Raw genomic sequence first — 57,671 nt, 5'->3', positions numbered from 1 at the left:
ACCGTGTGGATCAGGCAAGGAACGACGGTCAGAGCTACGGTCTGGGACTATCTATCGCCGAGAGTATCGTCAGCGAACACAACGGAAAGATATGGGCTGAAAGCAAGAACAGTCACAATACCTTCTGTGTTACTCTTCCGCTCTGAGCCCGGACTTTACCGGCAGCGTCTCATATAAAAACAAAAAACGCGGAGGGAGCTCCCTAAGTAAAGCTCCCTTCGCGATATTTTTATACATATATATTCCGCAGCAGCCGGCTAATCATGCAGCAGCCTTTTCCATGTTCCGCAGCATCTCCTCCCAGTAAACGCAGCCGAACTCCTGTTCGGACCAGTCTGCGAGGAAATCCAGTTTTGCCGCAAGGTGAGGATATTTTCTCAGCTCATCTTCACCGATCATATACATTTCGTCTGTTTCCTCATCGTAATACCACTGGAACATCTGCTCAATGATCGTCGCACGGTCCTCCATAGGTGTCAGAAGGCTGTAATCTGATATAAAATACGGGATATCATAGTTCTTTTCAATCTGGTAGACATCAGTTAAGAGAAGAGGCGCTTTTCCATCAGATCTGTCACCGCTGGCATAGGAATCAAAGTCATAATAATAATCAAATCCCTCCGGATCAAGCTTTCTCCATTCTTTTTCATCTATCTCCCCGAAGCGTTTGCCTACAAGCTGTTCTGCGGAATGCCATATCTCGTGGTGGAGAGTTCCCCCATACTCGTACATAGTGCTGCTGTTTACGGCAATGTCGTACCAGCCGCCTGTATTATACGAAACTCCCAGCGGATGAAAGCGGAACGGATCCTGTATATCAAAATCCGCGACAAGCGCTATCCTCAGTCCGCATTTTCCGTTTGTCCTGAAATGGCGGAAGAACCCTTTTGGATAAAGCGAAAGAGTCTTTCTGAGCTCCATGACATTATTCATTTCATTCTCGATCACATAACTGTCAGTGTTTTCTTCTGTAGAGATGAATGAATACTGTGAATACTTTTCCGAATTCATTACTTCATCGCCGACAAGTATACGCACTCCGAATTCACTCTCGATCTTATCAGCTTCTTTTCGTATCTGAGAGAATCCCTCCCCTGCCTTAGTGAACTCGTGATCATCATTTTTCCAGACCTCCGAGCTTTCCAGTTCTGTGTCAAATTCAAACATATCCGGGTCAAGCATAAGAAGAGAACGGCTTCCGTTACTGTTGCCCGTCCGGGTCAGTCCGATGAACCAGCGACCAATATTCTCAGAATAGCAGCAGCTGATATTCTGAACGTCTGACGAAAGCTCAATGCCTGTATTTACAGCCATGCCCTTTTTAAAGTCTATAAGGTACACGTCTCTGAAATCGCTGAACATACCTGAATTATAACTTATCGCAATACCGTGATCGCTCTTTGAACTTCCTTTGAACTCAAGGTTCGCAAACTGATCCAAAGGCAGTCTGTATGCTTTTTCCGCTTTGCCGCTGTTCTTATCTGCTACACTCAGGTAAGTGCTGCTTCCCTCACCGTTTGCGTCCAGATCAAAGCGCACCGCAGTAACATTATCCTTAGTGAAGACAATACTGCCCGTACCGACCGGGACGCCGGTTATCCTGCTGCCGTCCGACAATGAATATATTCCGCGTTCAATACCGTCCAGTGTATTCTCGGATATCTCCGCCGCTTCAAAAAACATTTCGCCGTCATAGCTGAACTGACAGAAGTCCCAGTATCTGTCACATGACATATACTTGCTTATCTTTCCGGAATCATTTACCTGCATAATGCTTTTTTCATCACGGTCATACCAGTATACAAGATCGTTCATCATGTCAACTGTAAAATCCGCATAATAATCCGAACTGATTATTATCTCCACAGGCTTGCTGCTGCCTTCCGGATACATATGCAGTGTCGGCTTTTCAGCCATTTTTTCAACTATCACGGTACCATTACTGAACATTCCGCGCAGCCTATAATTAGTGTCCGGAAGCTGTATACTTCTTATCATCTTGTCTGATACCGGATCAAACACATAGCAGCTGCTCATTCCTGTTTCATAATCGTCCGCCTGAACAGCAATTGTATTATCAGAGCCATTGAAGACGCTCCGGACACTTCCGGAAACATCAAAGCCTTCAAAATACTGGTAAGGCTCTGTCATTGGCGGCATGAGCGGTATCGCTACAGCAGTGGTACCGGTCACAGTTTCAGCAGCTGTCGTTTCAGCCGCAGGGGCTGTAACAGGCTCAGACCTGTTACCTGACGGCATGACCCTGCTGCACGAAACTGTGCTTAATATCGCTGCAGCAGCCATTATTGCAAAAATACGTTTATTCATATTGTCTCCCCCGGATACATACGGACCTGATCTGTCCATTCGTTTTTCTTCCTTTTACCAGGATTCTGTTCAGCCCTTGCTGACATTAGAATTATACCATATTATCAGGCAAATGGCAACAGCTCAACACCTTTTGTCATATCCGGAAATACAGTTCCACGGCGAAGCGGTTACAGTTCAGACTGCTTAAACGCATAAAGAAAAGCCATACAGACTGAGGGAGGACCCTTTTTAAAAAGGTCCTCCCTCAGTCTTGATCATAAAAAGAATCTATATGAACATCCCAAATATCAACTGTATTGCTTTAAAAAAATAGCCCCTCAGCTCAGAACAGAATTCTGAGCATAAGCCGCAAGGATCGCGGATGCGTCAACGCTGTCTACTATACCGTCCACATTGCAGTCAGCCATATACTGCATCATAGATTCGGTCACAAGACTTACCTCTTCATCAACAGACAACTGAGAATAATAGTGAAGTACCTGACTTGCGTCAGCAGCAGTAACCATTCCGTCAAAATCGACATCTCCTGTCTCCTTGTCCTCGCAGAGCTTTTCAATATACGGTCTGATATCGCTGAGATCTGTAAGCCCCTTCTTCTCAACAAGTTCAAGATAGTATATATCCAGCTCATAGTCAGACACATCATCAAGGAAGCCTGTTACATACGTAAAGATCGTGAAATCAACAAATGTGCCTGCGATATCATCATTGTCAAGATCGACCTTTGTATCTATAAAGTTCCACTGGTCTACAGGAAGAACGCTGTTTTCAGCGGTTATGCCATTACGAAGGTCTGATACATAAAGTATGAAGGAATACGTATCAAATCCGTTGATCTTTCCGTCCTTGTTTATGTCATAAAGATCACTTGTGAGACCGCTTTCACAGTCAGCCTTTGCCTGCTCGTCTACTGCTCTGAGGACGTCATTGTTGGTCATATATTCATAGTCCTTGATAGCAGTGTATAATTTGCGATATCCGAAGTATCGAGATTTTCAAAATACATAAGCTAGAGCACCTGATAATAGTCAGGATTCAGGCGCTTCATAGCATTATAAAGCTCTGCTTTCTGCTCTTCCTTGAAAAATTCCTTTTCTGTATCAGTGATATCGGATATCTGAAGATGTTCATCAAGAGACAAATCTGAAATCCTGTATTCTTTCCTCAGATGGTCGATGGCGCAGTTCCTCGCAATAGTGAACAGCCACGTCTTGAATGAGCATTTTCCTCTGAAAGCAGGCTTTTTTATGGCAAGCTTAACGAAGGTCTTCTGCATTATATCTTCCGCAAGGCACATATTGTTCACTATGCTGTTGAGGTAAAGAGACATCCCCTCATGATATTCATCAATTATTTCTATCAATCCATTATCATCACCATCAAGGAAACGGCGGTAGCGATCTGCATCGTTTCCCATTTGATTCCCTCCTTGAATATAAATGGCAAATTTGCTTTATACTTATTAGACGTAAGAATTCTGAAATTTACGCACATGGATTTTATTTTTTCTGAATTTTTTTCAGGAGAAATATGTATTCCGCCAATATTGGCATACTCAGCGGCTTTTCAGCTCCTTCTATATTATAATGTATTTGCGTTCCCTGAACAAAGTTCAGTTCAGAATTATTATAGCATATAAGCCAAGTGATTGTAAAGCTGAGCCGCGCCTTACCGCCCTGAGTATAAGAAAAAGCGGCAGGTCATCAACTGACCTGCCGCTTTTTCTGTCTCATTTAACCTTAATGATTTCAGTTTCATTGCTTTCTGTGATTACATCTTCAGTATCGAATTCTGTTATCTCTACCTCAGGAGTAATATACTTATTATCCATGATTGCCCTCTCCTTTACTTGATTGAATTAAAATATTCCTCTGCGCTGCGGTTGTACTTATACAATGCTCTGACCGTGTTGCAGACGTCTGTCTTATCAGGATTGTTCTCATATGCATCAAGAATAAGGTATGCATACGACAAGGCAGATACTCTGACGCTGCCCTTGTCACCAAAAGTGACCGAATAGGCATCGTCAAGATTCTGCGCCGGAATACATGGTATCTCAACATAATTCAGACCGCCCTTAGTTCCTGTCGTCACAGCAACAGGTCTTCCGTCACATAAAGCAGTTATATCACTGATCTCGTCACCGCTGTAATATATCCTTACAGCTGTTTCGGATTCAAGGCGGAGTGACATATTCAGTTCATCGACTGTGCAGTCATTCATGTCAAAGGCATAAGCTGAGAGAGTTTCCGCTGTCACATCGCTTATCTCGGACGGTTCTGCGATCTCAGCTGTATCTGCGGAAATGCTTTTCTGTGCGATAAGGTATTTTCTTGCCCATGAGCCATAATTTTTCATTGCCTGTGCAAGAGATAAAAGCCTGCCGCCGGCAGCTGCCTCTTCCACAGCACCGATATAGTCATTTACCGCATATTCTTTGGTGTATACTCCGTTTGTGCAGTCCGAGTTATATATCAGCTGCTTTTCCCCATCTGCATTGTAAAGTTCAAAGCTTACCTTCTCACCCATCTGCGCCGCATATACCTGACAGCTCACCTTGTACGAGTTTTTTCCGGAGTCGAATACAGTTTCGTCAAGCATCACCTTATCTGCCTCTGTATCGTTGGGACCCTTTACCATAACATAGGCACCTTCTCCGATACCGTCAGCAAGCCTGAAATAGAAATTAACACCGATATCGCCGTTAAGCGTCAGGCTCGCTCCGCTGATGCAGCTGACATCCGCACCGTTTGCCGCGGCGTCCTGTTCCGCCTTGGGTCTGAGGTTTTCTGCCGCGGAGAGGATAGCAGCGGTCGTATTATCAAGCTCCTCCTGCGTGAACGCTATATCATACACATCAACAGCAAGCGCAGCCTTCAGGGCATCATAGTTGTCATAATCCTCTTCCTGATACTCATTGACTTCCTGCACCGCAAGATAATACTGTGAATAATCAAGTGACCATGCAGCGGACTGTTCCCCGATCCATCTGCTTCTCTGCTCGTACCAATCCAGAATGGTTTTGCTTGATTCCTCTACCGAACCCGGAGTTTTCTTCCATCTCTTGGCGTCCTTTTCCCAGCTTTCCTGCAGTGACGAGCCGTAAACGGAAATATATCCGTTTATATAGTTCTGCAGGTCGGAATAGATATTCCTTGCTTTCTCATACTGGTTCCTGTACGCTTTTCTGAAACTTTTCTTCATAAAAATATAGTAACCGAAATTGGTACCATATCTGTGAGTATATGACCATGCATTTATACTGGAGCCATAATTTGAGTCAAAATCCCATGTGGGTCCCAGCTTTATCAGACCGTCATTTCCGGAAGAATACCAGTACATATTCGCACCGCCGGAATCGCTCGGACAATAATAATCATTTGCAAGGAACCATGCCGCAAAGCTCTGCGTATCGATATTATTCAGATAGTCCTCATTATCAGAAGCGACAATGCTTGTAACAGCCGTGCTCATCTTGTCCTCAACAGCTTCCTTTACGGCATTTTTCTGCTCCGGGTCTTCTATATCGTCCAGATCAGGGTATTTGTACGTAAAAGCAAGCTGTGAATACTGATCGTCCACCTTGAAATAGTCGTCTTCCTTCCACCAGTACGCGTCATTCTCAACTATGAATCCGTCGTCAGTGAAATCCAGCGCATCACCCTTTGCCATATTGTCCACGGGCTCCGCAAGGATATAACAGCCTCTGTAATCACCGTTCACGATCAGGTCAACATACTCAAACTGAGGCTGCCACTCCGAACCACAGTATGACGATACCCAGTTTGCGAATAAAAACTTCAGGTCAGTTCCGCAGTTCAGGAGCACCCATTTCTTTGACTTCACATCTGTTCCGAAGGAATGTTTTTTGTCGAGCTTCAGCTTGTAGGGCTTCTTTCCTGACATAGCGGACGTGTTTCCGCGTATTTTTATACGGGCTGTTTCTTCAAATCCCGACTCCGCGTCGTCAGGATCTTCATACTTCACCGTACAGTCGATGTATTCATTGTTGGTTATCGACGCGCCCCAGCAGCCTTCCGGAGACGATATATAATCACACTTTGGTTCGGAACCGTCCGGCGTAGTTATACTTATCGTCGCAATTCTTCTTGCTGTTTCTTCCGCCCCGCATGAAAGCGGGCTTACGGCATTTATCGTTACCAGAGAAATAACCATAAAATAAACAGCCATAGCGACTGCTGCCGTCTTCATTTTCAGTTTGCTTTTCATCAAAACATCTCCTTTTAGAATAATCAATCCAAAATCATACCTCAATAAGATGCGGTCATCCTAAAAAAACACATCATACAAACATATGAGAGCCCCGGAAAAGCGCCGTTATAATATTTATGTATCTGAGCCGGACACCTTCATATCTCACTGTTTTATCCTCAAAAAAAGACAAGCATATTTTAGCATATATCATATAGGCTGTCAAGATAAAAAATGCGGATTCGCAATAATATATCATATAAATGCCATATGATACATAAAGGTGTGCTGCAAAAGCTGTGATTTTGGCATTGCTGCAGCACCCAACACCTGACATACAGACTTATACATATAATAGTATAATCAATAATATTTCTTAGCCTGCTGTATTACGTTCTGATTTATGCTGCAAAAAAGATTAGCAGACAAAAATCTGATACCACATAAACAAAGCCGGGAGTATCCCGGCTTTGTTTTTAGTTCAGCTGCAATGCTCAGTATGTTACATCAGCGATTTAAATCACTGATGTAATTATGAATTTTCTGTTAATTTTTTGTAAAAATATTTCCATAGCTTGCTCGTTATGCTATAATATTACTGCGTGCTGAATCAGAACCTAAATTAACTACTCGTAATTTTGTAAGGAGGATCCACAATGAAAAAAGCATGGAAAAAAACGACCGCAGCTGTTCTCGCATTAGCAATCGCGGCCGTAAATGCAGCAAGCTCATCATCCGGCAGAAATGCACTCGTTGTAAAAGCAAAGGCAACAACTGAGCAAGTAAGCACAAATGATACTGATTCAAATGCAATGACAACATTCAGCACGGATCTTGCAGAAACTGTCAGTGATCAGGCAACCGGCAATGACCTTTTTACAGCGACTGAAACCGTACGCGGCAAATGCGCGGACAAAAAAGGCAAAGACCTCTCATATTTCGACTATGAAACAGCAACTCTTCATCTTAAAGGCAATATAAGGAACAATCCCGGTTACGAAGGCGGAACTCCCGGTATAATCCTGCCTGAAGGAGTATCGCTTTATGATGTCGAGCACATCGTAGCGGAAGAAGGAACTGTTTTCCCTGAAGATTCCAACTATCTGTTCTACGAGATGTATAACCTTGAAACCGTAGATCTGAAAAAAGCCGATACTTCAAAAGTAACACTTATGGAGGCAATGTTCTATAACTGCACAAGCTTAAAGACTGCTGACCTCAGCGGCTTTGACACAAGCAATGTTATTGATATGAACACGATGTTCTATCTTTGCGGACAGCTCAAATCAGCAGACCTCAGCAGCTTTGACACAAGCAATGTTACCAATATGAAATGGATGTTTGCTGCCTGCTCTTCTCTGGAAGAGCTTGATGTCAGCAGTTTCAACACAGGCAATGTAACGGATATGTCAAATATGTTCGCTTCCTGTGATGCTTTGAAAGAGCTTGACGTCACAGGCTTTGAAACAGGCAATGTTGAAAATATGTACTCTATGTTCTCCGGCTGTTATGAGTTGTCATCACTTGACCTCAGCAGCTTTGACACAAGCAATGTTACTGATATGAGCTGTATGTTCCTTGGTGACGAATCCCTCGTCTCCCTTGATCTCAGCAGCTTTGATACCAAAAACGTAACAACAATGTCGCAGATGTTCGACAACTGTATCAAGCTGAGATCAGTTGATGTCAGCAGCTTCAACACCAGAAATGTTGAGAATATGTCTCATATGTTCGCATACTGCAACAAGCTCAGCGAGCTCGACTTGTATACCTTCAATACAAAAAATGTTACGTCTATGAGGGATATGTTCGTGCGCTGCACGGCGTTGAAGGAGCTTGATCTGACAAACTTCGATACCAGAAATCTCCAGGATATACATGGAATGTTCGCATACTGCACATCTCTTGAGACTATAAAGGTCAGCAGCAGCTGGACAGCGGAATCAGCCGAAGGAACTGATACATTCATTGGCTGTGAAAAGCTTAAAGGCGGCGAAGGAACAGTATATGACGAAAAGCAGGCAGATCACGAATACGCTTGCATAGACGGCGGTGAATCAGCTCCCGGATATTTTACCGAGTCAGAGAAAAAGGACCTTACATATTTTGACGAAGCTACATGTACGCTTCATCTCAAGGGCTATGTAAGGAACAGCGACTGCGGCATCATTCTTCCTGATGATGTTTACCCAGAGAACGTAACATACGTCGTTGCTGATGAAGGAACAGTTTTTCCCGAAGACAGCAGCCGCCTCTTGTCTCTCGGCGAATTTGTATACAGTATGGATCTTTCCAAAGCAGATACTTCAAACGTGGTAAATATGCATAGTATGTTTGACACTGATGTATGGCTCCACGAACTGAATATCAGCGGCTTTGACACAAGAAATGTAACAGATATGGGTTTCATGTTCCATGACTGTAATGTCCTCGGCTCAGTTGATGTCAGCGGCTTTGATACGAGCAATGTAACTGATATGAACAGTATGTTCTGCGATTGCTGGTATCTTTCTGAACTTGATCTTTACGGATTTGACACAAGCAATGTCACCGACATGGGAAATATGTTCTCAAACTGCGCTGATCTTGAGTACATTGATCTCATATCCTTCGATACAGGCAGCGTAACTGACATGAGCTTCATGTTCTATGACTGCTATTCGCTCAAATACCTTGACCTCAGCAACTTCAACACTTTCAATGTTGTCAATATGAAGGGTATGTTCGCATCGTGTGACGCTCTTGAATACATTGACCTCAGCAGCTTTGACACAAGAAATGTTACTGATATGAGCGGTATGTTCAGCAGATTACACAGCATAAAGCTCCTTGACCTCAGCAGCTTTGATACAAACAGCGTACAGACCATGAGCTATATGTTTGAATGGTGTTCATCTCTTGATTCACTTGATCTCAGCAGCTTTGAAACAGTCAATGTAAACGATATGTCAAAGATGTTCGCTTACTGTCTCAACCTCAAAACAATTGACTTCCCGCGTTTTGATACTTCAAATGTTTACAGCATGAACGGTATGTTCTCATACTGCAACAGACTGCAGACACTTGACCTCAGCGGTTTTGACACAAGCAATGTTACAGATATGGATGAAATGTTTATACGCTGCATGAAAATAAAAACACTTGACGTCAGCAGCTTTGATACATCAAATGTAAATAGTATGTACGGAACATTCGCATACTGCACATCACTTGAAAAGATAATTGTCGGCAGCGGCTGGACAGTAAAATCAGCCGTGGGTCCCAATACATTTGAAGGCAGCAGCAAGCTGAAGGGTGCTTCCGGAACCACATATGACGCAAAACAGGTCGATATCAGATACGCACGTATCGACGGCGGCGTCAAGGCTCCCGGATACTTCACCGCAGCCTGTGCCGGCGGTCTCAGAGTAAGCAGCAATATCTCGATCTTAATAAGTATCCCCGCAAGCGAGCTGGGCAGCATTTTATCAGGTATAAGCAGTGTAGTCGCCAGATACGGACTTGATGACACTGTATCTGTAGTAAGCAGCACAGCAAAGTAATACATTATTTCATATAAACAAGTTTGACCGATAAATTTTTTCAGCTTTATTAAAACAAATGGCAGCTCTCAAAGAGCTGCCATTTGCTATATGCTTTTGCATTATTCTGTTTTGAAGTCCTCCATCGGTATCAGTTTGCCGCTTGCCGTGGAAGCGTAAGTGTAATACGCAAGTATCTGTGATGCGTCAACGGCGTCTATCAGTCCGTCAATATTGACGTCTGCCGCCTTCTCTTGCAGATCATTGAATTTGACATTCTGATTTGTCGAGACAAGGGCGTAATGCTCATGGACCTGAGATGAGTCCACAGCGTCGATCAGACCGTTGTTATCTACATCTCCGAGCATATAAGCTGATTCCCCGGAGCCGCTGCCGTTATCAAGATCCCACGATGAGATCGCGCCGTATGTTGATACATCAGGTGCGGAAGCCGTTTCGGATATCAAAGGGGTGAGCTTGGCAGTAATGTTTACACTGTCAGAGGCTCCTGTTATCTTGTATACTATTCTCGTATACTCCTCGTTTTCCGCCTGACCTTCTACTTTGGGCGCAAGAGCCCAGGGTGCCGCAGGCTCTTTGTAAAGAGTGCCCTTTGCAGATGAGGTCAGGTCGAGCCTGAGCTGTACCGACTCGTCGTCAATACTGGAAAGGGTGGCGGAGCTGCCGTTTATTTTTACGTTCTGCGGCGTGTACATTATCCAGTAAAGATCGGACGATTTTTTGAGCGCTACCTCATCACGGACAACGAGAGAACGCCTGTTGTCAGTCAAAAGGAAACCTCTTTGTGCGCTTGAAGCCTTTGAGCTTACAAGATCGGTCATGTTTACTACTGCTTTTGCCTGAGTTTCAGATGATTCCGTTGAGATAACAGCGGTTTTGTTGAACTCATAACCGAAGTCGGTGGTGCTGGGATTTATGAGAAGCGTATTGTGTCCGTCAGGTCTCAGCCTGAATATCCTGAACCTTCTGTTGTCTTCAGCTCTCGGATCCATATAACCGGCAAGGTCGTAATTGTCCTTTCCCATATCGGCTGCCCATTTGACGCCGAGGGAATTGAAAACAAAGCTTCCCTGGTCAAGATGGACGAAGTAATCCCGCAGTGTCGTACCGGCTTTTATGCCCACAAATGACTGTTTCGCCTCAAAGCTGCTCCTGAGAGTCGCAAATGCCGCGTCTCCTCCCACGTTCATATCCTTGTCGAAGTTTATTTTCTGATCGCCGGAGTCCGGCTCATACCAGCACAGTATCTGCACATTGCGCAGGAAATCGTTTGCAGAACCGGTTTTCAGACGGTCGTAGATCTCTGACTTGAAGCCGTGCAGATCGTAATGCTTGTAAAAGTAAAGCTCGCCCGGATATGTGAGGAGAAGATCGTGTGAATCACCGAAGCTCAGTTCGCCGACATCAGATTCAAGGCTGTGTATGACCCTGATAGGTTTGCCGTTTTCCATGCCGGGACAGGTGTCAAGACCGTACAGGTGCCCCAGTGACGTTTCGAGAGATGAGAAAAGCATGGACAGGTTGTCAACTGAGATAAGCATATACTCCAGACCTTCGGTGGTCATGCCGTCAGGAGCATACATATTCAGGTCTCTTTCAAGACATATGAATGCGTCATGGCAGAGCGAGGGAGTTATTGCAGGGTATTTGTCCATAAACGCGATAGCTGCCATAGCTATGCCTGAGTTTACAATGGGATTATGGTTATGATTGGTATAAACGCCTCTCACGACCGCGTTTGTCCAGTCCTGAGAACGGGTTATGGTGTTATCGGTATAGGCATCGTTTGCAGGTCTGAAGCAGTGGCGCATTATAGCCTCTTCCAGAGCTGCCGTCTGATCCGGATCCCATGCGCTGAACATCCAGTCGTAAGCCAGTGCATAGCCCTGACAGAAAAATCCGAAGTCAAGGTCGTGCCACGGATTTATATCCTTGAATGAAATAACTCTTTCGAGTATCACCCATGCAGCGTCGGCATATTTCTTCTCGCCGGTAAGCTGGTAAAGCATTCCGAAAGTCATGATCTTGTATCTGAATTCGTCGGAAGCTTTGCTTTTGTTGCCGTCTATGCCAGGTATTCTGGTCTCATAGCATTTTTCATAGGATATAAGGTAGTCTTTCTGTGAAGGACCGGTCAGCTGTTCGTACAGCAGATCGCCTCTTGTCTTTAATCTGCTGAACCACCAGCTTTTGGGATTGTCGGGATCGTTCACCTCTTTTTTCAGCGTTTTCACAAAGTCGCTGGTTATCATGAGTCTCGGATGCTTTTCGTGCTGAGGTGATTTTTCATAGTCGCTTACTATAGTCTTTACCGATGGTCGCTCATATCCCCCGATGTTTTCAAGGTCGTCGTAAAGCTTTGTCTTATGGAGCACAAGACCGTCAAGGTCGCCGTCATAAGACAACTGCGCGGACATATCTTCGGTAATGATCTTTTCTGCAGCATTCGCTTTTCTCTCCGTGAAAAAAGACTGAAAACAAACTGACGTGGTAAAAAGTGTGACCGCAGCGAATGTCAGAGCAGAAACTGCCCGAAAAAACAGCTTTTTCATATTATACCTCCTCTGTTGTGATAATAAGATTATACCACAGATACGCGATAATATCAATAGCGGGCACCGGCGGTGCAGTATTTACCTGACTGTAACACGTAAACCTGTGACGGGTATCACACAGCATCAGAAAGCGATCAAAAAAGCTTCTGAAAGTTGTAAAAGTATTCTGGAAAATATTTGAAATAAACAAGAATGAACAATATTAGCAAGAAATGACTTGAAAAAATATGTATTTTGTTATAAAATAAGTATAGAAGCTCGTGAAGAGATGGGACGCAGATATGAAATACTTTTGTGCTTTTCCCGGGCTCAGAAAAGGATAAAACAACTGATTTTCTTTTTTGAAAGTGAGGAATGATCAAAATGAAGAATGGTATCTTGAAAAGGATCATATGCGCAGGTACTACTGCCATGATGATCGCCACAGCTTCTCCTGCTGCACCGGCTTCATTCGTTCATGCGGCGGATCAGCAGACAAGAGGAAACATAGGCGGCTACGACTATGAAATGTGGAATCAGAACGGACAGGGACAGGCTTCAATGAATCCAAGCGCAGGCTCTTTTACCTGCTCATGGAGCAATATCGAGAACTTCCTTGCTCGTATGGGCAAGAACTACGACAGTCAGAAGAAAAACTACAAGCAGATCGGAAACGACATCGTTCTTACCTACGATGTAGAGTATACTCCGAGAGGAAACTCGTATATGTGCGTTTACGGCTGGACGAGGAATCCACTTATGGAGTACTACATAGTTGAAGGTTGGGGCGACTGGCGTCCACCCGGAGACGGCGCGGAGAGAAAGGGAAATGTAACTCTCAACGGCAATACCTATGATATCGCCAAGACAATGCGTTACAATCAGCCATCCCTCGACGGTACAGCAACATTCCCTCAGTACTGGAGCATACGTCAGACCAGCGGTTCGAGAAATAATACACAGAACAATATGAAGGGTACTATCAGCGTAAGCAAGCACTTTGACGCATGGTCAAAGGCGGGACTGGATATGTCCGGTACTCTTTACGAGGTATCCCTGAATATCGAGGGCTACAGGTCCAACGGCTCCGCTAATGTAAAGAGCGTAAGAGTTTACCAGAACGGTATCGAAGGCGGCGAAGAAGAGCAGCCAAAGAAAACAGTAGAACCAGACGCAAACGGCGACTACTTCACCAACGACTTCGAGAGCGGCGCTGGCGACTGGACTGCAAGAGGAAACGCTTCTGTCGCAATAAACAGCAGCAATTACTATGACGGTGCAAAATCGCTCTATGTCACAGACAGAGCAAACGAGTGGAACGGCTGTGCTATCCCCCTCGATTCAAGTGCATTTGTTGCAGGTGAGACCTACAGCTTCAGTGCTGCGGTCCTCCAGACATCAGGCAGCAATGTAACTATGCAGATGTCACTCCAGCAGGGCGACGGCAACGGCGCTTCCTACACAAAGATAGCTGACTGCACAGCAAAGAGCGGCGAGTGGACAAAGCTTGAAAATACAGAGTTCACTATACCTTCAAATTCGGGTGATATCACGCTTTATGTGGAGACTCCCGAAAGCTCAGGCGATCTTTGCGACTTCTATCTGGACGCTGTTCAGGTATCCAAGTCGGGCAAGGCTTCATCAGTCGTAACAGGACAGGGTACAGTCGGCACATCGTCCGGCAGCACTCAGCCCGGCAACAACGATCAGCCAGGAACCGGCTCAGGCACTATCGACAAGAGCAAGACCATAAAGATCCTGCCTGCCGGCGACTCTATCACTAACGGTGACGGAGAGCAGGGCGGTTACAGAAAGTACCTCTATGACGCTCTCACAAAGAAGGGCTATAAGATAGATATGGTAGGTCCTAACGGAAGAGACAGCGCTTCTGCAAACGGTATCACTTATGACGACAACCACGCAGGCTTCAGCGGCTACCAGATCAAGGAGATCCCAAGCTGGGGACAGCAGCAGGGCGGCAAGGGAAGCTTGTACAACGAGCTCAAGAACGGAAACGTTGTTAAGCAGACTCAGCCTGATATCATACTTCTTATGATAGGTACAAACGATCTGACAGCTAACCGTTCAATGGACGCTTGTGCATCAGACCTTCGCGCTATGCTCGATTATATGCTTGCAGATATGCCTTCTGACGGCGTTATCTTCCTGTGCTCAGTTCCGGAGCATACAGCTTACGGCGGAAACACACAGAAGATAGGCAACTACAACAACACAGTAAAGAGTGTTGCTGAAGAGTACGCAAGCAAGGGCAAGAACGTAAAGTTTGCCGATGTTCACGGCTGTCTCGACGGTATGAACGATATCAGCGGCGACCAGCTCCACCCCAACGGCGGCGGCTACAAGAAGATAGGCAACTTCTTCGCTGAGACTATTGACGGATATGTAAAGGCTTCACAGCCTGCTGTAACAACAACCACAACAACTACTACAACTACCACTACCACTACCACCACAACTACAACAACAACAACAACTACAACTACAACTACCACAACAACTACTACAACCACAGAGCCTGTCACAACTACCACTACAACTACAGCTCCTCAGCTTACAGTAACAAAGGCAGGAGATGTAAACTGCGACGATACTGTTGATATGGCAGACGCAGTTCTCATAATGCAGTCACTTGCTAATCCGAACAAGTACGGCGTAGGCGGTACAGATTCCAACGCTCTTACAGAGCAGGGCAAGGTAAATGCAGACACTGACGGCGACGGTCTTACAACCAACGATGCCCTCAGGATCCAGGAATTCCTTCTTGGAATAATCAAAAGCTTATAAGATATAATTTACCCTTTTTACCAGCGGAGCCGGGATTTCGATCCCGGCTCTGTTTTTTTATGCAGACTTGAATATTTACAAATGTATTTGATTTATTATAATCTACTACAAGTATAAATTTGCTGCGAATTTTTCTCGATGAAAGAGGAATAATATACAGTGTGGAAATAAAAATATTCAAAAACGAGTAATAAAATATTCATATTTAGTTGTAATATATAACAATAATTTTTAACGTGATTTGTTGCAACTTCTGAAATCTTTCCCTCCAATTGAAAAGCATAACTCTATTCATTGACAAAAACAAATCGAAAAGTTATAATAAACTATACAAATAAGACATAATATTTATGCATCAAAAACATATAAGATAAATCAATTATCTATATAGAATTGACAGAAGGCGAGGTGAAGCGTTTGAAAACCAAAGGCAAAAACAGAATAATGTCTATTCTGCTCTCAGTTATGCTGAGCATTGAACAATTTGCAACGGCAATGCCTTTAATATCAACGGCTGCACCCTCTGCTCAGAACAGCGATTCAGTTCCGTTCCCGGAGATTGCAAGCAATGTTACGAATCTTGAATCTGCAAAGCTGAATCACGGCGATACCCTCGTGGATAACGGTGACGGAACATTTACATTTACTTCAAAAATATCAGCTGATTATTCCTTTTCGGATATCAGCGAGAGCCGACTGAAAATTAAAGACGGCTACTATGATCTTGATAAGGAGGGAACCTACCTCATAGAACTGTGGGGCGGCGACGGCGGTGACGGCGGCAGAGGCTTCCTCACAGGAAGAAGCGGTGTAGGCGGCTCAGGCGGCTGGGTATATGGTACGCTTGAAGTCAGTGAAGCAAATGGCAACCTCGGCAAGAAGCTCGTTTATGAGATAGGAAGTAAGGGCGAAAGCAAGACTTACGATATTAAAGGCGGCGGTACTGACGGTGACGGCGGCGGCGCAGGTGAACTGGCTTTTGTTTCTGTAGGTGCAGGCGGCGGTTATTCCGCTGTTTATCTGCTTGACAAAAAACCTGTTGAGGAGAACCTCATCACTGACCCGGAAACAGCACCTTCTCCGCCGGATCTGTCCAATCTGAGAGATGATCCGGAAAAGGTCCTTATGATAGCAGGAGGCGGAGGCGGAGGCGCTGCGGGCGCTAACGGCTTCCACCTTACAGCACTGGTGCTGAAAATGCACGCGGATGGCGGTGACGGCGGTTCACCGGAAAGCTCTATAAAAGCAACACCGGATATAGGCAGCTTTAATACCGGTACATACTACGCAGGTTATAACGGTACAAGCTCAGGCGGCAAGACAAGTTACGTCGGACAAGGCGGAACTGACAGGCCAGAGGGTATCGCAAAGACCACATTTGGCGGTATGCAGGCAAGTACATATGCCAATGACTGGCAGAGGATATACCATACAGAGCTCAAACGAGGCGTAGGCGGTGCCGGAAATCTCCACGGAGGCGGCGGCGGCGCAGGCTTCGCAGGAGGCGGCGGCGGAATCCAGAACATCATCATAGACGCTAACAACGTCGGCGGCGGCGGCGGTGGTTCGTCCTATATAGCGTCCGGATATGACGATGGAACCAATACCGGTATAAGAGGTTTTCAGCCGCTGGGAAGACCTGATAACGATGATTATTTCGTTCAGCAGGACGAAAACGATAATAAAGAAATAGGCGGAGCGATAGTTATAAGGTATCTGCCTGAAGACGCTCATTATGATTATCTGAATGACGTGACTATCAGCGGTACGGTCTCGAACTACTTCGATATAGTTCCCGAAGGCACAAAATGTGTAAATAATGTTGACGGCAGGGACTTTCCTCTTGAAAGTACACCTGATTCGCAGAACCGTAAATTTACCAGAACAGGTAATACTGTAGAGTTCAGAGGTTCAGTAGCGCCTGTATCAAGAGGTCTAAGAAAAGGACAGGCACAGGACACATTGACACTTACTCTCAAATTGAAGCCGAAAACAAGCTTCATGGGCGGAAACGGTGTCCCGATATTCAATTACACATCAGATAATGCTTTCAGCTGTACATCGGGCGAGGGTGCAAGTCAGAAGCAATGTGCTTTTATGACTGATGATACAACTTCTGACAAATATGCCGATGATTACAAGGTATCTCACGTAAATGTGCCGTATAATATTAATTTTACGACAAATAACCTTGTAAAAAGCGAAGGTGAGGGTTACAATCTTTCTAATCTTTACACACCTTTATATCCTGATGCAAGTGACCCATATATTTCAAGTATAACTTATCCTGCGGATCAGAGTTATACAGTAGCGGCAGCTGATGTCGGAAAAACTAAAGATTACCCGATAACGGCGACGATAACAACAAATCCGGGCAGTATTTCGGCGACGGTAGGTACGGCAAACGAAGCGACCGAGACCGTAACCAAGACGGCTTATGTAAGGTGTATTGATTCATCGACCCTTAATATAGACGGATTTGAAGTTATTCCTAAGAAAACGCTTTCGTACAACAATACAAGTAAAACCTATGATCTTACTTTAGATGCAGATGTTTCAACATCTGATGATCTCGGTACTAATACAGATGCTTATGTACTTAAAGCAGAAACAGGAGCAAATACACAAAACAATTATTCCTACAACACTTCAACACAGACATTTACCGTTCCGTCAGACGGCTTCTATTATATAGAGGCAAGAGGCGCTAAAGGCGGAAATGGTGGAATTGCTAAAAACTGGAGTGGATTGGCTTTGGGACACGAAGAAGAAGAAGGTATTATAGGTTATGGAGGAAATGGCGGATATGTAGGTGGATATGCTTATCTTACTACAACAGACGTGGTAAGTATTATTACAGGGAAAAAGGGAAATGATGCAGAAGAAGTTTTTGCAAATTATGGTTCAAATAGACGTGTTTACGGAAACGGCGGATATGGTGGAGCTTATTCTGCTATCTTTTTAAATAACAATCCTTTAATAATTGCGGGCGGCGGAGCTGGCGGAAATGGTGCCGCAGTGACTTCGTGGGGAATTTTTTCAGGTGGAGATGGACAAGGTGCAAATGGAAGTAATGGAACAGAAAATGGCAATTGGAGTATGGAAACTTCGGATTTAGATAATTATTATAATGGTAAAAATGGAATAAAAACCAACTCAACTGATGCGGATTCTCAAGATGCAGGAAAGAATTATCGAAATACGTCATTTTATAATGTTGATAAAACTGTTACAATATCAGATTTAGGTGGAATAAGTGTTACTCTTTCGCCTGAAGTAATATCCGGTGTAGGAAATTTAGCTGCATCAGATAACGGTGCTGTAAGGATAACAAAGCTTAATATTGTTGCTGAATCAGATACTATCGCAACTTCAAGAAAGAATGCGGCTAAAACAACAGCTCAGACAACATTAAATCAGTATACATTCTCACTTGGTGAAACATATTCAGAATACTTTGAACCTTATGAGGTTTATGTAAATGGCACAAAGGTTGATCCGTTTACCTATAACAGTTCAACTCGAACTATTACAGTAAGTGGTATAGCATTAACTAATGTTTCAACAAATGAAACAGCTAAAACCAACCCTGCAACGGCAACGTATGGTAACAAAACACTGAACTTTGATGTGTATTCCTGCGGTGCTGGAGGAAAGTTCAATGTTATGGTCAAGCTTAAACCCAAAGACGGCTTCCTCGGCGGTAATGATGTGCCGCTGCTGAATGTATGCAATGTTTCACAAGCAAATGAGACTTACATGAGCGCTACGCCAACGGAAATTTCTATCAATCACACGGGTACAACGGCAGATGACCCGACTGACGATACGGGATTTGTAAAGCGTGATTTCAATACCGACTGGGCTAATGTAGAGCTTGATGATAATGGTATTGAGTTTCAGAATATCAGTACAGATGTTATCGTTGATTATGGATATTCGATAAATTCTTCTGATATGAGCGGAAAAGTCAAGCCGCTTGCGGAGAAATATCCGAGTGATTCATGGAAATATGACTTCGTTCAGTTAGGCGATACAGAGGTAAGTCCGACCGAACCCTTTACCAGTGACGGTATATGTTCGGTAGTCGGAGTTCTTGAACCCAAAGCCACAGCTCAGAAAGCTATAGTTATACCGCCTGTTTCAGCGGTAAAGAAAAGCGCTCAGATAGACGTCAAGGTACGGTATAAGGTTACGAAAGCCCTTACCAATATCGGAGCAGCTGAACTGAAATATATCAACGGAGATGATACAGACAGTTTTACTCCGAGTATTTCATATACATCAGCGACTCCTCCGTATGATCAGTTCACGCTTGACGAGATACATGACGCTTATGTCCTTGAACTTTCTCCGCCGGTTACAGGCTATGATCTGCCTGCCGAGAGCGCGGTTAAAGTTTACTATGGAACCGTCAGCACAGATAAGGTCAAAGCTGCAGATGTTTCAAAGAAGGACGGTAAACTCATAATCACTATACCAAGCAGCGCTTTTACCAATAATATCACTATAGAAGCTGAAGGTGAAGCTCAGACAGAAAATAATAAACATCAGGTACATTACTACTATGAGGTTTATGATCCGAATAACGGAATCAATAATGGAATCTCATATGTATCAGCTGACGGTGGTAAGTATAACAGAGGCGAAGTGATTGATGAGGCTAAACCCTATACTCCGGCTTCAGGTGATTATCCGGAGGGCTATACGAGCTATTGCTGGACATGGCCTGACGGAAATGAGGACAGCGCCCCGCATACTATGGGCGATACGGCTATATATGTTATAGGCCGTTATGTTCCCGAAACTTACAAGCTGGTCATAAAATACTGTATGACCGGCAGTTCAGAGCCTTTTGATACTTATACTTCACCTGATTATACAGAATATGATCCGGAAACCGATACATATGATATCGCTCTTACAGACGGTGCGACTTATATGGTAAGATCGCCTGAAAAAGCCGGGTATACTCCCAGACAGGCTTATATCTCCGGAACTGTGGATGAAGCGTTCAAGGCTGGTCTGGCAGACATGATCATTGACGGTAAAACATATAGAGGAAAAGAACGGACGGTTTACTATGACCCTGCGGCGGGCAATCTTACGGTCTACAAGGTCGAATGTGACAAATACGGTATCCCGACTTCTGAAAATACACTGTTTGCAGACAGTCCGGTATTGAATTATACTGTCAGCGGTGATTTTGATAAGGAAGATGATATAGTTGCTCCGGCAGGTTACAGGATATATCAGAGGACAAAGCTGAATGACAAGAATGCTGAGGAAAATGTACGGTATGTATCAGGAACTCTCAAAGCTGATGAGAAGGCAGTCTACTATGTTTATTACAAACCTGTACCTCAGACAGTGACCGTTAACTTCCATGAGTTTTATAATGATGAACAGGTGAAACCGCCTGCTGCAGATATAATTCTTGAAAAAACAAGCAGAAATGCAGCTAAAGGCATGGAATACGGTTATGATCCGGATTCGGATACATTCGTGGGTCTTCCGACAGCAGTATGCAAGGAATATATTTTCGACGGCTGGTATACCGCAAGCGGTCAGCTTATCGAAGACGATATGATAGTACCTGAAAATGCATCAGATCCGATTGAGCTGTATGCACACTGGAAAGACGCACATATTACAATTAATGTGGATTACTGGTATGGCAATAATATCGAAGACACTGAAAAAAGAGGCACAACAGCAGGCGATAGTAAACATTATGATAGTTTGCTGTACGGTATGAGCTACAGTATCAAGTCGTATGATATTGCCGGATATGAAGCCAGCGAGGACCCTGTTACCGGAGTTGCACTGAAAAACGAAACACGCAATGTCTATTATTCCGATGCAGGCAGCAGTACGAAGCTGATCCTCAATGTGAATATCTACAGCAAAACATACATGAATACTGAAAATCCTGCTTTACCTAAAACGAATGCGAACAAGCTTAAAGAAGGCACATTTGTATTGTATGACAGTACCGGCACAAATCAGGTCGGAACCCTGAAGGAAAACAAGGACGGTACTGTATCATGGACAAATGTTGACGCCGGAATAGCTGCGAACGGGACATACATGGTAAAGTGTGAAGATCCCCCGCCCGGCTATGGAGCGGATTCAATTACAGTTGAATTAACATCACCTCAGACCGATCAGGACGGTAACAGCGTATATACTGCGAATTTCTTCCTTGACAGGTCGCCTTTCCGGCTGCCTCCGGCGGGCGGAACACCGGTTACCGGATATACGGTATTCGGCATATCAACAATGTTACTTGCTGCTTTCCTGTTGTTCTTATATGTCAGCAGTAAATCAGAAGAAAATGAAAATGAATAAATTCAGGAGGTTGTATTATGAAAAAAATGATGAAGAAAACGTCAGCTATAGCTATCTCAGCGTTTATGCTGGCACAGTACATTCCGTTTACTGCTGTTGCAGTTCCAGGAACAGGCGGCAGTAATATAATCACTATCCATAGCTATCAGTTAAGTGCAGCTGATTATGCAACAGCATCAGCAACTAATAATGCTACGGGTACTACAGCAGATCAGACCACTGTAAATGGTTATGACAGCAAGCAGGCAAGAGGTGGAATGACTTACAATATCTACGGTGCGACATATAATGCATCGACACACAAGTATGATGTTGATACTTCGGCTCCTATTACCACTGTTGTAACTGCTTCTACCGGTGAGAACATAGGTGTCGGCTCGTCAGTTGGCTTAAATCCTGGTGTATACTGGATAGACCCTGTTGATGACACAAACACAAACCCCGAATTTGCAAATGCAGACGCATTCTTTATTGAATTGCCGAACACTGCGAATCCGCTTCACATTTATCCTAAGACTACCGCTAATGATCAGGATACTCCTAATACTGATAATGGTAAGCTGCATACTATCGAGTTTATAAAAAAGAATTCTGCTAATGCTGCGATAAAAGACGTAGATTTTAAGGTTTACTTTAAGAATGCTCAAGGTGATTGGGAAGCAGCAAAGAATACAACAGGTGCTGATAAGATCTATACAACTGATGAAAACGGTAAAATAACCATAACAGGTCTTCCTGTAGGCGATTACTATTTTGTTGAGCAAGAATTGACCGGTACTAATGCCACTACTTACTTACTTGATCAGACACCGCAGAAGGTTACAATAACAGGTGTACAGTCAGGTGAGACAGCAACGGCTGTTACTAAGACTTTTGTAAATGAGAACAAGCTTGAAGTAGGAAAGGTGATCTCAGCTGACGGTAAAGGTCATGAATATAACTGGACTATCACGGCTGATCTTCCGGCTAACAGAGATAACCTGATAAGCTATGTTATAACTGATAAATTCAAGGGAATTGATATAACAGGTGTAACTATTGAAGGATTAGACGGAACAGCTGCTACACCAGATTTTACTGCTGCACAATCGTTAACAAATACTGATGAGTATATTATTACAATTACAGAGGCAGGTCTTGCTAAGATAAAGGATCCGGCAAATACAACTTTTAATAGCGCAACAGAGCTTAACATAACAGTTGCCTCGACACTGGATACGACCGATCTTTCTTCCGGCAATGCTAATGAAGCAGCTAACGGAAATGCTGTCAATAAGGCTTCTATAAGCTATAAATATGCTTATAATCCGGATCCTTCTGATCCCACCACTCCTGATATACCGGGAATAACCGATCCTGATGTAGATCCTACATATCCATCGGCAGAGGATTATCCGGCAACTCCTCCTGCTGATCCTGATCCGTCAGATATTACTCCAACTCCTGACACATCTGCTGATGCGGTTAAGCCTTGTACATTCTATATCTCTAACCCTGCTGAATCTGCTGGAGGTACAGAGCTTACAGACGGTAGATATGATGTTTCGAGCGGAAGTGAGTATAATGATACAGCTAACGCTTATACAGGCAATCTTACAGTAGTTACAAACTTAGCTCCCGGTCCATACACTATCGAGCAGATAGGAACAGCAAGCGGATATCAGATAGATACTGAAATAAAGAATATCTATATTGGCAAGGACGGTAATATATATAACTACGATCCAACCGCTGCTGAGGGTTCGCGTATTGGTTCAAAGATCACCGGAAATACAGTTATATTTGTAAATAATCTGGCAACAAGTAATTTCAACCTCCCGTTCACCGGTACAACAGCAACAATAATCTTCACTATCACAGGTGTCCTCCTCATGGCAGCAACAGGATTCTTTATCTTCATACTCCTCAAGAAGAGAGATGACGACGAAGAAGAACAGGAAAACCACTGAACTAACGAGTTCTGATATAAGCATTCTATACTCCTCTCTGATGCTTTTCAGGTCCCATAGGTTCATTTAACAGGGAGTGCCGCTTTATACAGCGGCACTTACCTTTAGGAGTGATCCCGCCATTGAAAAAGAATAACAAGAAAAAAAAGAGACGTATTATCATAATTCTTCTCATACTGCTGTTCCTGACAGGCTTCGGATTTTTCATGTATCCCATCGTCAGCAGGATGATGATAAGGAAACAGGTGGATAATAATATCACCGAATTCGAGGAAGAGCGTGACAAATTCATTGAAGAAGCTGTCAATGAAGGAAAGCTGAAACCCGGCGAAGATATGCCTGTCGATGAAAAAGGCAATCTCGCGCCGTACAAGAAGATACTCAGCACCCCTGAGCCTGATGATGAGCAGGTTTACCTCGATAAGCTGTTCCAGTATATGAGAACGAGGAACAGGGAGCTCTTTGAGAACGGTCAGAAAACGCTGAACAGCGCCTATTCTTATCAGGTGCCGGAGATAGATCTCAGGGTCTACGGCATCAAGACCGAAAGCGTGGGAACTCTTGAGGTCGACAGGCTCGGACTGAAGCTGCCTATCTTTCTTGGCGCGAATGACGCCAATATGACAGCTGGCTGCGGACATCTGACCAATACCTCTTATCCTATAGGCGGTATGAATACCAACTGTGTAATAGCTGTTCACCGCGGACTCGGCGGTTCGGATTTTCTCCGCTATGTGGAGAAGCTTGAAACAGGGGATATCGTAAGGGTGGAGAATTTCTGGTACACGCTGGAGTACAAGGTGGTCAGGGTCAAGATAATCGAGCCTGATGAAGTCAAGCCGATACTTATTCAGCAGGGCAAGGATATGCTCACGCTGTATACCTGTCATCCTTACGGCGTAAACAGTCAGCGGTATCTCGTTTACTGCGAGAGAAAGCTGTAGTATGACAAATAAATACGTTCAGCAGGAGCGGCTTTTATAAGCCGCTCCTGCTTTTTTTGAGTGCTAAATGACAAATTTGTATTGACATTCTTTGACAGCTATTATATAATATTATTTGATTCGACTTGGGGTAAAAGTCCGATCAAATAATGATATAGGAGGAAAATAATATGAAAAACATACTATACTGCTGTTTTGCGGCCGTTTGTATTAAAGGGGACGGCAGTGCCGGAAAAACGACGGATATGCCTGTCCGAGCCGGTGCTCCCTGTGGATTATCAAATGACAGTGACGGATATTGAGCGGCTGTGCTTGTTACAGAAGAAAAAAACGGACGAAAGGTTCTGACTATTAAATAATAACGGAGGAAAACAATGAATAAGAAACAAGACAGCGGTCTGTCATGTTTTATGATAGTGATGAAGTTCCATGGGATACCCATAACTAAGGAACAGGCAGAGAATCTCGCGGTACTTGACCCGGAGCAGAAAGCAGGGGAAGTAGAGATAATCCAGTCGGCAAAGGCGCTGAAAATGAAGGCGAAGCTGTGCAGGCTGAAGATAGAAAAGCTGAAGGATGTAAACAATCCGATAATAGCAAGAGGCTATGACGGGGAATTCTTCATAATCGCAAAGTCCCACGAGGACAAGTTCATGATACTGTCAGCGGACAAGACGCAGCCGGAGATAAAAACAAGGATAGACCTGCAGAGAATGTGGGACGGCACAGCGATAATAATCAATAAAAAAGGAATAATGGACAGGGAAGCGATCTTCAGCTTCAAGTGGTTCATTCCGACGATACTTAAATTCAAGAAGGAGTTCATACAGGTACTCATAGCGGTATTCACAGTGCAGATACTGGGCATACTGACGCCTGTAATGACTCAGGTAGTTGTTGACAAGGTGCTTGTACACAGGAGCATATCCACCCTGAACGTCCTTACCATAGGCATAGCGATAGTGTACATATATGAGCTTATCCTCGGACTTGCCAAGAACTATGTATTCACGCATACTACCAACCGTATAGACGTAATGCTGAGCTATAAGCTCTTCAAGCATCTGTTCGCCCTGCCGCTGAAGTATTTCGAGTCGCGCAGAGTCGGTGAAACAGTTGCGAGAGTTAGGGAACTGGACAGCATCAGAAGCTTCCTTACAGGTACGCCGCTGTCGTCCATGATAGACCTTGTGTTCATAATCGTGTACATCGTCGTACTGTTCATGTACAGCCGTATGCTGACGGTGATAGTAATATGCTCGATACCTGTTTACGCCATACTTTCGGCGATAGTCACTCCGCTTTTCAAGAAGAGACTTGACGAAAAGTTTGAAACAGGCGCAAATACCCAGTCATTCCTTGTAGAATCCATAACAGGAGTGCAGACCGTAAAGTCCTACGCGCTGGAGCCCAAATTCGAGAAGAAGTGGGGAGAGCTTCAGGCAGACTACGTCAAGGCAAGCTACAAGACGTCAATGGTGTCGGCAACAGCGGGCACAACAGGTCAGTTCATACAGAAAGTCTTTGATCTTCTGATACTTTTCTTCGGAGCGAAGGCAGTTATGGACGGAAACTTCACAGTCGGACAGCTCGTTGCTTTCCGTATGCTCTCAGGAAGAGTAAGCGGACCGGTGCTCAGGCTTGTACAGCTGTGGCAGGAATATCAGCAGGCGTCACTCTCGGTAAAGCGTATAGGAGATATATTCAATACAGCTCCGGAGCCGGTGCTTAATACAAATCTTACATCACTTCCCAAGCTGGAAGGAAAAATAGTGTTCGACAAGGTGCATTTCCGCTACAATCCGCAGGGCGGAGAGGTAATCAAGGGAATGAGCTTTGAGATAGAATCCGGAACAGTAGTGGGAGTAGTGGGCCGAAGCGGTTCGGGAAAGAGCACTATCTCCAAGCTGATACAGAGACTGTACATACCGGAGGCAGGAAAGATATCCGTGGACGGAATGGATATATCACTGGTCAATCCGGCTATGCTGAGAAAGCAGATAGGCGTGGTACTGCAGGAGAACTTTATGTTCAACGGAACAGTGGCGGAGAATATAGCGATCCACTGTCCGACAGCGACTATGGAGCAGATAATGAAGTGTGCGAAGATAGCGGGCGCCCACGACTTCATACTTGAGCTTCCCAACGGATACGATACCATAATCGGTGAAAAGGGAATGGGACTTTCGGGAGGTCAGAAGCAGAGAGTAGCTATCGCAAGAGCAATACTCAACGACCCCAGGATACTTATTTTCGATGAGGCAACATCAGCTCTTGACTATGAGTCGGAGAGCATAATCCAGAACAATCTCAAGGAGATATGCCGCAACAGAACTGTTATCATAATAGCGCACCGCCTTTCAACACTGAAGGACGCGCAGAAGATAATGGTAGTGGACAAGGGAGACCTTGTAGAGTACGATACACACGAAAGATTAATGGCGCAGAACGGACTCTACGCGTATCTCTACAATCAGCAGCAAAGGGGTGAGGTAGATGGATAACAAGCTCACTGAATACGCTCTGAAACACAGCAAAAAGCACGATAAAGAGCTGAAATACGACTTCATGCCGTCAATGCTGGAGATAATAGAGCGGCCGGCGCATATAGCAGGCACGGTAATAATAGTCGGTATATTTTCCCTTCTTCTGGCAGCGGTGATATGGGCTTGCCTGTCAAAGACGGATATAGTAGTAACGTCAAACGGAACGATACAGCCTGTGGGAAATATCTGTTCTCTCAACTCCTACACCGGAGGAACTATAAAGTCCATAAATGTGGAGGAGGGCGCATATGTCAAGATGGGAGATGTCCTCATAGAGCTTGACACCCAGAGCCTTGATATAGACACGGATTCGCTTAACAAGCAGAAAAATGTGCTTGAAGCTCAGAAGCAGATATATACGAAGATAATGAACAGCGAGGATATATCTAATATAAATATGGAGCAGTATCCCGGAAATGTAAAGCCGTATATCCTTGCGATAATAGATACTGACAAGGCGTATCACAACAATCTGAGCATACTCGAAAGCGCGAAGGAAAACGCGCAGCACGCTACGGAACGCGCAAGGATAATACTTGAGGAGTACAATACCAATCCTGAAGTGTCACAGGCGGAGTATAACGCTCAGGCAATAGTGGTAAAGCAGGCGGAAAATGAGTCGATACAGGCAGAGACGAATGTGCTGAAGGCGCAGAACACCTACAGCGAGCAGATAAACTCAAGTCTGTCGGAGATAAACGGAAAGCTCAGTCAGATCAATTCAGAGCTTGAAAAATATGAGCTGTCAAGAAAGAACCAGCAGATAAAAGCACCCACCAACGGATATGTCAACAGTATTTCCGTGAATAACATAGGAGAGAACGTGACGGCGGCGCAGCAGATGGTAACGATAGTACCTGCGGGTTCGGCAGTAGAGATGGTATGCTACTTCAAGAATATGGATATAGCGGATATCAAGGTGGGAATGGACGCGGAGATAAAGCTTGAGGCTTATCCGTACAACAAGTACGGAACCGTAAAGGGCAAGGTAAAGTATATAAGTCCGAGTTCGTTCAATACAGAGCAGATGGGAAGCGTATATCTCGTAAAGCTTGACGTTGAGAATACCAACGAAAAGATAGATATAATGTCAGGACTGACAGGAGCAGTTGAGGTAAAGGTAGGAAAGCAGTCGGTAATGCGCTACTTCCTCGATCCTATCGTCAAGGGCTTCGGCGACAGCCTGAAAGAAAAATAATATTCTGATATATATGACCGGTTCGTACCACGTGTATGAGCCGGTTTTTTCTTATCTGAAAGAATTGGAAGGCTCAGCTCTGTATCCGGAGTTTTGCGCAATATTTCGCGCCTTATGCGTGAGCTTTACTGTTCAGTCAGCATATGATCCTGAAAAAAATAAAAAAAATTCAAAAAAAGTGTTGCACTTTGCAGAAGATTTGCGTTATTATAGATAAGGACGAATATGCTCGGAAAAAATGTAAAGGAGGACTATATGACTGATGAAAAAATAATCGATCTTATGCGCGAAGCTCCGTCAAACGGGCAGAGAGCGCTTTTTGACAAGTATTACAACTACGTTTTTTCAATAGTAAACAGGATAATAAGCGGTTTCGGAAGTCAGAACGATTCTGAGGAATGCGTTATAGACGTATTTGCTTCCATTATGATGAAGATGCGACCTGATGAAAATATATCACTGAAGTCATATATAGGAGCAGTTGCCCGAAACGCAGCGATAAGCATGAGAAGAAAGCTTGCGGTAAAGAATCATTCTTTCATATCTTCCGATGATGAAACTGTAGCTGAAATAGCCGGAGATGAAGATATTGAAGAAAATACGGAGAACGCTGTGCTTGCGGATCTGCTGCTAAGCAAGATAGGCGAGCTTGGGCCGCCTGATTCGGTGATAATCGTCCAGAAATACTATTACAATAAAACCTCAGGGGAGATAGCGGAAATGACGGGTATGAGCGCCGCTGCTGTGCGTGTCAGGTGCGGACGTGCGATGACCCGCCTCAAAAAGCTTCTCCACTCTGACGGTATAACGCTTTAGAAGGAGGGATAAAATGAATACGAAGAAAAAGATCATTTATACCCTGCGAAGCGCGGACAAGGATTCGGTTGAGAAACTTATGGCAGATGCCGCCAAAAAGGAAGAGATATTTGCAAGGATAAAGGAGCGCACTGAAAAGGACAGCGAGTATACGGACGTTGCGGAGGGCGTTGAGAAGTACAGCAGAAGAATGAAAATTTCTCATACTGCTTCGGCTGCTGCTGCGTCATTACTGCTTATTGCAGGCACCTATGGCGCGGTCCGCGCTTTTAATTCCGGCAAAGGCGGCGTAGACAATCATATCATTGACAGCAGCATGACATCAGACATTACGGATAACAGCAATAACGCAGCAACCGCAAAAACATCGTTCAACACAGAAACTGCAACTTCCGGCGTCACATCAGTCAATGCAAACGTGACCGGTGTCACCGCAGCTGTTACAGCTGATGCAACAGCAGACAAAACCACCGCAGCGACATTGACCACAGCAGGTGATGAGCCGGATGTTACGACCACTGAGGAAGCGCAGCAGCCTGATAATAAAGAAGCAGGGGAGCAGCTCCGTGAAAAATGTATCGGCGCTGTATACAACTATGACAGATTCTCGGCAGATTATACTTTGAACAAGAGATCGGGCAGCGGTTCGTTCTACTGTTTCAGTGAAGGATCAGTTAAGCTGGACAATTCGTCGATGACAGGAGAGATGCAGAAGAAACGCTATGTTTCCGACGGCCGCCTGTACGGCGAGGAGAATTATTACTATCTTAACGATAAGTTCGCATATGCAGGTGACTTTAACACTCGCGGACTGCTGGCAAGAATAACAAAAACGAGCACTGAGCTTGAGTCCGAAGAAATAAAAGACAGGGTATACTTTAAAGAATATATCGGTATGAATCAGTTCACAAGTGCGGCTCTGAACGGCTCGCAATGGGAGGTAACAGGGGAAAGCTACGAAAACGGAAGAAAAATAACGAGCGCAAGCATAAAATACGAAAACTCGTCATTAAGCTATACAGCCGATTTTGACGCTGAGACCGGCGTATGTCTCGCATACGACAAGTATGAGAACGGCGAGCTGACAGAATACTTCAGAACATCGGACTACAGGTTCGGAGATGAAGCCGGGGCTCCTATGACCGAACATGAGGTCAGAGTGTTTCTGGAAGACAACGGATATGCTTCGATAATAGCAGAAAGCCTCTGCGATTATCAGGTAAGCGACCTGAACTGAAAATATCCGGAAAAGCTGATCTAAGTATATTGTAATAAACACATAAACAATTAAAGACCTAATAAGGAGTGAAAGAGATGTTTAAACGAATCACAGCTGGTGTGCTAAGTATACTTATATGCTCATCAGCGCTCACTTCGGGAGCTCTGGCTCAGTCCGCAAGGACTGGCGCAGCAGGCGTCCTGAATAGCGCAGCAGAAATTTACGACGTAAATATCCCAGTAAAAGAAGGCAATACCTCTGACTTAACGATCATACGCTCTGTTCCGGATAAGTCGGCTGTCATCGAATCGGAAGCGCTCGGAGAGAATATCACTGCTGAGATCTACAGCAACGGATTATTGCGTATCTGCGGATACGGTGAAATGACAGAGTTTAAAAAATCGCCCTTCAAAAATGCGCAGTCTGTAAAACAGATACTATTTGAGGACAAGGACGCTGAAAACGGTCTTGTCATAACGAGCATAGGAAGCAATGTGTTCAGCGGCATGAGCTCCCTGAAATGTTCTTCATGTGGCAGCGCTGATAAGGCTGCTGCCGGAGTTATCGTTCTTCCCGACGGGATAAAGAGCATCGGTTCAGGCGCGTTCAGCGGCTGTTCTGATATAGCTGCTCTTACTGTGCCTGATCCTGTAGAGACAATGGGCGGTCAGATGCTGAAAGGCTGTACTGCCCTGAGGGAGCTGACTATCCCTTACGCGGCTGTCTCAAAGGAAGAAGCTCTTGACAGCAAAGCAGGCTGGGATAATTCCGTTGCCGATCTGTTCATGCATAGTTATTACTCATATGATAACAAACCTATGCAATTCTCAGATTATGCCATTGAAAAGATAACTGTCACAGGCGGCGGGATAATTCCTGATTATGCGTTCTCCGGCATGGAAACGATAAAGGAGATAGACCTTAGCGGCTCAGGAGTATCTTCTGTCGGCAAATACGCATTCAACGGCTGTACTTCTCTTGAAAGCATCAGTCTCCCTTCATCATTAGAGACTATAAATGATCTTGCTTTCAGTGACTGTAAAGCATTGAAGGAATTAAAGCTGAATGACGGACTTAAAAGCATTGTCGGAGCGGCATTCCAGAATTGTACAGGGATAACAGAGCTTACCATACCCGATTCTGTAACATCAATGGGAGAGCATATGCTGAAAGGCTGTACTGCTCTTAAAGAGCTTTCACTACCTTATGCTGCTACCTCAAATACTGTAGCGGCAGCTGACGGAGAAACAGACTGGAATACTTCCGTTGCTGATATGTTCCTGAGTAATTACTTTTCATTTTATAATGACAATGCGGATTTCTCTGATTATGCCATTGAAAAGATAACTATAAGGGGCGGCGAGGTAATTCCGAAATATGCGTTCTCCGGCATGACAACAGTCAGGGAGATAGACCTCAGCGGCACAAAGATAACTTCCATAGGCGATTACGCTTTCTGGAACTGTTCAGTCCTTACAGACGTAAAGCTCCCGGAAACAGTTGAATCGCTCGGAAGCTATTCCTATTACGGAAACCCTATAACCGCTCTTCCCGATAACGGAAAAATAACCTCTGCCGGCAGCTATGCATTTGCAGAGTGTGAAAACCTCGGTGAATTCACGATACCAAAGACCTATAACAGCTTCGGCGAATATGCGTTCCAGAACTGTAAAGGAATAGAGAAGCTGACTGTTCCCGCAACAGTAACATCAATGGGCAGTCAGATGTTCAACGGCTGTACAAATCTTAAAGAGCTGACTATCCCTTATGCGGCTACCTCAGAGGCTGTTGCGGCAGCTGACAGCAAAGCAGACTGGAATAATTCCGTTGCCGATCTGTTCATGCATAGTTATTACTCATATGATAACATTAATATGGAATTCTATAATTATGCCATTGAAAAGATAACTGTTACAGGCGGCGAGGTGATCCCTGATTATGCGTTCTCCGGCATGACAACAGTCAGGGAGATAGACCTTAGCGGCTCAGGAGTATCATCTGTCGGCGATTATGCATTCAGAGGCTGCATCGCTCTTGAAAATCTGGAATTGCCTGAAACAGTCGAAAGCATAGGCGTGAGAGCGTTCAATAAATGTACAGGAATGAAGGAGTTCAGGCTGAATGACGGACTTAAAAGCATTGGCAAAGGGGCATTCGGTAATTGTACAATGCATTCTCTTACAATTCCCGATTCCGTAACCTCAATGGGAGAGCTGATGCTGAACGGCTGCTGTCATCTTGAATCTCTTACTGTTCCTTATGCAGCCCTTTCAAATGGTGTAGCTGCGATTAACGGAAAGGAAAGATGGTGGGACTCAGTTGCAGATATGTTCTTTTTTGATTATGGCTCAATGGAAAACGACAATATGGATTTCGCTGGCTATTCTATCTCAAAGATAACTGTTACAGGCGGCGAAAAAATACCAAAGTATGCATTTTCGGGCATGAAAACTCTCAGAGAGGTGGAGATATGCGGTTCTGAGACAGCTTATATAGAAGAATATGCGTTCAATAACTGCGAGACGCTGGTTTCTGTTGAAGTTCCGGAGAATGTGACAGAGATAAAGCAAAACGCATTCGCAAACAGCAATGCCGACGTATACATATACAACAAGTCCTGCGATATAGCATACAACGCAATGAGCGACGATTACATCGGTACTGTACACGGCTACGAAAAATCAACTGCCGCTACCTTTGCAGCGGACAATGACTATAAGTTCGTGCCTTTTGATAATGAAATAGTTATCGGTCCTAAGGACATCTCGATGATAAACGGCGATAAGTATACCATCAAGTCGGATCATACAGATCTTGGCTACAGCTCCTCCGATACGGCAGTCGCAGCAGTTGACAGGGACGGCGTGATAAGCGCGGCTGAGCCGGGCAAGGCTGTTATAAGCGTACAGGCTCCTGACGGAAGCACCTGCACTGTTAATGTTGAAGTAAGAGTTCCTGCAACTACTACGACAACAACGACCGGTGCAGTTAATACTACGACAACAACAACCACAGCTGCTACAACGACTACTACATCTACAACAACAACGACAACTGCCGCAGTTTCAACAAAGGATCCTATGGTCGCGGGAGATCTTTCTGTTTCTCCTATGACAAAGGAAGAGATCAAAAAAGCAGGTATCGACATCAGCGGCGATGAGAACTTCAACGGTATCAAATACTCCGTCGATGCAAAATTTGACAGTACCAAGCTGTTTATCGAGAAGAACGAGGTCAGCGATCCCGACGGAGATATAGTATACAAAAATACAAGAATGAAGATTGCCGGCGGCCGCAGTATAGACCTTGATAAGGAAGCCGAAGGTCAGGACAAACACGAAGGAGTTTATATCGATGAACTTGGCTCTTATGTTTACCACGCCGAGACGCTCGATGAGGAAATGTTCCTTTTCATTAACGGCAGCAGCAGGTGGCTCAAGGAATTCTACGATGTACAGCTTCTTGTCTTTAACAAGGGCGGCGGAACTGTTACAGACTGCAAGGCAGCTCTCGATGTTCCTGATGGACTGACGCTCGTTTACAGCGAACAGGTACAGAAGATAGGTGACCTTGACAAGAATAAAACGCTGGTCGCACACTGGTTCCTCCGCGGAGACAGGGAAGATGAGTATGAGCTTTCAGCCGTATTTGAAGGATCAAAAAACGGTGATCCGGATGATAAGATAAAAATGACATTCAAAGCCAAGGACAAGTTTCACGTTTACACCTCTGGCGCTGTTGATATGAACATAGTCCTTCCTAAGTATTCATATTACAATCATGATTATGTCATAAAGATAAACCTTAAAAATATCTCCAAAAATACGATCTACGACCTTGACTGCGTGGTAGACAAGAAATACCAGCTTTCAAAGGCTGTTATTACGACAACTGATGACAGCCAAAACACAATAACCGAAACAAAGTATGATACTATCTATCTGATGGGAAGATATGCCGATGACCAAAAACTGCGCATGGTCGTATTACCGCCGAATGAGACTGTTACACTGGAGTTTACGGTACAGGACCTCTGGAAATCGGTTTATGAGCAGTATATCACGTCAGCAATATTTGACGAAAAGGAAAAAGAGCTGTTAAGCATGATCAATGCTGATAATAATCTTCTGGGAATAAGAGAGATCAGCAATAGATTTGCAAAGTATTTCAGTGAATTACCCACGGAGCATATCCTGAAGTGTATCGAGGTCGGATTTGAAGGCTCGCAGGCTCCTGTAAGCTATTCTGTAGATATAGATACAAAGACAAACGCACCGACAGAAAGAAAAATTGCTGTTAGCACGGAATATGTAAGAGACAGACTGAAAATGATATTCGACGGTTCGTTTGACACTGAAACAGACCTGGAACAGCTAAGAAAAGACTATATTGTCAATATAGACATTAAAGATGAAGAGTCGGCAAGTAATGCTATTATAGAGTATTATAATAAAAAGTCTGCAAGCGAACCACAGGGAATCATATGTATTAGAAGTGATAACGGTGATGATATTTTATTCTTTGAAAAATACGGAAACTGGGCAGAGGTAAGTTTGAAAGTCCGTACACGCGGCGAAGAAGAAAATGAAAATATCCCTGTCACTGTAACAGGCAGTGCGGTTGAGATCACGGACATTTACGGCAATACCTCCGGAAAAGACGGAAAGCTTGAAATACCTGAAGGTGATGACATCATCAGAATCAAGGTGCCAAAGACTTTTGAAAGCGGAGATCTTATTTTCGAGTATAAAGACGGCACAAAGGAGGTTCAGAGGATAAACATGATCGATGCACATCAGTGCGTATCAACAGGCAGATATGAGGTCGTTAAGACTCCTGACGGCGATGAACCGGGTCTTGCAATACGTGTATGCGACATATGCGGTGAAATTACAGACTGCTGTCCTGTCAATTGCAAGGCAACAGCTATGCTCAGCAACTCAAATACATATGCTGATATCAGAGTAGCTGTCAAGGAGGCTGCGGATGCAGGCGAAAGCACGGAACTAACACTGTTCGGCGATATAGACGTTACAGATAATGTTACTATTCCCGAATATGTGGATGTGCTCATAGCTGATAACGCTGTTATCAATATAAAGGACGGCTGCAGGCTTATTGCAGAGGGCAAGGTCACCGATCTCAGCGGACGCGGTTATGACCTCGGCGGAGGAGATACTTCTGTTCCTGAGACAACAACTACGACTGCTGCTGCAACTGCTCCGGCAACAACAACGACTACAACAACCGTGACAACGACTACTGTGACCACAACTGCTTCGACGACAACAACGACTGCCGCAACAACCGTGACTACTCCCTCAACAGCAGCGATGACTTCGTCAACGACTACCGCAGCGGCAACTGTTACATCAGATATGTTTGAGGATATAGGTACGCCAAAACAGCTTGCTGAATGGGCAGTTGTTGACTATCAGTACAGAAACGGAAAGCACGTCCGCGGTACGGATATAAATACCACTGACAGCGGTGTTTATGAGATCACACTTAAAGACGCAGACGGAAATGTTCTTGATATCTATTATATTGATCCGCAGACAGGTGAAGGAACCAATTCCGCAGATGAGTCTGTTGACCTGCCACAGACAGGAAGCAACTCTAAGCTCAATATGATTATTGTGTTTGCTTCGTTAATGATGGTAATATTAGGTATGGTATCTGTAAAAATGTCAAAGGATCCTGAAAAATTCAAGTCAAAGAAAAAGTAATAAAAACGGACTCTGTTATGCAGCAGAGTCCGTTTCCTTTTCGTATTAAGCTTTTTATGATTATATCCACAAAATTTCAAATATTATCCGAGAGCAGTATCAAGTGTCATCATCAGCGTAAAGCCCACTGAAAACATGATAACTCCGATATTTGAATGTTCGCCCTCTGACATTTCGGGTATAAGTTCCTCAACTACAACATATATCATAGCTCCTGCTGCAAAGCTCAGTAAATACGGCATTGCAGGCAGAAACAGTCCTGCGAACAGTATCGTAAGAGCTGCGCCTATAGGTTCGACTACTCCTGAAAAAACACCGTCTGCAAATGCTTTACCCTTGCTTTTTCCCTCCGCATGAAGCGGCATGGAAATGATCGCGCCTTCAGGGAAATTCTGTATCGCTATACCGAGCGCCAGCGCAAACGCTCCTCCTGCGGTCATATCAGATGAGCCCGACATGAAGCCTGCATAAACGATGCCGACCGCCATACCTTCGGGGATATTATGCAGTGTGACTGCAAGCACCATCATGGTAGTTCTTGCCAGCCTTGACGGAACGCCCTCCGCTTTTTCAGCATTCATGTGCAGATGAGGTATCAGGGTATCGAGCAAAAGCAGAAACAGAATTCCGCACCAGAATCCGGCCACAGCAGGTATAAAGGCGAGTTTCCCTTTATCTTCTCCCATATCCATTGAAGGAATGATAAGGCTCCATATTGAAGCAGCGGTCATAACGCCTGCAGCAAAACCTGTCAATGCCCGCTGAACTTGTTTGTTCAGGCTGTGCTTCATGAAGAAAACACAGGCTGAACCTGCTGCCGTTCCGAGAAACGGCAATAACAGTCCGGTTATAGCTTCTTTTTGCATGATGCACCGCCTTTCTGTTTTATGCTTTCCAATACCGGCAATGCGGTTTTACCACCTGAAAGTCGCCCAGCGGTCGTTCATCTTGGGCAGCAGCAGCGCGAACAGCTTTGCACGGATACTGTACTTTTTCATTTCTTCGTTGAAGCTGTGTTCTTCCACAAGCTGAATACCGTCCGCCAGATCGGCGATCTCCTGTCCCGAATCCGTACCCGACATAAAATGTGCGTTGGTATTTTTCACGGTATCATGGTGCTTTTCGTTCTTCTGCATCATCTTGCAGTTCTGCTCTGCGATAAGAGTACCGCCGTCAGAGAAATTATTTTTCAGCACTTCCAGAAACGTGCGTATCTGTTCAAGCGTCAGGTACATGAACAAGCCCTCAGCGATAAATACAGGCTTTGATTTTCTGCCTGTGAGGGACTCCTTTACCTGTCCGCACCAGCTATCCTCCAGGGCGCTTCCCGCGATCATGGTAACACGTTCACGTTCAGGGAAAGCCTTTCTTCTTGCGGAAACCGCGTCGGGCAGGTCAAGGTCGAACCAAAGTATTTTTCCGTTATCAACTCTGGAAAAACGGTCATCAAATCCCGCACCCACATTTACGATCACTGTATCAGGCGCATTCTGAATTATCCCGCTTAGCTGTCGGTCAAGCATTATGGTCCTTGCAATAACACCTTCGTGGGACATGAATTTATCGTACTGCTCTGTATCAATATTCAGAGCTCTGATGATCTCAACTGCCTTATGGTCTTTTATACGGGCGTTTTTCCTGAGGGTCTCATTCGCCTTGATTGCAAGGGGGATAAGCGCCGTTGTCTGTACATCGCCTAATTTTAGTTCCATAATAAATACTCCTTTTTAATTTATTCCATGCCTTTCAGCATTTCATATTTATCCTTTCATATGGTTAGCGTAAACAAACTATATGTCAAAAAATAATTCCTTTAGTCCGCTATTCTCTTGTGATACGATCTCAGGGTGATTATGAAGGAAGAAATCCAAAAGCGCTTTATACGATTCATCGCCCATACTGTGCTCCATTTTACACGCATCGGTCTTGGCATTTTCTTCTCCGACCCCAAGATACCGGAGCATCAAAAGGAAAAAATAATACCTTCCTTTTATTTTTTTAGCCAGCTCTATCCCTTTTCTTGTCAGAATTATATTATAGCTGTTGATACACTTGATATATCCTTCCTTTTCAAGCTCATGCACAGCAATACTTACTGTTGGTTTTGAAACACCAAGCTCTCCGACAATGTCGATGCCTCTTGCACTGCCGCACGCTTCCTGAATTTTTAAAATAGTTCTGAGATAATTTTCCGTTTTTTCTTTTCCGAGCATTTAGGCACATCCTTTGAATAAACTGTATTACATAACTTTTTACATATATTTGTTAGTGTATGATAACATTCTAAATCGATTATATCATAGATATACCGCTTTGTCAATATTTATTATAAAAAGACTTGTGGAGCAATTGCAGCGCTGCAGTTAATTACTTTGCTCTGATAATATATACTGGATTTTTTCTGAAATTATGGTAGAATATAAAAGCATTTATTTTACAGGCAATGTGAACATAAACGATGTTCCTTTGCCGACTTCTACAAGAAGCTGCACTCTGGTTTATAAACTTGCAGCAATTTGATTTAAAGGATCGCAAAAAAAGCTGTTGATCAGATTTTATGGTATCAATACTATTAAATCAGAAGAAGACTTGTCCCAGTCTTTTACAAAATCTCTAAGGTGTAAACAGATTTGTGATTCATCACTGCTATGTTCTTCTATGACTTTATTTATAAATGCTGCAATCTCTTTCAGTTCATTATAGTTGCAGGTTATTGTCGCCTCAACTAAATGATCTGTAAAAGCATAATCATTGTTATAGCCTACAATTTCCATTATAGCTTTACCTCGCAAAAACATTTTATCGGATGATACTATCGGGTATTTATGAAAAAAATGATCTATTCGGAACACATTTTGATTTTGCCTATTACTCTTTTCTTTACCGCATTGAATAAATACGAACATTCTAACAATAAACTTCTGATCACGGATAATCCCTGAGTATTTCTCAGACATCTGTAATATCTTCCGGCATTTTTTATCTTATTTCCGGATCTTGAAGAAGCATAAACTCTATACTTAGCAAGATCAATATTCAGCCCATGTGCAATGTATCCATGTTTCAGGTAATACATCCATGTTACAACATCTTCGAGTTCGCCTTCTTTTATCCGGAAATCCGGGATCAGTTCTCTGTCTATTATAACAGTTAAGTTTCCAATAATTGTATTGAGCAGATACTGGTTGTAATTTATTGAATCCGGGACTTCAAAAACAGCACATTTTTTCATGCTTCCGTTTCTGAATGTCTCATATGCTGTAAATGTAAATTCATATGAATTCGCTTTCATAAAAGCGATCTGAAGTTCTAACTTTTTAGGCATCCACAGATCATCTGCATCTACAAATGCTATATACCTGCCTTTGGCATTTTCTATAGCTGTATTTCTTGCAACACATACACCGGAATTATTATGCAAGCAAATAAGCTTTATTCTGTTATCCTTCTTGCAAAGCTCCCTGACCACATATGCCGTATTATCCGTTGAGTTGTCATCTGTAATTATTATTTCAAAATTACTATATGTTTGCTGAAGTATGCTGTCAATAGTTCCTTTTATAAGATCAGCGCAATTATAAGCGGGGATAATAACCGAAACTAATTCTTCATATGTCCTTTTTGATGCGGCAGGATTTTTAATACTGCGCTCAGTTTTACAGATCGATTCCTTTAATGTGTTGAATCTATACTCATTTTTGTAATTACTCATTTCCTGATCGTAAGTAAGACTGCCAAAAGCCTTATCAATAAGGCAGGTAAACAGTGAGATTATTTTTAGCGGTATGGTACAGCCTCTGATCAAAGTTATACTCTTGGAATGGGTCTCACCTATCATCTTCACGAGCTCGCTTGTGTTGCTGTATTCAGCATTTTGCGGATAAAAGGTTCCTCTTTCATCGTTCTCGATCATGAGTCTTACAAATTCCATGAGATGTTCAATATAAAGCATAGAACGACAATTATTGACATACGGAAAAACAGGCAGCTTCTGTGCAAGTTCCGACATAAGATGATAATTGCCTTTGCTGCCTTTTCCGTAGATCATAGGTGTTCTGAGTATCACTACCTTGAAGTTATTATCTTCAAGTTTTTTCAGACCATTCTCCGCCTTTACTTTACTGTCTCCATAATAATTTGACGGACTTACCGGAGTATACTTGGTAATATTTTTCTTCCTGCCGATCGGTGCACTGTCACCGTATACAACTATACTGCTCATGAAGATAAACTGCTTAACACCTGATCTTTTTGCTTTCAAAGCAGTTTTGATTGCAAGCTTTGTGTTAACTTCATAATAGAGTCCCGCTTTTTTTTGCTGATTTTTCCCTTATCGGAATGAGCAATACCAGCAACATGATACACCGAATCATAGCCGGAAAAGTCATACTTCATCCAGTTATCACTGATCATGTCCAGTGTGTCTGCCTGATACTTGTCAGGCCACTGCTTTAAGTATTTTTCAAATGAAGTACCAATATAAGATCCGGCACCTGTTATCAAGATATTCTTCATATCTCAGCCCTACATTTCCTATCATATTCATATCATTATTTATTATGTCTGCTTCCTGAGTCTCTTTCACTTTTGCACCGGTACCGCCTTTGACAATGTCATTGCTCATTATGGATCTATTTCCGCAGGATTACATATCCGGATATTGTGATGACAGTGAATGGGGGAGTTATAAGTCGATATAATTATACCGGGATACAGAATCAATTTTTAAAAGTAGATGTACAATACTTCTGAATTGCTGTTTACGGGATCTTCTGTGAGAATCTGAAGCAAGCTGTGACTGCTGATAAGAATGTAGGCATAAAAAAGTAAACCGTGATTAATGAATTAAAATTACATCCCAGATTACGAATACAATGTGGTCGGATTTGAAACTGATGACTTTTTGAAAGTGTAAGAAATCAGACTTATCAAATAAAGATATTTCTTATATTATATCACTGAAGGAATGAAATTGCAAGGTCTGCATAGTCGATCACAAATTCTGTGTAAACGAATAATATCGCAATAAACGATGACTTCTATCTGCTGTCATGTGTTCAATCAGGCTCAGACAAGAGCAGGAGACGCTATTATTTCGGTTCTTCACTTCAAAAAGCCCGATGACGGCAAAGGACTATTGCCCTGCTTACGCAAATCCTTCAATTTTGGAAGAGCTGACAGCAAAAAATAAGTGTCCTGTCAGATATGGTAGTGTTGCTGATAGAAAAACTCCTTACCATTCTGCCATTGCTTCAATTACAGGTATCATAATTTTAAAAGTAAGTCAATATCTTTTTCAGATAAAATGTATCAGGAGTATGTCAGCTTATCCCAAACATACTCCTGATTTTTCACGTATTCGGTTAGATTAATGACATTACCGTTCAACGGAAGGTTTTGATGAGTTGATTTTAAATAATAATATGTCTTTCTTTAAACTGATAATCTTAATTTAGGTTGATTTCATATTAATATAAAACCTTCTTACTGCATAGATGAGTTTATAAGGAGCTGGTCAAGTGCTGAAGAATCTGATATGATATCACTGATATTTATACCGCTGGATATCTGGCTTTCGTTGCTGAATGCCGACATATTTTCTGCAAGTATCATTGCCTGGATATTTGCCATATCAGCAATTTCATTGCTTTTGTCTCCGATGCTTACGCTGTCCGTTACCTCTGCGATAACAGCGCAGTCAGCTGTGAGCTCGCCCGTGAATACATCATCTGTATAAAGGGCGCTGAGATATTCAGCATTTGTCTGCTCAACTGTTACTGCTGCTTCGGTTTCATCAACGTCAACAACGATTTCTGCTGTATCGTAGTTGATATGTGCCAGAACTTTTCCGTCATCGAATTCAAGCGTAAAGTTCCTGTAATATCCGTTGTTGAATGAGGTGATCGTCAGCGTTTCACCTGTTTCGGCTATTGTAAGGATCGCTTCTTTATTTCCTACGGTATACCTTACATACATATCCTCAGGCTTTAATCCTACCAACTTTATTCTGTTCTTTCCGTTATTGTCGGTTATGACATCATTTCCATAGCCCTTGCCATAGATATATGTATCATCTCCGTTAGCTCCGTACAGCTGATCGTTTCCGGCTCCGCCGTCAAGTATATCTGCTCCGCCTGTTCCGTTGAGAGTATCATCACCTTCCAGTCCGTAGGTTATACTATTTTCATAGAACGGCGATATTTTATCTTCTCCGTCTGTTCCCATTACATTAAGGAACGGACTTCCTGCTTCGTTCAGTGCCAGTACCTTTCCGTCATCGAATTCAAGCGTGAAGTTTCTGTAATATCCGTTATTGAACGAACTGATCGTCAGCGTTTCACCTGTTTCGGCTATTGTAAGGATCGCTTCTTTATTTCCTACGGTATACCTTACATACATATCCTCAGGCTTTAATCCTACCAACTTTATTCTGTTCTTTCCGTTATTATCGGTTATGACATCATTTCCATAGCCCTTGCCATAGATATATGTATCATCTCCGTTTCCTCCGTTAAGAGTATCGTTTCCTGCTCCGCCGTCAAGGATCTCATTTTTAGCTGTTCCGCTTAAAACATTATCATTTTCGTTACCCAGGATGATCCTTACACCTGACATTATTTCAAAATCGGCGGTATTTTCAGAATACTTTTCTTTGAATGCAGTTAAATATTCCGTACCGTTTTTGTCATCATAAAGCTTTAAGTAAGAGCATATGCTGCTTATGATATCGTTTTTTTCCTTATCATTTGCAAATGAATCATACAATGCTTCATCCAAACCTGATGTATCCAGTATGCTATTACCGTCTTCATCCGTAATCTCATCAAGGAGATCAACATACGAAAAAGCTGATGTGCCGGAGTTGAGCAAATTGAAGTAATATTCTTCAAATTCATTACTCAGCTCATTAAGGATCGATGCTGCTTTTGAATTGGGATTTGCGCCGTCAACTCCTACAAATGAAGTTATTCCCATTATAGTTTCAATAACATGAAGATCACGGGCATCTATATTGCTTCCTCTTGAAGCAGCATCTATCTTGTCTGCTCCCGATAATACATAAAGTATCTTTTTGGCAAGAATCCTTTTTTCAACATAGTCGCCCGAATTGATAAAGCGATCATATAATTGCTTTGCCTCGTTTGTTTCGCTGTCATCTATGAATCTTTCAATACTTGGAAGATTGCCGAATGTAAACGCGCTGTTAATGCTTTCACCGTTTACATTGACCTCCTGAGTATCAAAAGTATGTACCTCAAACCAGTGCTCGCTTATATCAAGAGTTTTACCGTTATTAAGTCTGACTTCAGTTGTTTCGGTTATCGAGGTTTTGGTATCAGTATCAACAAAGCCTTTGTTTTCAGTATTCAAGCTTATCGAAGCTATACCAAGCTCAGAGAGAGTCTTCAGTTCACCTTCCTCTGATACACCATTGCGCTTTTCATCTATCCAGACTCTGAGCTGATCAAACAGACTGTCGTTCTTGTCGATCACTCCGTCACCGACAGCTCCTGTTGCTTCATCAACATTATCATCAAGCTCTGCAAGTGCTTCAAATCCAGATGTGGAGGTTTCTCCGCTTGCCAGCGTTACCTGATCGCCGAAGAGCTCTCCGCCGTTCGTGATCTTTCCGTCACCGTCCCTGTCAAGAGCCAGGAAGCCTTTATTTGAATCTATCCAGGCAGTTTTCTCTGCTACACCATTATTATCAAGATCAAAATATACACCGTTCTCTATTCCGACAAGTCCGTTATTATCCTCATCATTGCTGAAATTGATTATGAGCGGATCACGAGGCGGCTGTGCTTTGGTAGCTTCTTCATGCTCTTTAACAGCCTTACCTACGATATCTCCTTTATAGGAAGTAATGTAACTTGAAGCAGAACTGCGAACACCAAGCCAGCTATCTTTGGTTCCCTTCATCTTTTTCAGCGAGTATTTGCCGTCTTTGGATTTTTCAGCAGAGTATATCTCGTTCTGATCACCGAAATTGATTGCAAAATTTGCAGAAGTTTTATCATAATCACGGATAGTCAAAGTCGAACCTGTTGATTTAACAGTAAATACGAGATTATGTACAGAGCCTTTAGAGATTTCTATTGATATGTTTGAAATATCTGTATCAGCAAAATTGATCAGATTATGACCTGATGAATCCTTAATGTAATCATGACCGTCCAGCTTGTAAAACTTATATGTGTCGTTGCCAAGCTCGCCGTACATCTCATCTCTTCCGGTTCCTCCGGATAAGGTGTCGTTATCGCCGTTTCCATACAATTTATCGTCTCCGGCGTTTCCATACAGGGAATCCCAACCGCCGTCTCCGTAGATCCTGTCATCGCCTTTGCTGCCGTAAACGGTATCGTCACCTCCTATATCTTCCTTTTTGTAGTCACCGTGAACAACTGCATTTTCATCAATAAGAGTTATGGTATCATCTCCCATACCGCCCCAGACCTGTGAAAGAGAGATATCGTCGCGCAGTTTTGAGCCTGTGAAGTATATAGTATCGTCGCCTGTTCCGCCAAGGATAATAACCTTTCTATCATCATTGGAATTTATTTCATCAGCTCCAGAAGCATAACCAAAATAGAGATCCTTGTTTGTATTATGATCATATGAGATAAACTCGCCGTACTTATTTCCTAAAACAAGATGATAGCCATGACGGGCTAAAACATCTGTTATAAAAGACTTATACTCATTATATTCTCTTAATTTTGTTCCTACATCGTCAGAAATATCTTTTATATCACCATGAGAATTATTCCACAAATACTCTCTTACTATTTCATCATTACTTGATCCAAGTATATTATTGTTTTTATATGCTTTCAAATCATCGCGAATAAGCGGATTTCTGTTTGCAAACATAGCAATATCCTTGATTATCGGATCATCAAAGCTTTCTTTCAGCAATGTATAATATATGTCATCACTTGCAATTTTTAAGTTACAAATCAGTTCTAATGCATTATCAAATACTGCTTTAGAAATTGCTCCTCCTAAAACCAGCTTATCAACAGTAAAAACTATTCCACCCAATACGCCAATTGTTACAACATTCATGATCATATCAAAATTAATGCCATGGTGCATCAGATCACTCGTAAAATTATATATGTCCGTTAGGGTAAGGTCATGCGTTTTTGCATAGAAGGCTATATGTCCGATAAGGTTTGCTAATTCATTAAAATGATCCGTTAATATTTCATTTTCAAAAGAAGATATAAAAATGTTTTCTCCTAATTCTGTTATATTATCTATACCAATATCTGTTATGGGTTTAAAATAATCGCGGTTCTGAAGAATTGAAAACATAATAGCTTGTGTTCTTACTTCTTCATTTTTTATATCTTCTGTAGATTTCATAACCTCCAAGGCTAAATGGGCTTTTCTTACTTCATCCGTTGAAATATCCGGGTACATATCGATTAAATTTTCAACGATTTTATTATAATCAAGGTTTAAATGGATTCCAAATATGGATTCCTTAAGCTTTCCATCATTATTTTCGTCAACAAAACCGTTTTCCATAAAGTATGCAAGGAAATTATTAAGTTTTTTGTCTTTTTTACAAGCGTTAACTAAATAATCCGATAACCCCTTAACCTTTGTTATTGAAGCTTTTTCTTTGACAGAGGCAAATGCCGGTATATAATTATCATCATTGTATTCAAATTTTGTATAAGGTCTTATAAAGTCATAGAATTCGTCACCATATTTCTCATACATTAAAGAAAACAGCTCTGCAGTTGAATCTCTTCCACAACATAAAGCGGTACCTATAAGATCGTTTGTAATGTATTGACTGCACCAGTTACTAAGAGAATTTAAAAGCCCTGCATTTTTATTTAAGACCTTTTTTTTCTCTTCCCAGTCTTTATTTTTATATGATCCTCTGTGTTCCCATTCAGTAATGTGGTTACACAGCCAGTCAGCGATCTTTGCGTGAAAAGCAACACCTTCATAACCTCTGGTAACGTCTTCAGCACATATAAGATCTGTATAAACTTTAAGTATATCAGGCTCAAAATTAATATAGTTACCGTCTTCATCCTTGAGATTATAAAGTTTATCCTGATATTTTTGACAGCTTTTAAAATTCTGGTTTGATATTCCATCAAGGAACTCAATAAAATCGTCAAAGTAATCATTGTATGTATAATATAACTTCTCTAATCCTGGGATTATGATGTCATTTATGTTGTAATTATCGAACTTTTCTATACTATAACAATTTTCGCTGCAATACTCATCGAATGAGCCTTTGCCCTTAGGATACATATCATACAGAACCTTTGCAACTTCAATACTATTGATCGATTTATCGGTTCTTTCATCAAAATCATCATCCTGAGAAATAGAGAAATGTAAAAATTGGTACAAATCAGAATTTGCACCTGTTACCAGCTTATAATAATCCTCATTATCTTGTGAAAAGAAGCTATTGGGCGCCATATTTTCTGCCATTTCACCTATACCGTATCCTTTGGTATAGATCTGTTTTGCACCCGGAAGCTGATTAAGAAGCCCGTGATAAACATCAGTTTCCAGAGAATAGTTAATGATCAGCTTTGAGCGTTTCTCGATCTCCTCACGATGATCATTTATAAACTCCTTGGAAAAGCCTTGACCGTCAAAGCTTACACAGCGTTTGATATCATTGCAGAAAATTGTTGCATACATTGCCTTGTTTCCGCCGTTTGCATGGCCTACAACTGTGATATTACTGCCAAAGAGATTGTCGATCCTTTTAGCATAGGACAAAGCTCGTTCCTGCGAGTCGGTCGACACAGCGGACGCAGCTTCAACATTATCAGCCCATTCATCAGGACCGGTGGTGCCTTTGTAAACTATGATCGCTTCTTTATTTGAATCGGCAGTATTTGAATCATCAGTAAAAGTCAGCGCGAGGGGAATCCTTACCAGATTTTCTTCTTTTATTTCCTCATAAGGGTGCCCTTCTCTGTACTGTCCGATATCAACATATTTACCTTTTTCTGAGTCAAAGTATGCAGCCCTGTATAAGTTATGGTTCTCCATAACATCACGGAGAACAAGGTGTGATATCCTGTGGTTAGGGTCTTTAAGATAATTAATTATCTTCGCCCATTCCACGCCGCTTATTTCCGCATCGCATATTGATTCGTGATATGCCATTAACCGAACAATAGCTGCGTCATCAAAAATACTAAGGATTTCTGAAATAGTTTTTCCATTATGCTGACTGTTTACTTTTGAAAAAGAATCATTAATTCCTGCCTTTTCAGCTACCATTTCATCAAGATATGTAAGCTGCTCGATCATACAAAGCTCTTCATCAGTGAGCTTTTCTACATATTTACCATTTAAAACCATTTTTATTTTCTCCTTAAATTTAATCGGTTTTATTAAGAAAAATATTCTTCAATAGAATATTCATTTGTGCACGATTTCCATCTAAATGTTCACCATGTAATAAGTTTTTGAAAGAGTAAAACGAAAAATCATAAAATTCCAAATAAGAATCAGTATCATATATATCCGCGATTTCGCCATATGTTATCTTGGTAACATCATAATCCTTTATTATATTAATTCTATGCACACCATCTAATTCATGCTCATAAAGTCATTTAGCATATTTAACAGCAAATTCTTTCAACTGATCTGAGTTGAAGTATTCCTTTATTCACGAAAATTATGTCAGAACTCTACCAAGTCCTCACTTAAAGTATACATCAGCTCTTCAGTGTTTGCGGGAAGTCACTCTGCCGCAAGCTCTTATTACCAGTGATTGAGAACTGCTTGTTTCTTGCCTTGCGTTGCTGTTATGGCGCATGATCCGAGACATACCACAGCCGTGATAATTGCAACAAATAAAATTATCAGTTTTTTCATTTTTTCCTCCTTTCAAAAAAATCAAAATACGCCCCTGGGATATAATAATCTCAAGAGCGTATCATTAAGCATATTTTTTACATATGCCACTGTTATATCATTTGCTACAACATAACAAACAGTCCCCCCAACCTGTGCAGCACAATATGTAATATAATCCCTAAATCTCATAATATCACGTTTTTTCAACAATGTCAAGTATTTTATGACTGGTTCACCAGAATTTTTTTACTTGCAGATCGGCTTGCACCGGGTTTACCTTGATTCCTGAGCCAGTGATAATAGCCTGTTTCTCTTATTTGCCGAATTCTGCATATAGTTTCCTACCGTTCCTGTTCTGACTTTACCTGGATTATATCATGACACTTAATTGAAATAGCTTGCCAAATATGGTATAATTATGGAAACTATCAGAAAGGAGCAGCGGATAGCTCTTATATATTATGATTCTATGGACAATACAACCTGCTGAACTATATGCTCAGATAATTGAAGACGGTTATTATAGTTTTGACGCTGATTAAAGGCGACGTATTTATGTTTGAAGCTCAAAAAGACTATAACTGGCTTGCAAATGAAATGAAAAAAAGAATAGGCAAACCGTCCAAAGATGTCGAGTATCCTGTATGGGCATGGTATATCCATGACTCAAGCAGAAAAAAGCCTGACCTTAGAAAGACTGGCTTGGTCAGAAGAGGCAAGCGAATGGTCTGCCTTGAGATAGATATTCCCGATAATGAAGTTGTTTTATCCGACGAAGAGGCATGGCATTTTGTGATTAACGACTGGTATTTAAGCGGTGCAACAGATGAAGCGGCATTTGACAAGGATATTTCATGGTTTGAGAGCCTGCCTGATAATAAAAAACAAGAGGTAAAGCTCATATCATGGCAGCGTATTTTTGACATAGAGCCTTTCGCTAACGGCTTTGAAATTAAAGGAAGATACGTACAAGCTACATTCTGGGAACTGAGAGCTGAACAAATAAGAAAGGTTCAGTTTTTTACCGCAAGATAAATACACTGTCAAATGAAATAAACTCGTGTTGAACCCATGGGAAGGGATAAGCCTTGACAACTACGAAAAACACATGAGCCTTGATTCCGTAAAGCAGCTTCAGGCGTTGAACACCATAATGAAAGAGCAGTTCGAGGTACAACACAAAATAGAAGAAGCGGCACTCACGGCTGATTCGAACGAGATCAGCTATTCGCTGATATTGCAGGAGGCATATTCTCTGCATAATACCATTCATCAATTGACAATTCACGGAGCATACTATATAATTATAATAAATTATACAGCCCAGAGTTGTCTGCAACTACGATTGCTATTGATACAAACTCACAAAATCCGTAACAAATAAAGTGAGGTAACGATCATGTCAGAAAATTACATTCCACCCGTAAGACAGGATATAAACAATGCGGTAATTCCGAAGAATGCGGAGTTTTACGAAGAAATGAAGCTTCTTGTTCATCTGGCAAAGAATTATCCCGACGACGTTGAACTCCGGCTGTTCGCTCCTGTTTCAGAAGAAGAAATAGATAGATTTGAAAAGCGTACAAATATCAAGCTTACCGATGAATTAAGGGACTTATTCAAGTTTACAAACGGTTTTTACCTTAGTCCTTCAAATCTTGAGATCAGCACACTTGACCAGATTGAGAAAATGCCTGATCCCGAATGGGATAATACAAAGAATTATATGTTTCTTGGCGATATGATCGGCGACGGCGAGCTTGTTCTCCTTGACCTTGACACTAACAAGATAATAGCAAATGATCACGGCGATGAAGAAGAATACGATGATATCACAACTCTTCTCGAATGTATCATTGCAGACTTCTTGGACGGTGAAGTTGAGGACGATGAATTAGAAGAATATCTCGATGGATGGGACGACGCTGAGTAAGCGGATAAAACAACAAAATCAAACCATATCAGAAGGGAAATAACAATTTTTTTCAGACCGGAAATACAGGTGAATAGAATGTCAGATGTAAAAGAATTTAAATGTCCGTCATGCGGAGCTCCCATGTATTATGATATCGACAGAAAAAGTATGTCATGCAGATTCTGCAAAAACACATACGATATCGAGTATATTCGCTCTCATTTCAATGAAGGAACTGATGAAAAAAGTTCTGATTTTGACTGGATAAAAAGATCAAAAGCGGTATGGGAACCCTATGTGAATGATAAGATCGAAGAATTTGACTGTCCTTCATGCGGCGGAAAAATAATAACCGCATCTTCGACAGGAACGGCAAAATGTCCTTTCTGCAGCCATGATGTTATAATATCTTCCGATTTTAAAGGAGATATACGCCCTGATAAAGTAATACCGTTCAATATATCTAAAAAGGAATTTGCGGATAAATACACGGAATATATTTCCGATATAAAAAATGTTCCTAAGTATTTCAAGAGTAAAAACGCATTGGCTAACATAACGGGTTGCTATATACCTGTCTGGGGCTACAGCTGTACCTGCGAATCAGTTGTTGATTCAAAATTAAATTCTTCTATAACTGTCAGGGATTATCCGATACTTGCAAATGACAAAAATATGGGATGGAATGTTTTTTATTCCATGTGGCCTTTCAATTTCAACGAGGCAGATGATTTCAATGAATCATATCTTACGGGCTTTTATGCAAGCAGATATACTATCGGTGCTGAAAACGCAATGAGAGATGCGGATTACAGAATAAAGGTAGCCTGCCCTGTGAATAAGCTCAAATCTGAAAGCGGAACTTCTGACCTTGAAACAGCTGATATAAAAAAGATGATTCACAACAGGGAACTGACATATTATCTTGTTCCCGTATGGCTTTTGAATATTACGTATGAAAAAGCAAATTATACTATTGCAATGAATGGTCAGACCGGAAAAATGTGTGCTGACAGCCTTCCTGACAATCCATTGTATCATCGCTTGTATAAAATAATATATCTTATCCTACAGCTGGCAGAATTTGCTGCGGTATTCCTGTATTTTAAACCTTACCTTTTTGAAACAGAAATCGATTCTGAAATTATAGGTATAATTGTAATGATCATATTGGCCTGCATATTCGTCCCTCTGGTGTTTAATGTAATGGTTTCTTCTTTAATTTGCAAGATCTTATTTTTCAGGAAGAGAAAGAAACAGGATTCAATTGAGAAAAAACGCTATTTTTACGTAAGTGATTTTCTTGAATAAATGCCGTTCACTAACACGTTATAACTCATTCTTTTGCAATATGGAATTAACCGGAAGTAAGAAATAGTTTTAGGAATTATCATACTCAACTAAAATGAACTGGTGCAGATTTTGTGACAGTTCATTTTTTGTTTTATTTGCAACAAATGAAAACGACTCCTGTCCCAATACAGACAGGAGCTGTTTTATATAATATTACATAAGTATTGATAATCTGCGCCAGGTATGGTATAATTTGATAAATCAAAGTTAAAGGGAGGTTACTTGTATGCCTTTCAGGATAATCAGGAACGATATAACTAAAGTCAAAGCCGACGCTATCGTCAATGCTGCAAATTCATCATTGCTGGGCGGAGGCGGAGTTGACGGTGCTATACATCATGCGGCAGGTCCGCAGCTGCTGGAGGAATGCAGGACTCTCGGCGGCTGTAAAACAGGTGATGCAAAGCTTACAAAGGGATATGCACTTGACTGCAAATATATCATACATACCGTGGGTCCCGCATGGCATGGCGGTGATAGGGGAGAGGAAGAGCTTCTGCGATTATGCTACAGGAACTCCCTTGCGCTTGCAAAGGAAAACGGCTGCGAGAGCGTGGCTTTCCCTCTTATTTCGTCTGGTATATATGGCTATCCGAAGGACAGGGCTCTGGACGTTGCCGTTTCCGAATTCAGAAGCTTTCTTGAAGAAAACGATATGGACATCACGCTGGTCATATTTGATAAGGACTCATTTGAAGTCAGTTCAGAAATAGTCGGCGAGATAAGGCAGTATATCAGCGATGCCTACGCTAAAAAAAGCGCAGCTCTCGACAAAAGAAACAGGGACAGCGAAACAGCTCTTGGTATGTACCATACCGCGGAAGCAGCTAAACCGCTCGGACTATTCGGCAGGAAAAAGGAAAGCTCCGCAAATATCATGCCCGTGGAAGCTGATATCTGCTGTGAAGCGAGCGCTGACCTTGAAGATCTGCTGAAAACCCATGACGAGTCTTTCTCGGAAGCTCTGCTGCGGCTCATAGACGAAAAGGGCATGACAGATGTTGAGACCTATAAAAAAGCCAATATCGACCGCAAGCTCTTTTCAAAGATACGCAGCGACAAGAACTACAAGCCGAAAAAGCAGACGGCTGTGGCTTTTGCAGTAGCCCTTGAACTTGATCTCGGCGAAACGGAAGAGCTTCTGAAAAAAGCAGGCTTTGCACTGTCGGACAGTCTGAAATTCGACCTGATAATCCGCTATTTTATTGAACGCAGCAATTATAATATCTATGAGATAAACGAAGCGCTGTTCGCCTTTGACCAGAGTTTAATAGGTTCATGATTTGTCGCCTTTGAAGCGACCAAAATACCTCCGTGATGATGTATACTGTAATTACAGTAAAGGAAACGCAAAAGCGCTTCCGCAGAAAACATCAAAACGGAGGTATTATTATGAAAAAGAATCTTACTGAACTGGTATTTATCCTTGACGAGAGCGGCTCAATGAGCGGACTTACACCTGATACTATCGGCGGCTTCAATTCACTTATTGCAAAGCAGAAGAAAGAAGAGGGCGAAGCACTTGTCTCAACTGTATTTTTCAGCAATGATTCCAAAGTGATACATGACAGGGTGAAGCTGGAAGATATTCCCAAGCTTACCGACAGGGACTATGTTCCCTCAGGCTGTACGGCTCTTCTTGATGCAGTGGGAGACGCAGTTCACCATATCGCCAATATCCATAAGTATGCCCGTGAGGAAGATGTTCCCGAAAAGACGCTGTTTGTCATTACAACGGACGGTATGGAGAACGCCAGCAGGAAGTACAGCCACAAGGACGTGAAGAAGCTCATCGAAAAAGCGCAGGAGGAAAGGGGCTGGGAGTTTGTATTCCTCGGAGCTAATATCGACGCAGCCGAGACCGCTGGTTCAATCGGTATCAGAGCTGAAAACGCAGTTGACTATCACGCTGACTGCTGCGGTACGGAAGTTCTTTACGAAGCTGTCGGCTGCGCTGTAAGCAGTGTAAGAGCCAAAAAGGGTCTGAATAAGGCATGGAAGTTCTCTGTAGAAGCTGACAATGAGCGCAGAAATAAGAAATAAGCTATAATACAAACAAAAAGGCTGGACTTATAAAAGTCCGGCCTTTATAGCTTATATTTAGTGGGTATCTGCATATTAGCATACTGATACGCAGAGGGTTACACAAATTTTAGGATAGACTCCGAAAAGACATACTCTTGTAAAATGAGTTGGTGCATAATCTGCGCCAACTCATTTTTTATATTGAAATAACATTCACTTGAAAAGATAATGATACAATTCACTTTTGACGCTTACTATCAAAACAAGAAAGGTTTACATTTTATAAAGTATTCATGCTGTTCTGATAATGCAGGCGCTTGCAAATCCGAATAAATACGGATTAAATGGAACAGATCCAAGACATATTACCGAAAAAGGATTAAAATATGCAGACGCATACGGCGACGGTCTCACTGTTAATGATGCACAGCACATACAGCTTTACCTTTTAGGAAAAATCAGTTTCTTAGATTAATACAAAGAGAAGCTCCGACATTAATGCCGGAGCTTCTTTATCATGAATAATTGAAACCAAATATAATAAACAAACCAATTTTGAAATCCTTTTTAGATTCTTTTCTCAGACTGAACAGTAAAATGGAATATGCCAAAATAAAATGCTAACCGTTTTTTGCTTTTTTGTTAGCATAAATTGCGGTTTTTACTGTATAATCTTTACAAATCTATATAAATATTGTATATTATGTATAAACTGAATAGCGCGTGAATTTGTGGGATGCTTAATCCCGCATCAATTAAATGAGGCAGAAAGAAAAACATCAGACAAAAATGTGTAATGAGGGGTGATTTATTTGAATTTGAAAAACATCAAAAGAGTATTCAGCTGTACTATATCTGCAATGGTGATCGCGGCAAGTATGCCTGCAGCTACAGTTATTAAAGCTGCTGACCAGCAGACACGCGAAGATATCGGCGGTTTTGATTTAGGCGATATGGGCGGCGATAATGCAGGCGGCGAAGGCGACGCAACTCATGAGGACGCAGGCAGCACGGAGGGCGTAGCAGCTCACCAGAACCTTAACTACACCTACGAAAAGGGGGGTGACGGCTTCAAGGATTACATGGGACCGTACTTCCGTCTCGGAACTGGTGTAGGCGGCTTTGAAATTGGCAAATCACAGGCTCAGGAATTCATCAAGAAGAACTACAACTCTATCACCTGCGAAAACGAAATGAAGCCTGATTCAATCGTTGCAGGCGTAAACGGTGATGAAGTAGATATCAGCCTTTACGGCGCAAGCGCAATACTCAAGTTCGCTGAGGAGAACGGCATAGGTGTTCATGGTTATACGTTTGTATGGTACAGCCAGACACCTGCTTATCTCTTTCAGGACAATCGCGAATATGTTTCCAAGGAGCGTATGAACAAGCGTCTTGAGAGCATGATAAAGAACACATTCGCTCAGATCAAGTCCGATTATCCTGACTTACAGCTCCATTCTTATGACGTATGTAGCGAGCTGTTCGTTAACGACGGTGGCGGAATGAGACCTGCAAGCAACTCCAACTGGACGAGAGTATACGGTGAAGGCAACTCAGAGTACGTTGTAAACGCATTCAAGTATGCAAGAGAGTATGCTCCTGAGGATTGTAAGCTTTATCTCAGCGATTATAACGAGTACATGAGTGCAAAGACGGATGACCTTATAAATATTGCAAAGACAATCATGAAAGAGGGAGATTATATTGACGGTATCGGAATGGAGGCTCATCTTGATACAAGGTATCCTTCGGCAAGCGAGTTTGAAACAGCTATAAAGCAGTTTGAGTCACTCGGACTTGACATTCAGATCACAGAGCTTGATATCTCAAACAGCACAGGTCCTGTCGATCAGCTTTATCCTCAGATCTTTGAGGCAGCTATGAAGCACGCTAAGAACATCTCCTGCGTGACCCTCTCAAGAACAACAGACGAGAGTTTGTGGAGATACGACAACAATATACAGCTCCCGTTCAGTAACTATAAGCCTAAGCCATTCTACAATGACATTATAGCTCTTGCTGATAAAATAGATCCTCCTGTAACTGCAACTACAACAACTTTAACTTCGACTACCACTACCACAACAACTACTACCAATACCACAACAGTTACTGCTACAACAACAGCTCCTGTTGACTTTAAGGAACTTCTTGAATCAAAGGTTTCCAAGTGGGGCGACGCTAACTGCGACGACGGTATTGATATGGGCGATGCTGTAATTATAATGCAGTCCCTCGCTAACCCGAACAAATATAAGCTCTCAGATCAGGGCAAGTACAATGCAGACGTTTATGAGGCTGGCGGCGGTATAACAACAAATGACGCAGCTGCTATCCAGAAGCACCTCTTAGGACTTATCAAGTCACTTCCCGAAAACTATTCATCAGGCATTAATACAGTTCAGACAGCAGCTACAACTAAGGCTGCTACAACCACAACAACTACTCAGGTTACTACAACTAAGGCTGATACAGCCACGACTACTACTCAGGTTACTACAACTTATGAGAGTACAAGCAGCACTGGGAACGTGGCAGCTCACCAGAACCGTAACTACACATACGAAAGGGACGGCAACGGCTTCAAGGACCACATGGGTCCGTACTTCCGTCTCGGTACTGTTGTAAGTTCCTTTGAAATTGGCACCTACCAGGCTCAGGAGTTCATCAAGAAGAATTATAACTCTGTAACCTGTGAATATGAAATGAAGCCTGATTCTATCGTTGCAGGCATAAACGGTGATGAAGTAGATATAAGCCTAAGCCAGGCAGGTAAAATCCTTGAGTTCGCAGAGCAGAACGGTATCGGTGTTCGTGGTAATACGTTTGTATGGTACAGTCAGACACCTCAGTCTCTCTTCAAGGACAATGACGGATTTGTTTCCAAGGACCGTATGAACAAGCGTCTTGAGAGCATGATAAAGAATACATTCTCACAGATCAAGACCAACTATCCTGATCTCAAACTCCATTCATACGATGTCTGCAACGAGCTGTTTGTTAACGACGGCGGTGGTATGAGACCTGCAAACCGTTCAAACTGGGCAAAGGTATACGGCGAAGGAAACACAGAGTTCGTTGTAAACGCATTCAAGTATGCAAGAGAGTATGCTCCTGAGGAGTGTAAGCTTTACCTCAATGACTATAACGAGTACATGAGCGCAAAGACGGACGACCTTATAAATATGGCCAAGGCAATCATGAAGGAGGGCGACTATATCGACGGTATCGGAATGGAGGCTCACCTTGATTCAAGTTATCCTTCGGCAAGTGAGTTTGAAACAGCTGTAAAGCAGTTTGAAACGCTCGGACTTGACATTCAGATCACAGAACTCGAAATCACTAACAGCACCGGTACTAACGGTAAGCTTTATCCTCAGATCTTTGAGGTAGCTATGAAACACGCTAAGAACATCTCCTGCGTGACCCTCGCGGGAACAACAGACGAGAGAAGCTGGAGATGCTATGAGAACGGCGGTTCACCGCTTCCGTTCAGCAACTATCAGCCTAAGTCATTCTACAATGACATTATAACTCTTGCTAAAAAGGCAGGTCCGGGGGCTATAACTTCGACTACAACTATCACAACCACAACTACAACTACAACAACTACTACCAAGGTTACTGCAACAACTGTTGTTGTAAATAACGACGATCAGGTATAGGCAGACAAGAAGCTCTGCGCTATCTCATTAGATGACGATGCATCAGCTACCAGCAATTATGACCTGGCTAAATGATAATCGACGCTCTTATCAAGAATAACATGACAGCTACATTCTTCATCGTAAGCGCAAACCAGACCTGATCCCCAAAATTACAAAAATGAGCCGAGGAATTCTTCTTCGGCTCTAATTTTATATATGGAATGTTATCCGAAAAGTTGGAACTGCTTACAATAAAAGAAAAGTGTGAAGCTGATAAGTGGACTTTCAGAACACATTTTCAGGGTGGACTGGAGATAAAAGATACGGCTGAAAAGATGATGAAATATGCTTAAATTGAATAATAGACTATCCGTTTTTTGCTTTCTTGTTGACATAAATTGCTCTTTTTGCTGTATAATATTTACAAATCTTTACAAATGGTGTATATTTATTGGAGAAATATATAAATTAGAACGGGAATTTGGGGGATTTTTATCCCACTTCAACTAAAGGAGGGAAGTAAATAAATTCAGGCAAAAAACAAACAAATTATTTATAACGAGGAGTGATTATTTTGAGTTTGAAAAACATTAAAAGAGCAGTCAGCGGTGCGGTTTCTGCATTTGTGATAGCAGCAAGCTTACCGGCAGCTTCAGCTGTAAACGCTGCTGACCAGCAGACACGAGG

The 57,671-nt window shown here is 42.5% G+C and carries 30 protein-coding genes (1 of these 30 running past the window's edge); 18 read left to right on the top strand and 12 right to left on the bottom strand.

Features of this window, described 5'->3' with window-relative positions:
- On the top strand, positions 1 to 146 hold the 3' portion of the coding sequence (locus tag QZZ36_RS03795; protein WP_295076985.1) for a HAMP domain-containing sensor histidine kinase. Its footprint begins 1,066 nt before the window's first position; the window shows 146 of its 1,212 coding nt (coding positions 1,067–1,212); its start codon lies beyond the left edge, outside the window; its stop codon occupies positions 144 to 146.
- A 115-nt stretch (positions 147 to 261) separates the two neighbouring features.
- Here the strand turns inward: QZZ36_RS03795 and QZZ36_RS03790 are convergent, their stop codons facing one another.
- The 4 genes from QZZ36_RS03790 to QZZ36_RS03775 all read right to left on the bottom strand — a co-directional run bounded on the left by QZZ36_RS03790 (position 262) and on the right by QZZ36_RS03775 (position 6,561).
- Complete coding sequence (locus QZZ36_RS03790; protein WP_295076981.1) at positions 262 to 2,328, bottom strand: hypothetical protein; 2,067 nt, start codon at positions 2,326 to 2,328, stop codon at positions 262 to 264.
- Between the two features lie 320 nt (positions 2,329 to 2,648).
- The gene (locus tag QZZ36_RS03785) at positions 2,649 to 3,269 is read right to left on the bottom strand and encodes a dockerin type I domain-containing protein (protein WP_295076974.1); all 621 of its coding nucleotides are present in this window, start codon (positions 3,267 to 3,269) and stop codon (positions 2,649 to 2,651) included.
- Positions 3,270 to 3,340: 71 nt separating this feature from the next.
- Complete coding sequence (locus QZZ36_RS03780; RefSeq protein WP_295076970.1) at positions 3,341 to 3,748, bottom strand: sigma-70 family RNA polymerase sigma factor; 408 nt, start codon at positions 3,746 to 3,748, stop codon at positions 3,341 to 3,343.
- A gap of 428 nt (positions 3,749 to 4,176) precedes the next feature.
- Positions 4,177 to 6,561, bottom strand: a complete 2,385-nt coding sequence (locus QZZ36_RS03775; protein ID WP_295076966.1) for a CotH kinase family protein — start codon at positions 6,559 to 6,561, stop codon at positions 4,177 to 4,179.
- A 638-nt stretch (positions 6,562 to 7,199) separates the two neighbouring features.
- Here QZZ36_RS03775 and QZZ36_RS03770 point away from each other — a divergent pair.
- Entirely contained in the window at positions 7,200 to 10,085 is a 2,886-nt protein-coding gene (locus tag QZZ36_RS03770) for a BspA family leucine-rich repeat surface protein (RefSeq protein WP_295076963.1), read from the top strand.
- 101 nt (positions 10,086 to 10,186) lie between these two features.
- Here QZZ36_RS03770 and QZZ36_RS03765 read toward each other — a convergent pair whose 3' ends face one another.
- Positions 10,187 to 12,637, bottom strand: coding sequence for a dockerin type I domain-containing protein (locus QZZ36_RS03765; protein WP_295076960.1), 2,451 nt, complete (start codon positions 12,635 to 12,637; stop codon positions 10,187 to 10,189).
- 366 nt (positions 12,638 to 13,003) lie between these two features.
- Between QZZ36_RS03765 and QZZ36_RS03760 the strand changes: the two genes are divergently transcribed.
- From QZZ36_RS03760 to QZZ36_RS03715, 10 genes are all read left to right on the top strand, one after another.
- Positions 13,004 to 15,424: a glycoside hydrolase family 11 protein gene (locus QZZ36_RS03760; RefSeq protein WP_295076955.1), complete on the top strand. Its 2,421-nt coding sequence runs from the start codon at positions 13,004 to 13,006 to the stop codon at positions 15,422 to 15,424.
- A 417-nt stretch (positions 15,425 to 15,841) separates the two neighbouring features.
- A complete protein-coding gene (locus QZZ36_RS03755) occupies positions 15,842 to 21,775 on the top strand; it encodes a glycine-rich protein (protein WP_295076952.1) in 5,934 nt (1,977 codons plus the stop codon).
- A 17-nt stretch (positions 21,776 to 21,792) separates the two neighbouring features.
- Entirely contained in the window at positions 21,793 to 23,724 is a 1,932-nt protein-coding gene (locus QZZ36_RS03750) for a SpaA isopeptide-forming pilin-related protein (protein ID WP_295076947.1), read from the top strand.
- 122 nt (positions 23,725 to 23,846) lie between these two features.
- Entirely contained in the window at positions 23,847 to 24,668 is an 822-nt protein-coding gene (locus tag QZZ36_RS03745) for a class C sortase (protein WP_295076939.1), read from the top strand.
- 170 nt (positions 24,669 to 24,838) lie between these two features.
- The gene (locus QZZ36_RS03740; RefSeq protein WP_295076936.1) at positions 24,839 to 24,970 is read left to right on the top strand and encodes a hypothetical protein; all 132 of its coding nucleotides are present in this window, start codon (positions 24,839 to 24,841) and stop codon (positions 24,968 to 24,970) included.
- 72 nt (positions 24,971 to 25,042) lie between these two features.
- Positions 25,043 to 27,172 (top strand): type I secretion system permease/ATPase, encoded by a 2,130-nt coding sequence (locus QZZ36_RS03735; protein WP_295076933.1) that lies wholly within the window; start codon positions 25,043 to 25,045, stop codon positions 27,170 to 27,172.
- Positions 27,165 to 28,412 carry an HlyD family efflux transporter periplasmic adaptor subunit gene (locus tag QZZ36_RS03730; RefSeq protein ID WP_295076929.1) on the top strand — a complete coding sequence of 416 codons (1,248 nt, stop codon included), beginning with the start codon at positions 27,165 to 27,167 and terminating at the stop codon, positions 28,410 to 28,412. Before QZZ36_RS03735 ends, QZZ36_RS03730 begins: the two co-directional genes overlap by 8 nt.
- 255 nt (positions 28,413 to 28,667) lie before the next feature.
- Positions 28,668 to 29,228 (top strand): sigma-70 family RNA polymerase sigma factor, encoded by a 561-nt coding sequence (locus QZZ36_RS03725; protein ID WP_295076924.1) that lies wholly within the window; start codon positions 28,668 to 28,670, stop codon positions 29,226 to 29,228.
- Positions 29,229 to 29,241: 13 nt separating this feature from the next.
- A complete protein-coding gene (locus QZZ36_RS03720; protein WP_295076921.1) occupies positions 29,242 to 30,465 on the top strand; it encodes a hypothetical protein in 1,224 nt (407 codons plus the stop codon).
- A 77-nt stretch (positions 30,466 to 30,542) separates the two neighbouring features.
- Entirely contained in the window at positions 30,543 to 36,176 is a 5,634-nt protein-coding gene (locus QZZ36_RS03715; RefSeq protein ID WP_295076919.1) for a leucine-rich repeat domain-containing protein, read from the top strand.
- 83 nt (positions 36,177 to 36,259) lie between these two features.
- On the opposite strand, the gene QZZ36_RS03710 is transcribed toward QZZ36_RS03715, so the two are convergent.
- The 7 genes from QZZ36_RS03710 to QZZ36_RS03680 all read right to left on the bottom strand — a co-directional run bounded on the left by QZZ36_RS03710 (position 36,260) and on the right by QZZ36_RS03680 (position 47,456).
- A complete protein-coding gene (locus tag QZZ36_RS03710) occupies positions 36,260 to 37,042 on the bottom strand; it encodes a ZIP family metal transporter (RefSeq protein WP_295076916.1) in 783 nt (260 codons plus the stop codon).
- 48 nt (positions 37,043 to 37,090) lie between these two features.
- Positions 37,091 to 37,888, bottom strand: a complete 798-nt coding sequence (locus QZZ36_RS03705) for a class I SAM-dependent methyltransferase (RefSeq protein WP_295076914.1) — start codon at positions 37,886 to 37,888, stop codon at positions 37,091 to 37,093.
- A gap of 78 nt (positions 37,889 to 37,966) precedes the next feature.
- Positions 37,967 to 38,389 carry a metal-dependent transcriptional regulator gene (locus QZZ36_RS03700; protein WP_295076911.1) on the bottom strand — a complete coding sequence of 141 codons (423 nt, stop codon included), beginning with the start codon at positions 38,387 to 38,389 and terminating at the stop codon, positions 37,967 to 37,969.
- 342 nt (positions 38,390 to 38,731) lie between these two features.
- Positions 38,732 to 38,950, bottom strand: coding sequence for a hypothetical protein (locus QZZ36_RS03695; RefSeq protein ID WP_295076908.1), 219 nt, complete (start codon positions 38,948 to 38,950; stop codon positions 38,732 to 38,734).
- A gap of 65 nt (positions 38,951 to 39,015) precedes the next feature.
- On the bottom strand, positions 39,016 to 40,437 hold the full coding sequence (locus QZZ36_RS03690; protein WP_295076905.1) for a glycosyltransferase: 1,422 nt from the start codon (positions 40,435 to 40,437) through the stop codon (positions 39,016 to 39,018).
- On the bottom strand, positions 40,434 to 40,691 hold the full coding sequence (locus QZZ36_RS03685; protein ID WP_295076902.1) for a hypothetical protein: 258 nt from the start codon (positions 40,689 to 40,691) through the stop codon (positions 40,434 to 40,436). The genes QZZ36_RS03690 and QZZ36_RS03685 overlap by 4 nt, the downstream gene beginning before the upstream one ends.
- Positions 40,692 to 41,660: 969 nt before the next feature.
- The gene (locus QZZ36_RS03680; RefSeq protein WP_295076899.1) at positions 41,661 to 47,456 is read right to left on the bottom strand and encodes an Mbeg1-like protein; all 5,796 of its coding nucleotides are present in this window, start codon (positions 47,454 to 47,456) and stop codon (positions 41,661 to 41,663) included.
- 1,140 nt (positions 47,457 to 48,596) lie between these two features.
- Here QZZ36_RS03680 and QZZ36_RS03675 point away from each other — a divergent pair.
- From QZZ36_RS03675 to QZZ36_RS03645, 6 genes are all read left to right on the top strand, one after another.
- Positions 48,597 to 49,076: a DUF3841 domain-containing protein gene (locus QZZ36_RS03675; protein ID WP_295076896.1), complete on the top strand. Its 480-nt coding sequence runs from the start codon at positions 48,597 to 48,599 to the stop codon at positions 49,074 to 49,076.
- A 364-nt stretch (positions 49,077 to 49,440) separates the two neighbouring features.
- Positions 49,441 to 49,974 (top strand): SMI1/KNR4 family protein, encoded by a 534-nt coding sequence (locus QZZ36_RS03665; protein WP_295076894.1) that lies wholly within the window; start codon positions 49,441 to 49,443, stop codon positions 49,972 to 49,974.
- 78 nt (positions 49,975 to 50,052) lie between these two features.
- Positions 50,053 to 51,267 carry a hypothetical protein gene (locus tag QZZ36_RS03660; protein WP_295076891.1) on the top strand — a complete coding sequence of 405 codons (1,215 nt, stop codon included), beginning with the start codon at positions 50,053 to 50,055 and terminating at the stop codon, positions 51,265 to 51,267.
- Between the two features lie 268 nt (positions 51,268 to 51,535).
- Positions 51,536 to 52,591, top strand: a complete 1,056-nt coding sequence (locus QZZ36_RS03655; RefSeq protein ID WP_295076889.1) for an O-acetyl-ADP-ribose deacetylase — start codon at positions 51,536 to 51,538, stop codon at positions 52,589 to 52,591.
- A gap of 110 nt (positions 52,592 to 52,701) precedes the next feature.
- Positions 52,702 to 53,352, top strand: a complete 651-nt coding sequence (locus QZZ36_RS03650; protein ID WP_295076886.1) for a vWA domain-containing protein — start codon at positions 52,702 to 52,704, stop codon at positions 53,350 to 53,352.
- A gap of 794 nt (positions 53,353 to 54,146) precedes the next feature.
- The gene (locus QZZ36_RS03645) at positions 54,147 to 57,002 is read left to right on the top strand and encodes an endo-1,4-beta-xylanase (protein ID WP_295076884.1); all 2,856 of its coding nucleotides are present in this window, start codon (positions 54,147 to 54,149) and stop codon (positions 57,000 to 57,002) included.
- Positions 57,003 to 57,671: the final 669 nt, after the last annotated feature.

It is taken from the genome of Ruminococcus sp. (genome assembly GCF_016287535.1).
In the GTDB taxonomy this organism is placed as follows: domain Bacteria; phylum Bacillota; class Clostridia; order Oscillospirales; family Ruminococcaceae; genus Ruminococcus.
This window is presented reverse-complemented; position numbering and strand designations above follow the sequence as displayed.

What these genes read in the sequence shown, in the direction of transcription:
- QZZ36_RS03785 (WP_295076974.1), bottom strand. Translation starts at nt 3,269, where the DNA reads ATGACCAACAATGACGTCCTCAGAGCAGTAGACGAGCAGGCAAAGGCT.
- QZZ36_RS03750 (WP_295076947.1), top strand. Translation starts at nt 21,793, where the DNA reads ATGAAAAAAATGATGAAGAAAACGTCAGCTATAGCTATCTCAGCGTTT.
- QZZ36_RS03700 (WP_295076911.1), bottom strand. Translation starts at nt 38,389, where the DNA reads ATGCTCGGAAAAGAAAAAACGGAAAATTATCTCAGAACTATTTTAAAA.
- QZZ36_RS03660 (WP_295076891.1), top strand. Translation starts at nt 50,053, where the DNA reads ATGTCAGATGTAAAAGAATTTAAATGTCCGTCATGCGGAGCTCCCATG.
- QZZ36_RS03790 (WP_295076981.1), bottom strand. Translation starts at nt 2,328, where the DNA reads ATGAATAAACGTATTTTTGCAATAATGGCTGCTGCAGCGATATTAAGC.
- QZZ36_RS03730 (WP_295076929.1), top strand. Translation starts at nt 27,165, where the DNA reads ATGGATAACAAGCTCACTGAATACGCTCTGAAACACAGCAAAAAGCAC.
- QZZ36_RS03725 (WP_295076924.1), top strand. Translation starts at nt 28,668, where the DNA reads ATGACTGATGAAAAAATAATCGATCTTATGCGCGAAGCTCCGTCAAAC.
- QZZ36_RS03770 (WP_295076963.1), top strand. Translation starts at nt 7,200, where the DNA reads ATGAAAAAAGCATGGAAAAAAACGACCGCAGCTGTTCTCGCATTAGCA.
- QZZ36_RS03735 (WP_295076933.1), top strand. Translation starts at nt 25,043, where the DNA reads ATGAATAAGAAACAAGACAGCGGTCTGTCATGTTTTATGATAGTGATG.
- QZZ36_RS03740 (WP_295076936.1), top strand. Translation starts at nt 24,839, where the DNA reads ATGAAAAACATACTATACTGCTGTTTTGCGGCCGTTTGTATTAAAGGG.
- QZZ36_RS03705 (WP_295076914.1), bottom strand. Translation starts at nt 37,888, where the DNA reads ATGGAACTAAAATTAGGCGATGTACAGACAACGGCGCTTATCCCCCTT.
- QZZ36_RS03655 (WP_295076889.1), top strand. Translation starts at nt 51,536, where the DNA reads ATGCCTTTCAGGATAATCAGGAACGATATAACTAAAGTCAAAGCCGAC.
- QZZ36_RS03720 (WP_295076921.1), top strand. Translation starts at nt 29,242, where the DNA reads ATGAATACGAAGAAAAAGATCATTTATACCCTGCGAAGCGCGGACAAG.
- QZZ36_RS03765 (WP_295076960.1), bottom strand. Translation starts at nt 12,637, where the DNA reads ATGAAAAAGCTGTTTTTTCGGGCAGTTTCTGCTCTGACATTCGCTGCG.
- QZZ36_RS03715 (WP_295076919.1), top strand. Translation starts at nt 30,543, where the DNA reads ATGTTTAAACGAATCACAGCTGGTGTGCTAAGTATACTTATATGCTCA.
- QZZ36_RS03680 (WP_295076899.1), bottom strand. Translation starts at nt 47,456, where the DNA reads ATGGTAGCTGAAAAGGCAGGAATTAATGATTCTTTTTCAAAAGTAAAC.
- QZZ36_RS03760 (WP_295076955.1), top strand. Translation starts at nt 13,004, where the DNA reads ATGAAGAATGGTATCTTGAAAAGGATCATATGCGCAGGTACTACTGCC.
- QZZ36_RS03780 (WP_295076970.1), bottom strand. Translation starts at nt 3,748, where the DNA reads ATGGGAAACGATGCAGATCGCTACCGCCGTTTCCTTGATGGTGATGAT.
- QZZ36_RS03685 (WP_295076902.1), bottom strand. Translation starts at nt 40,691, where the DNA reads ATGAAGAATATCTTGATAACAGGTGCCGGATCTTATATTGGTACTTCA.
- QZZ36_RS03710 (WP_295076916.1), bottom strand. Translation starts at nt 37,042, where the DNA reads ATGCAAAAAGAAGCTATAACCGGACTGTTATTGCCGTTTCTCGGAACG.
- QZZ36_RS03675 (WP_295076896.1), top strand. Translation starts at nt 48,597, where the DNA reads ATGTTTGAAGCTCAAAAAGACTATAACTGGCTTGCAAATGAAATGAAA.
- QZZ36_RS03775 (WP_295076966.1), bottom strand. Translation starts at nt 6,561, where the DNA reads ATGAAAAGCAAACTGAAAATGAAGACGGCAGCAGTCGCTATGGCTGTT.
- QZZ36_RS03695 (WP_295076908.1), bottom strand. Translation starts at nt 38,950, where the DNA reads ATGGAAATTGTAGGCTATAACAATGATTATGCTTTTACAGATCATTTA.
- QZZ36_RS03665 (WP_295076894.1), top strand. Translation starts at nt 49,441, where the DNA reads ATGTCAGAAAATTACATTCCACCCGTAAGACAGGATATAAACAATGCG.
- QZZ36_RS03650 (WP_295076886.1), top strand. Translation starts at nt 52,702, where the DNA reads ATGAAAAAGAATCTTACTGAACTGGTATTTATCCTTGACGAGAGCGGC.